Raw genomic sequence first — 56,514 nt, 5'->3', positions numbered from 1 at the left:
ATCGTGAGCCCGTCGCCGAACGCGGTACGAGAACGGGCGGATTGAATGGCGTCTATGTAGCGTACACACTCAATTTGCTCAGGACAAGCGGATTGTTTTTGGCAATCCTTTTGTTCGGGAAAACACCAATGAATTCACGAATTCATACACTCATCAACGATGACGGCCGGACGGAAATCTTTTTGATCCATTGTCATTTTCAAATGTACACACTAGACTTTGCTCGAAACCAGGCGATCTCGCGCCAGCGTGCCGCCCCACTCTTACCGACACGGAGCCTCCCGTCATGAACAAGACCTACCGCATCGGCCAGATCGTGCCGAGTTCCAACACGACGATGGAAACCGAGATTCCCGCGATGTTGCGGTTGCGCGAGGCGATCCGGCCCGAGCGCTTCACGTATCACTCGAGCCGGATGCGGATGAAGAAGGTCGTCAAGGAAGAACTCGCGACGATGGATGCCGAATCCGACCGCTGCGCGGTGGAGCTGAGCGATGCGCGCGTCGACGTGCTCGGCTACGCGTGCCTCGTCGCGATCATGGCGATGGGCCACGGCTATCACCGCGTGTCTCAGGCGCGCCTCACGAAGCACACGGCGGACAACGGCGCGCAGGCGCCCGTGCTGACGAGCGCAGGCGCGCTCGTCGACGCATTGAAGGTGATCGGCGCGAAGCGCATCGTGGTGGTCGCACCGTACATGCTGCCGCTGACCGAACTCGTGGTCGACTACATCCGCAACGAAGGCTATGACGTGATCGCGTACCGCGCGCTCGAGATTCCCGACAACCTCGAAGTCGGCCGCCACGACCCGGCACGCCTGCCGGACATCGTGAAGACGCTGCCGTACCAGGAGGCCGATGCGATCGTCCTGTCCGCGTGCGTGCAGATGCCGTCGCTGCCGGCGGTCGCGAAGGTCGAGGCGATGACGGGCAAGCCCGTGATCACGGCGGCGATCGCGACGACCTACGCGATGCTGCGCGAACTCGATCTCGAACCGGTCGTACCCGGCGCCGGCGCGCTGCTGTCCGGCGCGTACTGAGCATCCCGCCACTTCGGAGCCTCTCCATGCCCTCGACTTTCCTGTACGGCGCGAACGTCCGCGCGAACGGCATCCGCCAGCACTATCTGCGCTACGGCGGCGCGACGGGCGCACGCGCGTCGCGCCCCGCGATCGTGCTGATTCCCGGCATCACGAGCCCCGCGATCACGTGGGGCTTCGTCGGCGACGTGTTCGGCGCGGCGTTCGACACCTATGTGCTCGACGTGCGCGGCCGCGGGCTGTCCGACGCGTCGCCGTCGCTCGACTACGGCCTCGACGCGCAGGCCGACGACGTCGCGGCGCTCGTCGCCGCGCTCGGCCTGCCGCGTACGAGCCTCGTCGGCCATTCGATGGGCGCGCGGATCGCCGCGCGCGCGGCGCTGCGCGGCATCGGCGGGCTAGAGTCGGTCGTACTCGTCGATCCCCCGGTGTCGGGCCCGAACCGCCGCGACTATCCGGGCAAGCTGCCGTGGTACATCGACTCGATGGCGCTCGCGCGCGCCGGCACCGACGCCGAAGGGATGCGCGCGTTCTGCCCGACCTGGACCGATGCCGAACTGCAACTGCGCGCCGAATGGCTGCATACCTGCGACGAGCGCGCGGTGCGCACGTCATACGAAGGCTTCCACACCGACGACTTCCACGCGGATGCCGCGCGACTGACCGTGCCGTCGCTGCTGATCACGGCCGAGCGCGGCGACGTGGTGCGCGACGACGACGTCGCCGAACTGCAGCGCGCGACGCCGTCGATGCGGCACGTGCGCGTGCCCGACGCGGGCCACATGATTCCGTGGGACAACGCGGCGGGCTTCTACGCGGCGTTCGGCGATTTCCTCGGCGCGCCGCTCGCGGCCTGATCGCGCGGCGCCCGCCCCTTTCTTTCACGCCTTTACCGGAGCCGACGATGCCAGTCAGCGATACCCAACTGATCGACGCGTGGAAGCAGGTCCTCACGCTGTCGCGCCTCGAACCGGGCCAGACCGTCACGATCCTGACGAGCGCGGCCACCCATCCGCAGACGCTGTCGTGCGCGCTGATCGCGACGCAATCGATGGGCGCGATCGTCAACCGGCTCGACCTGCCGCCCGTCAATGGCGACAAAGCGTTCAGCCGGGACCCGCTCGCGTATCTCGGCACGACGCCGCTGACCGGCAACAAGGCCGCGATCGCCGCGCTGCGCGAGAGCGACCTCGTGCTCGACCTGATGACGCTGCTGTTCTCGCCCGAACAGCACGACATCCTGAAAGCGGGCACGAAGATCCTGCTCGCGGTCGAGCCGCCCGAGGTGCTGGTGCGCATGGTGCCGACGCTGGCCGACCGTACGCGCGTGCTCGCCGCTGCGAAAAAAATCGCTGCCGCGCGCGAGATGCGCGTGACGTCGGCCGCCGGCACCGCGCTGGTATGCCCGCTCGGCGAGTTTCCGCCGACGGCCGAATACGGCTTCGTCGACGCGCCGGGCCGCTGGGATCACTGGCCGAGCGGCTTCGCGCTGACCTACCCGAACGACCGCACCGCGCGCGGCACGATCGTGATCGACCGCGGCGACATCCTGCTGCCTCAGAAGCACTACGTGAGCGAGCCGATCGCGCTGACCGTCGAAGGTGGTTACGCAACGCGCATCGAAGGCGGCGTCGACGCCGACCTGCTGCGCGACTACATGGAAACCTTCGCCGACCCCGAAGGCTATGCGATCTCGCACATCGGCTGGGGGTTGCAGCCGCGCGCCCGCTGGTCGACGCTCGGCCTGTACGACCGCGAGGCGACGATCGGGATGGATGCGCGCGCGTTCGAAGGCAACTTCCTGTTCTCGCTCGGCCCGAACAACGAAGGCGGCGGCAGCCGCACGACGACCTGCCATATCGACATCCCGCTGCGCCGCTGCACGGTCGAGCTCGACGGCGAGACCGTCGTGCGCGAAGGCCGCGTGACCGACCAACCCGCCTGACAGACGAGTGCCCGACACCATGACCGATCTTTCCCACCACGCCGAAGCGAACGTCTACCGCCAGCAGGGTTTCGGCACGCCGCTGCCGCCGCACGGCAACATAGGGCTGCTGATCGTCGACTTCGTGGTCGGCTTCGCCGATCCCGCGACGTTCGGCGGCGGCAACATCGCGCCGGCGATCGCGCGCACGACGCGGGCGCTCGCGCTCGCGCGCGAACGCGGCTGGCCGGTCGCGCACAGCCGCATCGTGTATGCGGACGACGGCAGCGACGACAACGTGTTCTCGCTGAAGGTGCCGGGCATGGCGACGCTGACCGAGCACCATCCGAACAGCGCGATCGTGCCCGAACTCACGCCCGCCGCCGGCGAACTCGTCGTGCGCAAGACCGTGCCGTCGGCGTTCTTCGGCACGCAGCTCGCACCCTGGCTCGCGCAGCGTGCGGTACAAACGCTGCTCGTTGCCGGCGCGGTGACGAGCGGTTGCGTGCGCGCGAGCGTGGTCGACGCGATGTCGCACGGGTTCCGTCCGCTCGTGCTCGCAGATTGCGTCGGCGATCGCGCGATCGCGCCGCACGACGCGAACCTGTTCGACATGCAGCAGAAATACGCGGCCGTGATGCCGCTCGACGATGCGATCGCGGCAATCGATGCCGTGCACGCGCGCTGAGCCGCCGCGCCGCGCGGGCGGCGGCCCGGCCGTCGCCCGCACCCTCACCCGCCCGTGATTGACGCTGAGGTTTTGGCGACCTAGATTGACCGCGTGCGCCGTCGCGCAAGCCCAGGCCGTCACCCCGCGCGCGGCACGCCGCGTCCGCGCACCGAAGGCCGCGCGCCCGCCGACCGCCCCTCCCCGACAGGACACCTCGATCGTGAACCGCTCCGAACTGCTTGCGCGCGACGGCTGCCTGACCGTGATCCGGCCACCCACGCCGCCCGTCAAGCCGGCGCCCGGCCAACCGGGCAGCCTGTCGTCGTACGTGCCGGCGCTGCCCGAGGTGTTCGTCGCGATTCTCGACGACGGACGCATCCTCGCGTTCAACGGCCACGTCGATCTCGGCACCGGCATTCGCACGTCGCTCGCGCAGATCGTTGCCGAGGAACTCGACGTGCCGCCCGCGCGCGTGACGATGGTGCTCGGAGATACGGCCGCGACACCGAACCAGGGTCCGACCATCGCGAGCGCGACAATCCAGATTTCCGCAACGCCGCTGCGTTGCGCGGCCGCTCAGGCACGGCACGCATTGCTGGCGCTGGCCGCCGAGCGTTTCGGTGTCGACCTCGCGCAGTTGAGCATCGACGACGGAACGATCTCCGCGCCGGCACACGGGCACGCCGCGACGTTCGCCGCGCTCGTCGCGGGGCACCGCGTCACGCTGACGCTCGATCCGAGCGCCCGCACGAAGGACCCCGCCCACTACCGGATCGTCGGCCGATCGTCGCCGCGCGTCGACCTGCCCGCGAAAGCAACGGGCCAGCTCACGTTCGTGCATGACATGCGCGTGCCGGGCATGCTGCATGGCCGCGTCGTGCGGCCGCCGTATGCGGGCCACGACAGCGGCGCGTTCGTCGGCACGTCGCTGGTCGACGTCGATCGCGCGTCGGTCGCCGACGTGCCGGGGCTCGTCGCGGTCGTCGCGATCGGTGATTTCGTCGGCGTCGTCGCCGAGCGCGAGGAACACGCGATCCGCGCGGCGCGCCAGCTGCGCGTCACGTGGCGGCCGCATCCCGCGCTGCCGCCGCTCGATACGCCCGCGGCCGCGATCGCCGCCGCACCCGCGCAACGCCGCGTGCTGCTCGACGAAGGCGACGTCGACGCGGCACGCACGCAACCCGACACGATCACGGTGTCGCGCACCTATGCATGGCCGTTCCAGATGCACGGCTCGATCGGCCCGTCGTGCGCGCTCGCCGACTATCGCGCGCCGGGCGACGGCCGGATCACCGTATGGTCCGGCACGCAGAACCCCGTATCGCTGCGCTACGACCTCGCGACGCTCGTGGCGCGCGACGAGGCCGATTTCGACATCGTGCGAATGGAAGCAGCCGGCTGCTACGGCCGCAACGGCGCGGACGACGTATGCGGCGACGCGTTGCTGCTGTCGCGCGCGGTCGGCCGTCCGGTGCGCGTGCAACTGTCACGCGCGGACGAACATCTGTGGGAACCGAAGGGCGCCGGGCAATTGATGCGGGTGACGGGCACCGTGACGCGCGACGGCCGCCTGCTGGGCTACGACTTCACGACGCGCTATCCGTCGAACGACGCGCCGCTCCTCGCGACGCTCCTGACCGGCGCGATCGCGCCCGAGCCGCGCGTATTCGAGATGGGCGACCGCACGGCCGTGTCGCCGTATGAAAGCCCGAACCGTCGCATAGTCTGCGAGGATCTCGCGCCGCTCGTGCGCGCATCGTGGCTGCGTGGCGTGTCGGCGTTGCCGAACTCGTTCGCGCACGACGCGTTCGTCGACGAATGCGCGGCGCTGATGGACATCGATCCGCTCGCGTTCCGGCTTCGGCATCTCAAGGACACGCGCGCGAGCGAACTGCTGCAGGCCGTGGCCGATCGCGCGGGCTGGACGCCGCGCGCGGGCCGCAACCATGAACACGACGGATCGCGCGTCGTGCGCGGACGCGGTGTCGCGTATGCGCGCTACGTGCACAGTCGCTTCCCCGGTTTCGGCGCGGCATGGTCCGCATGGATCGTCGACCTGAGCGTCGATCGCGTGTCCGGCGAAATCCGCATCGAACGCGTGACGGTCGGCCAGGACACCGGCACGATGATCAACCCGGACGGCGTGCGCCACCAGATTCACGGCAACGTGATCCAGGTATTGAGCCGCACGCTGAAGGAGCGTGTGCGGTTTGCCGAAGGCAAGGTCGCGTCGCGGGAATGGGCAAGCTATCCGATTCTGACGTTCGACGAAGTGCCGGAGGTCGACGTGGTGCTGATGCCGCGGCAAGGCGAGCCGCCGCTCGGCGCGGGCGAATCGGCGTCGGTGCCGGGGCCCGCCGCCGTCGCGAACGCGCTGTTCGACGCGACCGGCGTGCGCTTCTACGCGCCGCCGTTCACGCCCGAGACGGTGCGCGCCGCGCTTCGCGAGGCCGGCCGGCTTCCCGGTATGAAAGCACCTGTCCCAGCACGCGCCGTGTAAGGGTGGTATGCGTCGAGGGCCCCGCCGCGCCGCGCGTCACGCGTCGCCGTCGGCCTCCATCATCTTGCGCAGCAGGTACTGCAATGCGACGCGCTCGCCCGGATTGAGCGGCCCGTACGTGCGCTCGGTCACCTGCCGCGCGAACGGCACCGTGCGGTCGATCAGCGCGAGGCCTGCCGCGGTCGCGCGCACGATCAGCTTGCGGCCGTCGTTCGGGTCGGGCAGCACCTCGATCAGCGCGCGCGTCTTCAACCGATCGACGACGCCGCGGATCGTCGCCTGGTCGATCGCGGTCGCCTTGACGATGTCGTTCAGCGAACACGCCTGCTTTTCCTTGACCGCGCACAGCGCGACGAACTGTGCGGCCGTCAGGTCCGAATCGGGGATCGCTTCCTGGAAGATCGCAACGTGCCGCTGGTAGGCGCGGCGCAGCAGGTGCCCGACCTGGTCGTGAAAGTCGTAGGAATCCTTGGAAGACGCCATGAAGATGAAGGCCCGCGCGGCATGAATGAGAAAGGCAAGCAGTGTACACCCTCGAATCGGCACGATCGTCCGCGCGCCCGCCGCTTCGTTGCGGTACGTCAGGTTCGTCGCGCCCTTTCCGTCTTTCACCTGACGATTGCCCGACCGTGCAGGCCCGCTCACGAACATCGCACCGCGGGGCCAGCCATTCGCGCCGTTCGGCGGATTGCCGGATGCACGAAGCCGGGCGCACGTATGCGCAGCGCCGGAGCACTTGCGTGCATACACTTCACTTTTGAGTGCACACGCACGAATTTCGTGCATCCGGACCCGTTCACGACGCTCACCGAGATACGTGCATTTTTCCGAATAATTCCCCGAAAAACATGAGGTTTATCCGGCCCACCAAGCGATCTTCATCCATCCGTTTTCATGCCTGTGCGATTCCGTATTTTCTAGTGTGTACGCTATGTAATTGGCGTGCTATACAGACTCCAGCGCGCGGTGAATCTTCGCTCGCGTCGAACGGCCACCCACTTCATCCGTCACATTCGAACAGGGGCAATCCCATGTCTACCGCACACCCGAGCGCCGCCGTCTCCGCCGACGACACGCTGCACGGCGCGCTCTACCGCAAGGTCACGCTGCGCCTGATCACGCTGTTCTGCCTGTGCTATTTCGCGGCCTATCTCGACCGCATCAACATCGGGCTCGCGAAGCTGCAGATGCTCGACGCGCTGAAGTTCAGCGACACCGTGTACGGGCTCGGCGCCGGCCTGTTCTTCGGCGGCTACATCCTGTTCGAAGTCCCGAGCAACCTGGTGCTGCAGCGCGTCGGCGCGAAGCTGTGGATCGCGCGGATCATGATCACGTGGGGCCTGCTGTCGGGCGCGACGATGTTCGTGCAGACGCCGATGCAGTTCTACGTCGTGCGCTTCCTGCTCGGTGCCGCCGAAGCCGGCTTCCTGCCCGGCGTCCTGTTGTACCTGACGCAGTGGTATCCCGATGCGCGCCGCGCGCGGATCGTCGCGCTGTTCATGGTCGGCCTGCCGCTGTCGAGCATGATCGGCAGCCCGATTTCCGGCTGGATCATGCGCGCGTTCGACGGCGCGCACGGGCTCGGCGGCTGGCAGTGGCTGTTCCTGCTCGAGGCATTGCCGTCGGTGCTGCTCGGCTTCGCGGTACTGCGCTGGCTGCCCAACGGCATCGAAACCGCGCACTGGCTGAACGCCGACGAAAAGCGCGCGCTGCGCGCGAACCTCGACGCCGACCCGTCCGGCAACAAGAGCCATGCGCTCGGCCGCGCGTTCACCGACCCGAAGGTGTGGGCGCTCGGCCTCATCGACCTGTGCGTGCTGCTCGGGCTGTATGCGGTGAGCTTCTGGCTGCCGACGATCCTGCGCGACACCGGTGTGAAGGACGCGTATCACATCGGCTGGCTGATGGTGATCCCCAATGCCGCGGCCGTTCTCGCGACGCTATATTGCGGCGCGAGCTCCGACCGTGCGCGTGAGCGCCGCTGGCATATCGTCGTGCCGTTCCTGGTGTCGGCCGTCGCGCTCGCACTTGCCGCCGCGTCGTCGCACGGCACGCTCGCGACCGTGCTGCTGTTCTCGTTGATCAACGCGGGCGCGGCCGCCGCGATGCCGGTCGTCTGGGCGTTGCCGTCCACGTTCCTGAAGGGCTCGGCCGCAGCCGGCGGGATCGCGTTCGCATGCTCGATCGCGAACCTCGGCGGCTTCGGCAGCACTTACTTCATCGGCTGGCTGCGCGACACGTTCCACTCGCAAAGCGCGGGACTGTATGCCTTCGCCGCATGCATGCTGGTCGGTTGCGCACTCGCGCTCGCGTATCCGGCGAAGCTCGTGAATCGCTGATGCACATCACGCGCGCGGCGCCGCCAGGTCGTCGCGCGACTGCACGATTCTCCTCATATCGATGCGCACGCAACGATATGCGCAAAAATCGTCACCCGCAGCGCACAACGGACGACGTTTGAAACGCCCTTGCGGCGCGCGTCACTCTCTCGCTGGTTGCATCGCCTTTTTACAAGCATGCAACCCGGACTCGCACGATCCGGCACGGCACGCCACTGCACTGCGTGCCACACCTTCGCCATACGGGCGCGCGCGCCGATTCCGTCGCGCGGGCACGTCGCTTGCGACATCCGTGCGCCCGCCACCCCGGCGGACGGCAATTCCTTCCTTCAATCCGGCGCTGCGTACCGCGCGATGCCTCGCGCGGCGATACCGCATCGCAATCAGGCTCCCTGAACGAGAGGACGACAATGAAATCCATTCGAACGATAGTGGCCCTGTGCTCGGTCATTTCCGTGCTCGCGGCATGCGGCGGAGACGGCAACGACGTCGGCACCGAACTCGGCATCTCGAAACCGCAGGCGCGCTTCATCAACGCGGTGCCGGCCGGCCCGAATCTCGATTACTACCTGAATGCGAAGGTCGACGCGTCGGGTGTCGCGTACAAGGGCGTGACCCGCTATCACGACATCGACTCGGGAACGACGACCGCAAGCTACGACATCTCGGGCACGACCGCGACGGTCGCGTCGCAATCCTTCGGCGCGGCGAACGGCCATCACTACACCACGATCGCGTTGCCCAGCACGTCGTCGGCGATTTCGGTGATCGACGATCCGTTCGACAAGAAGCTCCTGTCCGACAAGGCGCGCGTGCGCAGCTTCAACGCGTCGCCGAACGCGCAGAACGTCGACGTGTACGTCGTGCCTCCCGGCACCGACATCAACGCGCAAAGCCCGACGCTGGCGGGCGCCGCGTATCAGAACGCCGTGCCGGCCTCCGGACAGGATTCGATCTACCTGAACGGTGGCAGCTACCAGGTGATCGTCACGACGGCCGGCAGCAAGACGCCGATCCTGAAGACCGCGCCCGTGAGCATCAACAACAACGCCGACTGGCTGCTGGTGACGATTCCGTCGGGCGGCATCGGCGACGTGACACCGAACGACGTCCACGTTCTCGTCGCGCAAGGCAACGATGCGGACACGTCCGCGCAGGAACTCGGCCCGCAGTAATGGCCATCGGCGGACCGCCGGCCGGCGGTCCGCCCGGCACCCGTCGATACGTCAGTCGGTCCGCTCGAGGCGGATCACGTGCTCGGCCCGCGTGCTGTCGCCATGCTCGACATCGACGTCGCCGACATACCGGACGCGCCAGCCCGGCCGCGTCGCGATCTGCGGCACGTTACCGCCCGGCCGGCTCTCGATCCCGCCGAGCCCTTCGTCGGGCGTGTCGACCGCGTCGTCGAGCGACGCGTTCGAATAGATCACGTTGTCGTGCCACTCGGTCGCGCCTGCGCGCGCCTCCAGGCCCTTGCCGTCGACGTCGACCGTGTTGTCCGTCATCGCCATGTTGGCGTTGTCGAGCGTGACGATCCGGCCGGCCGCGCGACGCACGGGGTCGCCGCTGTCGACCGCATGTGCGTCGACGTCGATCGGCGGCAGGCCGGTCGGCATTTTCGCCGCGACCGCCTCCGGCGTCAGCGGCCGCTTCGCGACCTCGGCAGCCTGGGTCGCCGCATCCGGCATGTCGCCGGCCGCCGGCGTCTTCACCGGGCTCTTCTCGATCTGTTCTCGCTGCTGTTCCGGGGTTGGATTCGATTCCGCGTTCTGCATCGCACCTCCTGCTCCCGACGGCGTGCGCCGGCATGACGCATGCCGGCGCCGCGCCGGGAATCGCTACAACGGTCCTTGCAAATCTTTCACGCGCGGCACACTGTCCGCGCGTCCTGGGACGCACGGACCGAGCCGCAATGCCGCCACGGCGGCACACGGGCAACCTGCCCGCGCACGCCGCGCGCACCCGCCGATCAGCCGCCGCTTGCGCCCGTTGGCGCGGATGCCGCGCCCGGCATGCTCGCCTCGCCGCCGGCCGCGCCGCTGCCCGGCATGCCCGACGGTGCGGTGGACGGCGCCGGCGCCATGCCGCCGGTGGCGCTCGTGTCCGAACTCGCGCCGGTGCCCGTGTCGCTCTTTTTCTGACAACCCGCACCCGCTGCCAGACCGGCGATCAGGATGCCGGCGAAGACAGCCCGCGATACGTGACGAATGGAATATCGCTGCATGACACCTCCGCTGATGTCGATGTGGATGGAACCCGCCAATACGCAATTCGCATGCCTCGCCGCCGATCCAGCCCCATTCATTTTTCAAATGACGCCTACCCGAATATTTAATTTCCCATCGCCGTGCCCGCCGCCCATACTCGCGAACAAATCCGAGACATAACGTCCACGGCGGCCGGGCCCGCGCTGCGTGCACACGCTGCCGGTTCGCGCCCCGCACATGGAAGGAGACAAGGCGTGCAACTGGAAGCCACCCACCGCGCGGGCATCGTGCCCGGCGCGGACGACGCATTGCATCGAACCGATAGGGCCACGCGCGATCCCGCGCTGAGCCCGCGACTACACAATTCCGACCTTGCGCCCACCAAGGCCGAGGGCCGCACCTGGGGCCGCTACAGCATCTTCGCGCTGTGGACCAACGACGTGCACAACATCGCGAACTACTCGTTCGCGATCGGCCTGTTCGCGCTCGGCCTGTCGGGCTGGCAGATGCTCGCGTCGCTCGCGATCGGCGCCGTGCTCGTGTATTGCTTCATGAACCTCACCGGCTACATGGGCCAGAAGACCGGCGTGCCGTTCCCGGTGATCAGCCGGATGAGCTTCGGCATCTACGGCGCGCTCTTGCCCGCGATGATCCGCGCGGTGATCGCGATCGCATGGTTCGGAATCCAGACCTATCTCGCATCGGTCGTGCTGCGCGTGCTGCTCACCGCGATCTGGCCAGGCCTCGCCGCCTTCGACCAGGACGCGATTCTCGGGCTGTCCACGCTCGGCTGGATCACGTTCGTCGCGATCTGGCTGGTGCAGATCGGCATCCTCGCTTACGGGATGGAGATGGTCCGCAAGTACGAGGGACTCGCCGGCCCGGTCATTCTCGTCACGACGCTGTCGCTCGCCGCATGGATGTTCAGCCGCACCGGCGGCCATCTTGCAATGTCGATCGGCAAGCCGATGACCGGCCTGAAGATGTGGATCGAGGTGTTCGCGGGCGGCTCGCTGTGGCTCGCGATCTACGGCACGCTGGTGCTCAACTTCTGCGATTTCGCGCGCTCGTCGCCGAGTGCGAAGACGGTGCGGGTCGGCAACTTCTGGGGCCTGCCGGTGAACATCCTGGTGTTCGCGGCGATCAGCTTCGTGCTCGCGGGCGCGCAGTTCAAGCTGAACGGCCAGATCATCCACAGCCCGACGGAAATCATCGCGACGGTGCCGAACAAGCTGTTCCTCGTGCTCGGCTGCCTCGCCTTCCTGATCGTGACGGTCGCGGTAAACATCATGGCGAACTTCGTCGCACCGGCCTTCGTGCTGACGAGCCTCGCGCCCCACCGCCTGACGTTCCGCCGCGCAGGCTTGATCAGCGCGACGGTCGCGGTGCTGATCCTGCCGTGGAACCTGTACAACAGCCCGGTCGTGATCGTCTATTTCCTGTCCGGCCTCGGCGCGCTGCTCGGCCCGCTGTACGGCATCATCACGGTCGACTATTGGCTCGTGCGCAAGCAGCGCGTGAACGTGCCCGATCTCTATACCGAAGCGCCGACCGGCGCCTATTTCCATACGCGCGGCGTGAACCGCAAGGCGCTTGCGGCCCTCGTGCCGTCCGCGCTGATCTCGATCACGCTCGCCGTCGTGCCGGCCTTCAGCGCGATGACGCCGTTCTCCTGGCTGCTCGGCGCGGCCGTCGCGGGCAGCGTGTACTGGCTGACGGCCGATCGCAAACGGCAATACGAGGAGCGCTCGGGCGAACACATCGCGGTCGCCTGCGCCCGACACTGAACGCAGCATACGGAGTGCACCGATGAGAATCCTGGTAGTCAACGTCAACACGACCGAATCGATCACCGACGCCATCGCCGCGCAGGCGCGCGCCGCCGCATCGCCCGGCACGGAGATCGTCGGGCTGACGCCGCGCTTCGGCGCGGAGTCGGTCGAGGGCAACTTCGAGAGCTACCTCGCGGCGATCGCCGTGATGGACCGCGTGTTGAGCTACGACGAGCCATACGACGCGGTGATCCAGGCCGGCTACGGCGAACACGGCCGCGAAGGGCTGCAGGAACTGCTGACGGTGCCCGTCGTCGACATCACCGAAGCGGCCGCGAGCGTCGCGATGCTGCTCGGCCACCGCTATTCGGTCGTCACGACGCTCGACCGCACGGTGCCGCTGATCGAGGATCGCCTGAAGCTCGCCGGACTCGATGCGCGTTGCGCGTCGGTGCGCGCGAGCGGTCTCGCGGTGCTCGAACTCGAGGAGAACCCGGCCCGCGCGATCGAGTCGATCGTCGACCAGGCCGCGCGCGCGGTGAAGGACGATCACGCGGAAGTGATCTGCCTCGGCTGCGGCGGGATGGCCGGCCTCGACCGGCAGATCGAGGAATGCACGGGCGTGCCCGTCGTCGACGGCGTGTCGGCCGCGGTCGCCCTCGCCGAGTCGCTGGTGCGACTGAAGCTGAAGACGTCGAAGGTGCGCACGTATGCGCCGCCGCGTCCGAAGCGGATCGTCGGCTGGCCGGGCACCTTCGCCAGATGACGGGCCGCGCAAACGCGTAGCGACATGCGGGACGCACCGGAGCCGAACGGCCTTGCCCTCGACGCGTCCGACGCAACGGGCGCGCTCGACGTGCTGGACGCGCGGCTGATGCGCATCCTGCTCGTGCTGCTCACCGAGCGCACCGTGTCGCGCGCAGCCGTGCGGCTGAACATGTCGCAGCCGGCGACGAGCGCCGCGCTCAAGCGCCTGCGCACGCTGCTCGGCGATCCGCTGCTGGTGCGCAGCCGCTACGGGATGGTGCCGACCGAGTTCGGCGCGCGGCTGATCGAGCCGCTGCGCAACGCGCTGCGCGTGATCGACTTCATCCGCATCCAGCAGCCGACCTTCGACGCGCGCACGTCGGTGCGCACCTACCGGATCGGCTGCCCCGACTACCTGAACGTGCTGTTCGTGCCGAAGCTCGTCGCGCTGTTCCGCGAACGCGCACCGAACGCGCAGCTCGTGTTCCATCCGCTCGGCGACGGCTTCGACGACGAACGGGCACTCGCCGATGGCGAGCTCGACGTCGTGATCGACAACCGCCCCGCCCGCTCGTCGCGGTTCCGGCAGGACGACCTGTTCGACGATCGCGTCGTGTGCCTGATGCGCGCGACGCATCCGCTCGCGCGGCGCGGCGCGATGACGGCCGCCGAATTCGCGCAGGCGCCGCAGCTGTGCCCGACGCCGTCGTGGCTCGAAGCATCCGGCGCGATCGACCGGCAGCTCGAACGCGTCGGCCTGCAGCGGCGGATCGTCGTCACGCTGCCGCACTTCGAACTCGCCGCGCATGCGCTGGTGCGCTCCGACCTGATCCTGACCACCACGTACCGGCTCGCGCGCCACTACGCGAAGCTGCTGCCGCTCGGCGCGGTTGCGCTGCCGGCCGAGCCGCCCGACATCGTGTACCGGATGACGTGGAACGAAGCGGGATCAAGCGTCGACGGCGTGCGCTGGCTGCGCGCACTGATCGCCGAAGCGACGCGCGGCTGGCTCGACGCGGAGGCCGCACAGCCGTCCGTTGCGGCGGTCGCCGCGAACGTGGACGCGGATGCGGACACGCGAACGAACGCGCCGATCGCCGATGCCCCGCCCGAACCGACGCGGCGCACACGCCGCCGGCAGGCGACGCATTGCGGTACATCGCAGCGATCGCGCGTCGCGCGCGCGGCGCGCATCCATCGCCTCGCGACGAAGCCGCGCTGAATCGCACGCTCGATGGCTCGGCGCCGTCGCGTGCAACGGGTGGTGCGCGCATCGCGGCATGCGTCACGCATCGCGCATCGGTTGCGCAAGCAATTTGCATGCAATGGCGGCGGCAGCGAGCACGCCGCTCGCCGTCAGCGCGGCGGCGAATCCGCGCGCAAAGGCCACGGGCGCCGCATTCGCGAGCGTGCGCGCGGCCGACGGCGGCACGTGCGCAAGCGCCTGCGCGAGATCGCAGGCCAGCAGGCTCGACATGAACGGCACCGTAGCAGCCGCGGCCGCGGCCTTGGCCTCTCCCCGCCGCCATGCACCGCACTCACGCGAATAAACGAATAAGCATTTCGCGATTCGATGTTTGCCGGCGCGAAACCGATTCCGTAACCTGCCCGGCAGCCGCGCGGCGTGCGCGCGGATCACCGAGGACCCGCCGTCGATGACTTCTTCCCCCGCCCCGGCCCGCCGCCGCGCCCTGCTGCGCGTGGCCGCCCTGGCCGCCGCACCGCTGCTCGGCGGCGCCGCACTGCCCGTGCGCGCGGCCGACCCCGACCTGTCGAACGTCACCCTGGTGCTCGGCGATCAGGCCGGCGGCCTGCGCGCGCTGGCCGACGCCTCACGCGTGCTCGACGGCGTGCCGTACCGGTTTCGCTGGGCGAATTTCCAGGGCGCGGCACCGTTGTTCGAAGCGCAGCGCGCGGGCGCGATCGATCTCGCGCCGGCCGGCGACCTGCCCGTCCTGACGGCAGCGCTCGGCGATCCGGCGTTGCGGATCGTCGCGACGCGCGTCGGCTCACCGGCGTCGCTCGGCATCGTCGTGCAGCCCGATTCGCCGGTGCGCACCGTCGCCGACCTGAAGGGGCGCACCGTCGTCGTGTCGTCGGCGCGCGGCAGCATCTCGCAATACCAGCTGTACGGCGCGCTCCGCGAACATGGCCTGGCACCGGGCGACGTCGACGTGCGCTTCGTGCTGCCGGTCGATGCGTTCGCGGCGTTCGAGGCGAAGCAGATCGGCATCTGGGCGACCTTCGATCCGTATTACGGGCACGTGGTGCGGCGCGGTGCGCGCATCGTGCGCGACGGCAGCGGGATCAATTCGGGGCTCGCGTTCCTCACGTCGCCGGTCGACACGCTCGACGATCGATCGAAGCGCGCGGCGCTCTCGGACGTGCTTGCGCGGCTGACGCGCGCCGGCCAGTGGGCCTTGTCGCACCCTGTCGATTACGCGGCCGTCTATGCGTCGCTCACGCGCCTGCCGCGCGATGCGGCCGCCGACATCGTGCGCCGGGCGGCGCTCGCGCAGCGCGGCGTCACCGGCGCGGATATCGACGTGCTGCAGCGTGTCGCCGACCGCGCAACCGCGGACGCGATCCTGCCAAAGCGCGTCGACGTCGCGTCGATCGCGGTACGCAACCTGTCGGCCGCATGACCGGCTTCACGCGCGCTCAACGCGGCTTCGACATGTCGAGATCCGGCACGTCGTCGCCGAACGTCGACGCGACCAGCGTGCGCATCGCGGCGACCAGCAGCGTCGGCCCCGACTGGTTGAACGTGCAGCGCTCGCCCGCCGCCGGCACGGCCCGATGCAGCACCGCGCGCCACGCGCCGTGCCCGCCGTCGCGCTCGAACGCGCCGAACGGCAAGCGCTCGACCAGCGGGCCGCCGTCCGCCCACGACGACGACGGCGCATACGGCACCGGCATGCCACCCGGTTTGTGAATGACCGTGCACCCCGCGGCGTCGACGCGCGGAGCGCCGAGGTCTTCCGCCATCGCCACCCAGAAATCGAGCGACGCACCGGCCAGGTCCTGAACCTGCATCGCGCCCTCCAGCGGTCTCGAAAACGTCATTCTAGGGAAACACTGAATTATCCATCTCAGTGGTCATCGCTGACGCAGCCGAGGACGCCCTAGAAGATAGTTCGCGGAACGCACCCACGACGATGAAACGGCAAATGAGCTTTGCGGAAGTAGAAAGCGCGGGCAATTTACTAATCGAATTTAAATGATTTGGCGTCGGAGTGCATTTATGGGCGGAGCGCTTCAGCGATGAAATACGCGCACGTCATTTACCGCTTTTTTCATCGTGGCGCTGCAATCCTCTCGTGCACGCCGCCGATCGGATCGGCAGGCGGAATCCGCACCCCGAGGCTCGCGCGGATCGCCATTTCCAATCGGCGACGCCGCGGTTCGACGCCCCTCGGTCTTCCCGCTGCCGCCGCACACGCCGCGGTCGCACTGAACCGACCTCCGCGCCGACAGCCGGCGCACGCGCGCCGGCTTCCCTTCCTCAATCCAGCCAGACACCGTCGAACCGGTGCCCGCCGAGCGGCGAGAACGTCACCCCGTGCACGCGCTTCGAGATCGGCAGCGACACGATCGACGTCGCGATCGGCGTGAACGGCACCTGATTCTTGAACACGACCTGGGCCTGCTCGTAAAGCGACGTGCGTTTCGCGACGTCCGCGTTCGTGCGTGCCGCACCGACGAGCCGCTCGAAATCCGCATTGCACCACTTCGCGAGGTTGCTGCCGTGCACCGCGTCGCAGCCGAGCAGCGTGCCGAGCCAGTTGTCGGGGTCGCCGTTGTCGCCCGACCAGCCGTACAGGATCGCGTCGTGCTGCCCGTCGCGTTTCGCGCGGCGGTTGTACTCGCCCCACTCGTAGCTGACGATCTTCGTGCGCACGCCGATCCTCGCCCAATCCTGCTGGATCAGTTGCGCCATCAGCTGCGCGTTCGGGTTGTACGGGCGCTGCACCGGCATCGCCCACAACGTCAGGTCGAAACCGTTCGGGAATCCTGCTTGCGCGAGCAGCGCCTTCGCCGCGGCCGGATCGCGCGGCGCGTCCTTCAGGCGCGGGTTGTACGACCATTGCGCGGGCGGCATCGGGTTCGTCGCGATCGTCGCGTCGCCGTTGAATACGGTCTTGATGATCGCCGTCTTGTCGATCGCGATGTCGAGCGCGCGCCGCACGTCGACACGATCGAGCGGCGGATGCTGCGTGTTGTACGCGACGAAGCCGACGTTGAAGCCCGTCCCCGAAAACAGCGTCAGCTTCGGATCACGCCGCACCGTCTCGAGATCGGCCGGCCGCGGGAACACCGACACCTGGCACTCGCCCGCCGTGAGCTTCTGCAACCGCACGGCCGGATCGGGCGTGATCGCGAACACGAGATGCGCGAGCTTCACGTCGTCCGGCTTCCAGTAGTCGGGGTTCGCGTCGTAACGGATCGTCGCGTCCTTCTGGTACGCGCGCAGCTGGAACGGCCCCGTCCCGACCGGGAACTGGTTGATGTCGGCCTCGCGATGGCGCGCCGTCAACTGCGACGCGTATTCGGCCGACAGAATCGACGCGAACGCCATCGCGAGATTGCGCACGAACACGACGTCGGGCGACTTCAGCACGAAGCGCACCGTATCGTCGTCGACTTTCTCGATGCGCTCGATGTTGCGGTCGAATCCGAGATCGCTGAAGTACGGGAAGCTGACCGGATAGGCCTTGCGGAACGGATCATCGGGGTCGAGCATGCGGCGGAACGTGAACACGACGTCGTCCGCCTGGAACGGCCGCGTCGGCTTGAACCACGCGGTCGTCTGGAACTTCACGCCGTGCCGCAGGTGAAACGTGTAGACGCGCTGGTCGGACGACACGTCCCAGCTCGTCGCGAGCGACGGCGCGAGCTCGAGCGTGCCGCGCTTGAACTGCACGAGCCCGTTGTAGACGGTGTACGTGCTCGCGTCGAAATCAGTGCTGGTCGTGTGCTGGCCGGGGTCGAAGCCGGCAGGGCTGCCTTCGCTGCAGAATACGAGCGTCTTGCCGGCCGGCGCCGCGAACGCTTGCGCGACCGCGCCGGCGAGCAGCAGCGACGCGGCCATGCCGCGCAGCGCTCCAACCGCAACGGATGCGGGCCGCGCACGATGCGCGGCGAACGAGACGAATGGAATCTTCATGGTGGCGATCAAAGGACTGTCATGCGAATGACGACCGCCGATCTTCGCGCGCCGCCCGCCGATCGCTTACCAATTAATTCCGCGTTGCTTATCGCGGCGGATGCATCCCGCTGCCGCTGCATGAAGATGTCCGCGCGAGCGTCGAGGACATGCCGGCGAATTCCGGCTGCCATGCGCCGCCGTTGTGCGTCATGCAGCGACGCCATTCGCGCAATGCCTTCCGGCCCCCTGCAGGTTCTCCGGAATTGGCGCATCGTATCGGCTGGTCAACGCCAGCACCGGCGCGCGGGGATTCGCCCGCGTGCACGTTGCGGCACGGCGTGCCCGTCGGCGCGCCCCCTTCCTGGAGGCCCCACGATGTCGATCAGCCCCGATACGCCCTCTGGTCCGGTGAAGTCTCCGGGCCCCGATCACCCGATCACGATCGAACCGCATCCATCGCGCGTCGTGGTCAAGGTGGCCGGCAAGATCGTCGCCGATACGCGCCACGCGCTGGCGCTGCGCGAAGCCAGCTATCCGGTCGTGCTGTACGTTCCGCGCGAGGACGCCGACATGGCGCTGCTGCAACGCACCGACCATGCGACGTACTGCCCGTACAAGGGCGATTGCGCGTATTACTCGATTCCCGTCGGCGGCGAACGCGCGACCAACGCGGTGTGGACGTACGAGCATCCGAACCCGGCCGTCGAATCGATTCGCGCGCACCTCGCGTTTTACCCTGATCGCGTCGACTCGATCGAGGAAAGCCCGCTCGGCACCGATTGAGTGCGGCGACGCCCTGCCGGCTCGTCGTTCACGTATCGTCCGGCCGCTGATTTGCATATGCGGATTCATTGGTTGGCCGCCGATTCGCGCGGCCGTATCGTCGTGCATCCGGCGCGGGCCGGCCGGCCGCGCGCAGCTCACGCATCCGGCTGCGTCATGTGCCGGTCGCGCCGCAAGTGCGCTTCCGTGAACCCGTCAGCAGGACGCCTCGATGAACGACACACCGTACGCAGATCTTGAAACGACCCCGGCAAATCCGCGACGCCGCCAGTGGCTGCACGGCGCGGCCGCCGGACTGGCCGGGCTCGCGCTCGGCCCGCTCGCGGGCACGCCTGCACTGGCGCAGGGCAGCGACAAGCGGCTGCGCATCGGTTTCCAGAAATACGGCAACTTCGTCGTGCTCAAGGCGCGCGGCACGCTCGAGAAGCGGCTCGCGAGCCAGGGCGTGACGGTCCAATGGCTCGAGTTCCCGGCCGGCCCGCAGTTGCTCGAGGGGCTGAACGCCGGCGCGATCGACGTCGGCACGGTCGGCGAGACGCCGCCGATCTTCGCGCAGGCCGCGGGCGTCGATTTCGTCTATCTCGGCAACGAACCGCCCGCGCCGCACGGCGAGGCGATCGTCGTGCTGCCCGATTCGCCGATCCGAACCGTCGCGCAGTTGCGCGGCAAGAAGGTCGCGTTCAACAAGGGTTCGAACGTCCACTATCTGCTCGTGAAGGCGCTGGAGCATGCGGGCCTCACGTATGCCGACATCCAGCCGATCTATCTGACGCCCGCCGACGCGCGCGCCGCGTTCGTGCAGCGCAGCGTCGACGCGTGGGTGATCTGGGATCCGTACCTGGCGGCCGCCGAACGGCAGCTCGGCGCACGCGTGGTCGCGAACGGCGACGGGCTCGTGCGCAACACACAGTACTACCTCGCCGCGCGCAAGTATGCCGTCGCGCAGCCGCAGGTGCTGCGCACGCTGCTCGACGAAGTCGACGCGGTCGATCACTGGGGACGCGACCACGTTCAGGAAGTCGCCGCGCAACTGTCGCCGCTCGTCGGCCTCGACGCGCCGACGCTCGAAGTCGCGCTCAAGCGCACCGGCTATGGCGTGCAGCCCGTCACCGATGCGACGCTCGCGTATCAGCAGAACATCGCCGACGCGTTCAGCGCACTGAAGCTGATTCCCGGCAAGGTGACTGTGGCCAACGCACGCTGACGCTGCGCCGCGTCAGGGCGGACACGTCGCGCCGGTCCGCCGCCACTCGTCGTAATCGGTAACGAGGCCCGCATCGTCGACCGCGATATCGGCCGCATACGTGCCGCTCTCGTAGCGGTAAACGTGCTCCGCCGTGCGCGTATAGCGCTGCTCGCCGCGCACGATCTCGAACGCGGGAAATCGCAGCCAGGCCGTGTGGATGACGGCCGACGCGCCGACCGCCAGCCCGAGACGCCGGATCGGCAGCGTATTGGTCGACGGACTGAAGCCGAGATCGATGTCGGTCGCGCCCGCAAGGGCCGGCGCGTCGACGCCGTCGATCGTCCAGCGCCCCGCGTCGCGCTCGATTGCGAATCGCCGGGCCGGCGCTGCGCCGAGCCAGACCGTCACGTGCACCGATCGCGTCAGCCAGTCGGCGCCGCACGCGATCGTATAGTCGACGCGAAACGGCGTGCCGTCGATCGCGCCCGCCACCGCGCCCGACAGGTCGATGCCCGCGCGCGTCTCGACGAGCCGGCACCATTCCGCCGCGTGCCAGGTCTGCGTGATCTGCCACGCGACGCATCGCGTGCGCGCTGCTTCGTCCCGTTGCGTCATGTCGTCTCCCGTCGATTGCATGAACCGGATTTTCGCTCACGGTATCGGTGATCTCATGCGCCCTTGGCGCGTGCCGCCGAACCAATACCGAGTATCGGTTCGTCGCGCATCCGCTCGGCACAGTCGACCGCGTGCTCGTGGCCGCCCCCGCCAGTCCCGACCGCTTCGGCCCGATCGCAACGAAGGCCGATCTGGTGAAGCACCCGTTCGTCCACGTCAAGGGCATCCTCGCGAACGAGCAGTTGCCGCTGCAGAGCGAAGACAACAAGCTCGAATACGCGCGGACCCGGACGGTGAGGACGACGAGCCATTGGCGCCCGATGTTCGACACGATCCGGGCCTTCGGCAGCATCGGCGTCGTGCAGGCACCGGCTCGCGTCAATGCGCTCGCGCGCGGCAAGTCACGCGCGCCGCATCACCACGCCTGCCGATAGATCGCCAGCGCATCGGCTTCCGTGACTTCGCGCGGATTGTTCACGAGCAGGCGCGTCTGCAGCATCGCGTCCGACGCCATCCTCGGCAGGTCGCCCTCGCCGATGCCGACCTCGCGCAGCGTGCGCGGAATGCCCGTCGCGACGATCAGGCGATCGATCTCGTCGATCAGCGCCTGCGTCCTCGCTTCGTCGCTACCGCTCGCCGACGGCGCGACGATCGCCGCGAGCTCCGCATACAGCGGCGCGGCAGCCGGTGCGTTGAAGCGCAGCACATGCGGCAGCACGAGCGCGTTCGACAGCCCGTGCGGCACGTGGAAAATGCCGCCGACCGGATAGGCCAGCGCATGCACGGCCGCGACCGGCGCGTTCGCGAATGCCTGGCCGGCGAACATCGCGCCGACCAGCATCGCTTCGCGCGCGTGCCGATCGCGGCCGTCGTCACAGGCCTTCAGCAGGTTGCGCGACAGCAGCGTCAATCCCTGCACGGCCAGCATGTCGGACACCGGATTCTTGAGCCTCGACGACGTATAGGCCTCGATCGCATGCACCATCGCGTCGATGCCCGTCGCGGCCGTTGCCGCGCGCGGCAGCCCGAGTGTCAACTCGGCGTCGAGGATCGCGACGTCCGCGAACAAGTGCGGCGACACGACGCCCATCTTGCGCGCCTCGCCGACCGTGACGATCGACACGGCCGTCACTTCGGAGCCGGTGCCGGCCGTCGTCGGCATCTGCACGAGCGGCAGCCGCGACGTTGCAACCTTGTCGACGCCGTACATGTCGGTCAGCGCCTGCTGCCCCGGCGCGAGCACCGCGATCAGCTTCGCGACATCCATCGACGAACCACCGCCGAGGCCGAGCACGATTTCCGCATCGGCCGCCACCGCCCGCGCGGTCGCCTCGAGCACGACGTGCTCGGGCGGATCGGCGATCACGTCGTCGATCACGGTCACCTGCCAGCCGTGCGCGGCGAGGCTCTCCAGCGCCGGCGCAAGCACGCCGCTGCGATGCAGGAACGCGTCCGTGACGACGCATAGCCGCGCGAGAGCCGGAAAGCGTTCGCGCAACAGCGGGCCGAGCCGGCGCGCGGCGCCGAATTCGACGATCTGCGTCGGAACGGTACGGAATTGAAACGGGTTCATCGGGCGTCTCCCGGTGGCGTCGCCGTGCCGGTGTCCGGCTGCACCATGTAGCGCGTCACGTCGCGGCGATCGAGCAGCGGAATGATCGCGCCGACACCGATCCGCTGGAAATGCGGCGTTTCCCGATGGACGTCGAGGCCGTCGGCATCGCTGTAGCGCTCGAGGATCACGATGTGGTCGGGATCGACCGGCGACCGGAAGTACGCATAGTCGAGGTTTTTCGGCTCGGTGCGCGTGGCCGGCGCGAGTTCGGCCAGCAGTTCGATCACGCGGTCGCCGTTGCCGGGTTTCGCGAAGAAATGCGCGATGACCTGCAGGTAAGGTTCGTTCATGCTGCGCTCCGTATTCGCCAGCGCCCGTCATGACGGGTCGTCATTCCACAATGCGCGGTTGCTCGTCGAAGGTGGCGGTCGGCGGCCCGACACGATGCCGACGCCCAGACGTCGCATTGTATTGAATCGGCGCCGTGCGCGCAGCGCATCGTCACGCACGCGGCGGCAGCGCTCCGCGCGACCGGTTCGCGGTGGGTTCGCGGCAGGTTCGTCGCATGCCGGCGCGATGCCCTGGCCGGCCGGCTTTGCCCGCGTCACGCGCCCCGCTGCTCCGGCCGCTACCACGGCACGGTGCGCCCCTGGTAATCGAGGTATTCGAGCCCCGCGCGCCGTTGCTTCTCGATCAACACGTTCACGAGGCTCGGCACGCTTTCGTCGATCGTCAATCGCGCATCGGGCCCGCCGAGTTCCGTGCGGACCCAGCCCGGCGCCATCAGCACCATCGCGCGCGGCGTGCCGGCCTGGCGCGCCGCGAAACTGCGCATGAACTGGTTCAGCGCGGCCTTGCTGCCGCGGTAGACCTCGCGCATTCCGCTCACGTTGTTCGCGACACTTCCCTGCCCCGACGACATCGCGCCGATCAGGCCGTCCGCGGTCACGAGATCCTGCAGCGCCTCGATCACGCGCATCGGCGCCAGCGCATTCGTGATCATCACGCGCACGAATTCGTCGGTCGTGACTTCGCCGATCGTTTCGTTCGGATCGTTGGTCGTGCCGGCGTTCACGAACAGCATGTCGAAGCGCCGGCCCGACAAGCGCGCGCGCAGCGCGGTCAGCTGTTCCGGCTCGCAGATGTCGAGCGTCTCGACCTCGAGCCGTCCGTCGAAGCGTTCGGCGAGCGCGTGCAGCTGCGTGCGCCCCGATGCCGCGCGCACGGTTCCGGTGACGTGCCAGCCCTTGTTCAGGAACTGTTCCGCCATCGCAAGCCCGAGGCCACGCGAGGCCGCGACGAGCAGGATCGATGGTGTCCTGGGGTTCGATAAAGTCGATTGCATGGATTTCACCTTTGCTGGCGTTCGTCATCCAGCCACTATAGGCGTGCACCTTCACATGCACCAGACGCATCGAACTCAATCAATAGTTGCATTAAACGCCCTGTCACGGCGTGCGATGCCGTATGCTGTCCCGATGGAAGACATCGACCTGAACCTCGTCACCGCGCTCGACGTGCTGCTGACCGAAGGGAGCGTGACCGGCGCCGCGCGCCGGCTCGGACTGAGCACCTCCGCGATGAGCCGCACGCTCACGCGGCTGCGCACCGCCACGGGCGACCCACTGCTCGTGCGCGCCGGACGCCGGCTCGTGCCGACGCCGCACGCATCGGCGTTGCGCGATCGCGTGCATGCCATCGCGAGCGATGCCCGTGCCGTGCTTCGTCCGGCCACGGCCGATCTCGACATGGCCACGCTGTCGTCCACGTTCACCATCCGTGCGGCGGCGTCGTTCATGGACATGCTCGCCGGCCCGGTGGTCGCCGCGATCGGCGAAATCGCACCCGGTGTGCGCGTGCGTTTCGTCGCCAGGCTCGACCGCGATCCGGGGCCGCTGCGCGACGGCACGGTCGACCTGGAAATCGGCAAGCGCGGCGACGACGCGCCCGAACTGCACACGCGCGAGCTCTTTCACGACGGACACGTCGCGGTGGCACGCGCCGGGCATCCGCTGTTCGCGGCGGCCCGGATCACGCCTGCGCGCTACGCGGCCTGCCGTCACGTGATCGCATCGCAGCTCGGCGACTTCGGCGGGCCGGCGAACGGTCCGGCAGACACGCTCGCGCCCGCCCAAGTCGTTCAGGTCGTGGTGCCCGGCTATCCCGATGCGATGCGCGTCGCGGCCGGCACCGACCTGATTGCGCTCGTGCCGCGCTCGAGCCTCGGCAACGCATTCACGCCGGGGCTCGTGGACGCGCTGGGGCTGCGCACCTTCGCGATACCGGTCCGGCTGCCCGAGATCCTGATCTCCGCGCTCTGGCATCCGCGAATGCAGCGCGACCCCGTGCATCGCCGTCTGCGCGATGCCGTCATCGACGTGTGCAAACGCGCGTATCCGGCGGCCCGCGCACCACGCGCACGGGTGCGCGGCACGAAAACGGGCGCCGCCGACTGAAGCATCACGATCCGCACGCAACGCCCGCGCCTCACACCAGCCGGCCGCCCCCGTCGATGTGCAGGATCTCGGCGTTCATGAAGCGGTTGCCCAGCAGGAACGCGACCGCTTCCCCGACTTCATCGGCGCGACCGACGCGGCCGCCCGGCAACGACGACGCGGCCCCGCCGAGGATCGCGTCGCGCGCTTGCGGGCCGAATGCGTCGTACAGCGGCGTGTCGACGAAACCGGGCGCGACGACGTTCACGCGAATCGGCCTGAGCTCGAGCGCAAGCGACTGTGCCAGCGCCTCGACGCCGCGCACGGCGGCCGCGATGACCGACGTGCCCTGCCCGGACGGACGGTCCGCCAGTTGCCCGCCAGCTGTCCGCCGGAGCGCCCGCCGGGCCGCACGCGCTGACAAACCGGGGCGGCGCCGCGCACTCGGCGACACGGATCCGGCACCGCTTTCCCGAATCCCGACCATTGCATCGCGCCAGGCGGCGCCGGCCGGCCCTTCGGCTAAAATGCCGCACTTTCCATCCTGTCCGGCCCGCTCGCCATGCAACCCGCCTCCCCCGCCCGATCTGCCTCCCACGGCACCGACGACGCCGATTCGTCGCGCGACCTCGTCTATGGCCCCAACGACCGGCCCGCGCCGATGGTCGCCTTCGTCGCCGCGCTCCAGCACCTGCTGGCGATCATCGTGCCGATCGTCACGCCCGGCCTGCTGATCTGCCAGGCGCTCGGCGTATCGAGCCGCGATACGACCCTTATCGTGTCGATGTCGCTGGTGATTTCCGGTATCGCGACCTTCGTGCAGTGCAAGCGCTTTGGTCCGCTCGGCGCCGGCCTCCTGATCGTGCAGGGCACCAGCTTCAACTTCGTCGGCCCGCTGATCGCCGGCGGCAGCGTGATGGTCAAGCAGGGCACGCCGGTCGAGACCGTGATGGCCGCGATCTTCGGCGTCGTGATCGCGGGTTCGTTCGTCGAGATGGGCGTGTCGCGCATCCTGCCGTTCGTGAAGCGCCTGATCACGCCGCTCGTCACCGGCATCGTCGTGTTGCTGATCGGCCTCACGCTGATCAAGGTCGGCCTGATCAGCATGGGCGGCGGCTACGGCGCGATGGCCAACGGCACGTTCGCGAGCGCCCAGAACCTGACGCTGTCGTGCCTCGTGCTCGGCACGATCATCCTGCTGAACCGCGTGCCGATCGTGTGGGTGCGCAGCACCGCGCTCGTGATCGCGCTCGTGATCGGCTATGCCGCGGCCGCGGTGCTGGGCCGCCTCGACTTTACCGGCGTGCATCAGGCCGCGCTGTTCCAGGTCCCGACGCCGCTGCACTTCGGCATCGGTTTCTCGTGGTCGCTGTTCGTGCCGATGCTGATCATCTACCTCGTCACGTCGCTCGAGGCGATCGGCGACGTCACCGCCACCAGCAAGATCTCGAAGGAGCCGGTCGAGGGACCGGTGTGGATGCAACGGATCAAGGGCGGCGTGCTCGTGAACGGCGCGAACTCGCTGCTGGCCGGCGTGTTCAACACGTTCCCGAGCTCCGTGTTCGCGCAGAACAACGGCGTGATCCAGATTACCGGCGTCGCGAGCCGCTACGTCGGCATCTGGATCGCGGGCATGCTCGTGGTGCTCGGCCTGTTCCCGGTCGTCGCGGGCGCGCTGCAGGCCGTGCCCGAGCCCGTGCTCGGCGGTGCGGCGATGGTGATGTTCGGCGCGGTGGCCGCATCGGGCATCAACATCCTGTCCGGCATCCAGCTCGATCGCCGTGCGCTGCTGGTCATCGCGGTGTCGCTCGCGCTCGGCCTCGGCGTGTCGCAAGTGCCGGATATCCTGAACAGCCTGCCGCATGCACTGAAGAACGTGCTGGAATCGGGCGTCGCGACGGGCGGCATCTGCGCGCTCGTGATGAACTGGTTCTTGCCGGAACAGAAGTAACGCTACGGATTCCATCGCAACGCGGCCCGACCGACGGGCCGCGGCGCGCTCGGCGGCTCCCGCTTGGACGGGCGGCCGACTCTCGCTAGAATCGGATCATGCCTCAAGCTCCCGTCTCCACGAAAACACCGGAAGCCAGTGCGGTTCCCGTCAAGGAACGCGCAACCGTCGTCTGCTACCGCGAAGAACAGGTCTTGCTCGTTGCGCGCGTATCGTCGCGCTGGGCGTTGCCCGGCGGCACGATCAAGCGCAGCGAAACGCCGCTCGAGGCTGCACATCGGGAACTGCTGGAAGAAACCGGCATCGTCGGCCAGAATCTCGTCTATTCGATGCAGTTCACCGGGCTCGCGAAGGTGCACCATGTGTTCTTCGCGGAAGTCGGCCCGGAGCATACGGCCCAGGCCAGCAACGAGATCGAGACGTGCAAGTGGTTTCGTATCGACAACGTCGATGCGCTGCGCGCGAGCATCCCGACGAAGCGCATCGTCGAGCTCGTCTACCGGCACGAAATCCTCAAGTAGGTAGACACCCCATCCCCACCGGCTCGCGCGAGCCGATATCATGCGCCCACGGTCCGTCGTCGCGTTCCCTTCCGAGCGAGCTGCAGATGAACAGTGCGTACACCTACCGCGGATACACCATCGATGTCCGCTGCGAATTCCGGCTAGACGAACCGCGCGACCACGCGCCGCCACCCGCCACGCTTCGGTTCGGGTTCGTGGCGGTCGTGCAGGTTCGCGCGGCCGGCTGCGCGCCGCGCCTGCTGGCGCCGGTCCGGCTCGGCGACGATGGCGGCCGCCTGTTCGACGACACCCTCAACGCGTTGCGCGCGGGCCGGGCGGCCGGCGAAATCATCGTCGACGACCTGCTGGTCGATTCCGGCTCCACCGACGGGCGCGCGCATTCCTGAGCCGGCGGTCGGCCTGGAGCGTTCGGCGCGGAGATGGTGCCCCGACGCTCAGTTCAGGCGTTTTCGTCGTAGTTCGTGCGTGGAATAGACGACGAGGAAGATCCCCAGCATCGCGACGCCGGATGCCATGAAGTCGTTTACGGTTCCCATGCTGTTCAGCGATTTCGGGAAAATGCCGAGACTCAGTCCCGCGGCAGCGAGGATTACGCCTGCCGCCACACCCCACACCGGTCCGGTGGTCTTTTCGATTGTGTTTTTCATACAGCACCCGTCTACAGTCGTTACCTGAACGGTGGCGGCGCATGGCGCACGCGACTACCGTTCGTGCTTCGACTATAGCGGCGAAATAATCGGGGCGGATTCAGTGCTTTCACCGATCAAGTTTTCGCCAATCGCGAAACGGGCCGTGTTCCCGGACGTGATTCATTCGCCGCGAACCGCATTACCGGCCCTTGCATCGCGAATACCGATCGAGAAGCGTCAGTCCTTACGCTCCGACGCAGAATTTACGGTTCGTTTCAAAACTGTCCATACTGTGGGCAATTCCCGACGCTATGCTTCGTTGCACCCACAATAACTTCGGAGGGGGACAAGACAATGAACAAGACGTTCTGGAAGGCCGCACTATGTGCGGCAGCGGTGCCGTTGGCGCTCGCAGGATGCGGCGGCGGCGATGGCGGCAGCCCGCAAACCGGCACGCTGCATGTCGCGATGACCGATGCGCCTTCATGCGGCTTCGATCATGTCTTCATAACCGTCTCGCAGGTCCGCGTCAATGCGAATGGGAATGCCTCCGACAACGACGCCGGCTGGTCGACGATCACGCTGGCGACACCACAGAAGATCGACCTGCTGTCGCTGACCAACGGCGTGCTCGCCGATATCGGTCAGACCGCGCTGCCGGCGGGCCAGTATCAACAGGTCCGCCTGGTTCTCGCGCAGAACCAGGGCAATACCCTCGCGAACTCGGTCGTTCCGACCGGCGGCACGGAACAGGCGCTCGCGACGCCGAGCGCAACGCAAAGCGGCTACAAGATCATCCAGCCTTTCACGGTTCAGCCGAACACGCTCGTCGACCTCGTGCTCGACTTCAACGCGTGCAAGTCGATCGTCCAGCGCGGCAACGGCACGTACGCACTGAAGCCGGTCGTCACCGCGATCCCGACCGTCGTGAGCGGTGCGATCTCCGGTTACGTCGCATCGGCCGAAGCAGGCGCGACCGTGTATGCGGAACAAGGCGGCAAGGTGGTCCGCGGCACGGTTGCCGACGGTACCGGGAAGTTCGTGCTGTCGCCGCTGATCCAGAGCTCGACGCAAGGCAACTACGACGTCGTGATCGTGCAGAACAACTTCGCGTCAGGCATCGTGCGCTCGGTTCCTGTCGTCGTGAACACGACCACGGCGGTGTCGGCGTCGAACGCGCCGATCACGCTGCCGGCATCGACGATGAGCACGGTCAGCGGCACGGTGACGGCAAGCGCCGATGCGTTCGTGCGTGCATTGCAGACCGTCGATGCAAACGCGTACGAGATCACGTCGATCAACGCGAACATGGATACGGGCGCCTATGCGCTCAATGTACCCACGGCCGCGCCGATCGTCGGCACTTACTCGGGCTCGCTGCCGGTCGCGCTGGCTGCGTCGCCGGGTGCCGCGGCACAATATACGATCGAGGCGGACGCAGCGTCGGGCGCAACGCAATCGACGAACGTCAACGCAACGACCAGCCAGTCGAACGTCAATTTCAGCTTCTGACGCGTCGGCAGCATCATCGAAAGGGCCTCACGGCCCTTTCCTCAATAAACGGGAGAACGAAGTGAAGAAAGGGGTTATCGCATTGCTTGCAGCGGCGAGCGTGGTCGGCGCGCTCAGCGGGTGCGTCGCATACGTGCCGGGCCCACCGGTGGTTATTGCGCCGCAAGGCGGACCGGGGAACGGGTTCTGCCCGCCCGGACAGGCAAAGAAAGGCAATTGCTGATTGCACGAGGCCCGCGTATCGCGGGCCTTCTATTTTCAACGCTGCCGCAACGGGTACGCAGCGAGCCCGGTCAACGCCGCGCCTGCCACGATCGCCATCTCGGCGGCCGTGATCAACCGGCCGCTGACGGTCGCAATCCGGGCGATGTGGAGATCCATCGCGTCGATCTCGCGCCTGAGCCCGGGAAGGACCGTTCCGCCTACGGCCGGCTGCGATGAGACGATTTCCAAAGTGCTTGTCGTCTGGAGCAAGGACCATGCGCTTTGCTCGCTACGAGTCAGCGCGAATATCGACCGGATCGGCCAGACCGCCTGGACGCGCTCTTCGCCACGAACAACAACCCACCGTCGTGGCCCTTGCGTGTCGAGGAAGTCGCGCCGAATCGTCACGACAGCGCTGATGGGAGTATGGTCGCGAACGCGCGCCTGATCCTCTGGCTCAAAATCCTGGGCGTGCTCATCGTAGCGGAACTGGTCCTTGCCACGACGCTGCAATGGGACAGCGCACGACGCCCTATTCTGCAGCGATTGAATAATTCGCATCGCGGTGCGAGTTGAGTCCCGCCGTTGCTTCGCGTTGCAATACTTCCTATTCTTCAGCACATAGCATCGCTCGGGAGATCAGGAATGAAGCGCCCGAACTATCGGTTACTTACTGTGCCTCTCGTCGGGCAACGAAGAAATTCCGACGGTGAGTGGCTGACGCTCGACAAGGGCGACGGCAAAGGCCCGCAACCACATGGAGACATGGCTTGCTGGTACGCAGCCGCGTGCATGGTTTCATATTACTTTCGTCCAGGGCCACGGCTTGGCTTACCGGATGTATGGCGCAAGGATCAGGGGATGGCCCAAGCGTCCATCTCGAAGCTTATCCGTGTCGAGGGCCTCATGGCCCTCGATCCCCCGAAGCCATTCAAAACAGAAGTCACAACGGAGTGGTTGGAAGACGCTCTATGGAGATACGGTCCAATTTGGGCCGGCGGCGCCTTCCACATGGGGCAGCAGCATGCCATCGTCGTGACTGGAGTCAAGGATACAGTTGTCTTTTACAACGACCCTTGGGAGCCGGCCGCAAAGACCATGGATATCAAAATGTTCCGCAGCGCACTGGGCCCCCACGACAATTGCTTATTGGTGAAGGGCTCACTCAAGACGCACTATTAAGTACTCCATTCCGCGCAGTCGGGCAATGACGATTCCGTCCACGATACCGATAAATTCAGTCGGCTGTTGTCGGCTTTGGGTCGCGTGCATTGGAGCATCGTCGCGCGCCTTCTATGAATAATCACCAACGCGCGATCTCTCAAGACGAGTTCTGTCGAGGTACCGTCGTCGCTACCGTCAAACTCGATCCAGCGCAATCCGGGCGGAGCCAGCAAACGCCGTTGACCTGAACGCCGGCTGTCTCCTCGTGCCAGTCAGCATGCAACAGGTCCTGCTAACGTTCTGGGAGGAACACAGTGGCCTGCTTCAGGCTACCTCCAGGGCAAATAGAAGCCGGTGCACCTCTGCCGCGCGTGGCTGCGGACAGTTCGCTCCTATACCGCTGCATCGCATCGGCCATTGTCTACCCCTGCATGAATGTCCGCATCAGCCGGAGCTGGCGTGCCGACCTGCCTGGGTGATTCACCAAGCATGGCAAGTGCCGTTTCAAAACATTGGCGGCCTCCCCACAGACGGCAATCGCGAATGGCGTACAGGTAGTGACTACACATGGCGTCGAAGCCCGCATTTGCCGATATGCATACCGCGCGTCCCCGATGGGTCAATTCAGCGTGGACATCAACAGCGTCGGTCGATTTAGGTGGCGCCGGACTGGATACCGAGTATGCTGGAAGCTCATCAGGAGCACTTCATGACTCCCCACGATGTGATCACTGTTTTCGAACAACTGAACGCCGAAGGAAGAGCGATGATCGACATGGACCACGCCTGCGCAGGCTTTGCTGGTTGGCTGGCAGGGGCATGGAACACATTGAGCGAGGAAGACATCGCCCTGCTGACGTCTATCGGTGCGACTCTGTATCGAGAAGGGTACGCGCGGCGATACTAGGCGAGCTCAAGGGCCAGACTTGAAAGGTCGCCCGGCAAGGATAAAGGGCGTATAAGGATCATATGGCCACCCCTCCCATCACTGCCGAATCGATTCTAGCGCTATTCCAGCTAGTTGCAGGGCATGAAGAGTGCCGAACGTCCGGCGAGCCGGGAACGATGACGGCGCTACTTGCTCTCGCCGAGCAACTGGCCACCAATCACCAGACGATGTCTGAGGCGAGCTGGGATGCGGCCGTTCGTGTCGGCGGTTTGCTGCTGCGAGCGGAGATGATGAACAACGATGCTGACATGGTAGCGCTCGAGCTTCTAAGTCGGCTGCGGCGCCGGAAATGAAGCGCCCGGCTTGCGGGCACTCCGTCAATCGGATGTCGCTCGCAGTCGCCTCATCATTCGGGAAGTCACCACGCGTCTTGATGATCTTGCGCAGTTGCGTGATCAGACTTTCAATCGCATTCGTAACCGGCATGATATCGCCAGTGCCTCGCGTTCCCTCCGCCTTCGCGCGCTTCGATTGGATCCACCGCTTCGACGTACCCCCACCTGAACGCTGAACACCGACGCACCCGAGTCATCGACGCGCATCTTCCGCGGTCGACGCTGCGCACGCGTGCGCGACCAGGATTTTCCGTCAACCGCGCAGTGAAATATCGGTGCCGTATCGAGAGCGCGCAACCTTGATGAGGCATGTGCCGACACTATAATTCTTGAAGGTAGATTCGCATTCGAACGATCATTCCGAACTCATCGAAAAAAAAGGACGCATTGCCCCCACCATCCTGTCCGGTCGTCGGATCGGTAAAGTATGATGGTTGCCCCGTCCCGCCAATTCCCGCTGCGCCCATATCGGCCGGATTCTCCATCGTCAGCCGCGCGCGAGCGCAGGAGCCACGCATGCTGGACAACCCGCCCATTACCGAAAATCACCTGCTTGCCGCGCTGCCAGAAGATGAACGAGATCACCTCGCCCCTCACCTGACCCTTGTCGACATGCCGTTGGGAAACGTGCTGTACGAGTCGGGTGGCCAGCTTCATCACGTCTATTTTCCGACCACGTCGATCGTTTCGTTGCTGTATGTGATGGAGGACGGCTCTTCCGCTGAAATCGCGATCGTCGGCCATGAGGGCATGATCGGCGTGGCGCTGTTCATGGGCGGCGAAACGACGCCGAGCCGCGCCGTGGTACAAAGCGCGGGGCAAGCCTACCGGCTCGACGCGCGCATCCTGAAAGAAGAATTCCGGCGCGGCAATTCGATGCAACGCCTGTTGTTGCGCTATACCCAGGCGCTCATCACGCAGATGGCCCAGACCGCGGTGTGCAACCGGCATCACTCGATCGATCAGCAACTGTGCCGCTGGCTGCTGCTCAGCCTCGACCGCCTGCCTTCGAACGAGCTGCGCATGACGCAGGAGCTGATCGCCAACATGCTGGGCGTGCGCAGGTCGGGAGTAACGGAAGCGGCATTGAAGCTGCAAGACGCAGGCCTCATCCGCTACAACTACGGCCATATCGAAGTGCTGGACCGCCCCGGACTCGAAAAGCGCGTGTGCGAATGCTATGGGGTGGTCAAACGCGAATTCGATCGCCTGCTTCCCGATCTGAAGCGACTCTAGCCGCTATCGCACCGCAGATTTCCGTGACGCTCCCGAAGGCGCGAAACAGGAGGATCGACACCTTCGCGCTCTCGACGAAACGGATTACCTACCTTCAGGCTTCCCAGTATTCCGGTCACGCAACGCGCCGATCAGCGCCGCGCAACCTGCGCTAACGGTGCTTGATGTGGTGCGACTTCCGGTGATGCTTTCGATGGGCCGGGCGGGAAATCATCCGGGTGACACCGCCGATCGACGGCGGATCACTCGCGGGGAACGTCCCCTCGACCGCCTCGTCGACATTGCGTTCGCTCTTGCCGCCGTTCGTATGCTGCTCTCGATACCTGCTGCGCATATCCACCTCCGTGGAGCTGAGTGCCGGATGAGGCTGGCCCGGATTCGACGGGCTGCGTGCTGGCGACACGCCAGCGTGGAATGCCGCCGGTCACAACGCCAGCATAGGCCCGATCTGAATATTCCGCCGGGCACGCGCGTGTTTCGCCGCAACACACCGGACACCGCGGGACGAACACGCTCGCGGCTTCGCATCGCCGTCGCATCGACCGGGACCTCGACTCAGCCGGACCGCACTGACAGCCACGCAGCCGGTCCGCGCACGCTCCGGAGCCGCTCCGGATCCGCTCCTCACGCGCACCGACAAACCGTCGGCATCGGACAGACTGAGCCCGCGCGTAGAGCTATGCCACCTGACCGAATTCGCCGCTGCCCCAATGAGGCCCGGTAGCTCATCAACGTGTCAACCCTAACTTATTCGCCATCCTCATGATAGCGTCAGGTTGGATGTCGCGACATGCCTGCAGGAGGGCCGACCTAGTGCCTCCGTTCGCGCTTTGTACGGTTTCGTACCGCATCGGCCATTCGTCGCGTGTAGCGTTTCAAATATGCCGGCCATCCGAGGGGACGCGCTCGGCAAGAAACGCTCCGCATCAGCGGACGAACGGCTGGATGCCACCGCACGGCAGGCATGTCGGCCGAATCAGCAAAGCGCCGGGCATTGCTCTGGCGAGGACATCATGTTGCGAAGCATCCGAAAGCTGCACGGAGACACGGTTCGAGCGAAGGACGGCGATATCGGGCACATCCACCAAGCCTACTTCGACGATGACAACTGGTGCATCCGTTACCTCGTCGTCGAGACGGGCGACTGGCTGCACGACAGGCAGGTGCTGATCTCGCCGTATTCCGTCACGCATGCCGAGTTCCGCACCCTATATGTCAACCTGACGCAACAGCAAGTGAGAGACAGCCCGAATCTGGACACGCACAAGCCGGTATCCCGCCAGCACGAAATCGAGATCCTGCGTTACTACAACTACCCGACTTACTGGGGCGGGCCGAACCTTTGGGGAATGGGCGCATACCCGGCTTTCGATCCCGCCGGGCCGTCGCAGGACCCTGAAGCGGGCGATCCGCTTTTCTCGGGCACCGCGCCATCCAGCGCACCGGCGGATACGCATTTGCATAGCACCGGCGAGGTCGACAGATATCGGCTCGAAGCCACGGACGGACATATCGGCCACGTGTCGGACTTCATTTACGACGACGAAGCGTGGGTGATCCGCTACCTGGCGATCGACACGTCGAGCTGGTGGTCGACCGGCAAGGAAGTGCTGATCGCGACCCACTGGCTCGACCACGTGGACTGGTCAACGAAAACGGTATCGACCACGCTCACGCGCGATGCAATCCGCCGGAGCCCTCTATACGACGATTCGCAGCTCGTTCATCGAAGCTACGAAATCGAGTTGCATGAGTTCTACGGCAAGCATGGTTACTGGAACGCAGACCGATAACGCAGACCCGCGCGAGGGGAAGCCAACGCAACCCGACCCCGTGCAGGATATAGCGTAACCGGACGCCAGGGAGCACCCGTATGACCTCAACCCGTTTCCCGTCAACCGAAGATTCGCTACGCGATGCGCTCTGCATGAATACGCTGCGCTTCCTGTCGATCGATACCGTGCAGAAAGCGGCGAGCGGCCATCCGGAGCGCGGCCTCACGCGCCGGTTGTCGAAAGGACGATCGGTCCACTCGCCAGCCTCGCAGTCAGCGAGGACGGCGCGACGCCGTGTTCCAGAATCGATTCCAGCGGTAATCGCTAGAAGGCCCATGGCGAAGGCTCACCGAGCGTGACGCGCGGCGAGCGCGACGCTATCCACGCAGGACATTCAAAGTGACCGAAACGATTGGATGCCTCATCTTCGGGGCCCTGCTGATTTTCATGGGACTCATCGGATCGTCGCTCAAGCGCCTGCCGCTGAGCGCGGCCATGGTGTATCTCGGGATCGGCTTTCTGATCGGACCGGCCGGCACCGGCTTCCTGTCGCTGACATTGCCGGACGACGTCACGCATTTGCGCATCGCTGCCGAAATCGGCTTGCTGATCTCGCTGTTCGCGATCGGCCTGAGGCTGCGCGTTCCGCCCGCCGATCGCCGCTGGATGCTGCCGCTGCGGCTTGGCGTCGTCGCGATGATCTTCACCGTCACGGCGATCGCCGCGCTCGGCGTGCTGGCGCTGCATTTGAGTCTCGGCGTCGCGGTACTGCTGGGCGCGATGATCGCGCCGACGGATCCCGTGCTCGCTCATGACGTCGGCGTGCGCGACGCGGGTGACGTCGAACTGGTGCGTTTTTCCTTATCCGGCGAAGGCGGAATCAACGACGGCACCGCCTACCCTTGCGCGGTGATCGGCCTGCTTGTGTGCGGGTCTGGCACGATGTCGGAGCTTCACTGGAGCATGGTCGGCGGCATTGCATGGGGTGTCACCTCCGGCGTGGGCGCCGGCTGGCTGCTGGGCTTCGCCACCGCCCGGCTCGTCGCATTCCTGCGCAGCCGGCACGGCCAGGCCCTCGGCCTCGAAGGGTTCTTCGCGCTGGGCCTGATCATGCTGTCATATGGCGTGGCGCTCGCCATTCATGGCTACGGGTTCCTGGCCGTGTTCGCCGCGGGCGTCGCGATGCGGCGCGTCGAGCATCGCACGAGCGGCCGGAAGACGTCGAAAGAGACGGTCGGCGTCGTGGACAGCGAGGATGTCGAAGCCACCTCCACCGACCCCGACAAAGCTCATGCCTTCGTCGCTGAATCGGTCATGGGATTCACGATCGAGCTGGAACACATCGCCGAAGCCGTGCTGATCCTGCTGATCGGCGCGCTCGTCTCCCGCTATTGGACCGATATGCTCACCTGGACGGGCGCGGCCGTGGTTGCGTCGCTGCTGTTCGTCATCCGGCCGGCCGCCACCTGGCTTGCGCTGATCGGTTCCCGGGCGTCGCGCCACCAGCGCCGGCTGATTGGCTGGTTCGGCATCCGTGGCGTGGGTTCCCTGTATTACCTGATGCTGTCCCTCGAGCAAGGGCCGCGCGCGGAAGTGTTGCCGCTGGTTCCGCTGGTACTGGCCCTGATCGCCGTGTCGATCGTGCTGCACGGCATTTCAGCGACACCGCTCATGCGCCGCTATGCGTGAGATCCGGGCGGACGCCGTGGGGCGCTGCATGCCGGCGTCGAGCGGTCCAGTGCGATGCCCCCCGGCGCCGGTTCGTCACGTGCATCGACTCTTTCGATCTCAAGGTGGACGAGCGCGGGCGTGGAGTCTGTCCGGCAAAGTACCGGGCGCACGCGGGTCACGGCGGACATCGCCGAAAAGCATCTGCATGAAGATTTGAAGCGACGCTAACCGCCACTGCACGGCATCGTACCGACTCCCCCCTTTTTCTCGCCCATTCTGTGTCTGCACGCATTCGCGGCAGTGGTCGATATCGATACACGGCACGCTCCAGTCAGGAGGATCTATGAAACAACATTCAGGCACACCACTTGATCAACGCGATCAGGCGACCCGGCAGAAGCAGCGGGAAGATCTCGCCCGCGCCGACATCGAGCGGTCCGAAAGGCGCATCCGTCAGGATGCCGGCATCAATTCGAATGCGAGCAAGTGGCGCTATTTGCGCCCCGACAATCGGGCGAAATGAGCGGCACGTGCACGCGCCATGGCACGCCGGTGTCCTGTATCGCAGGTCGCGGGCGGCTCGGGATAATCACGCATACCGGCGCAGGCGCGTCGAGAAATCGGCGATCGCCTTGATGCCGCTCAGCTCCGCGCAACGGCACCAATCCTGCAACTGAACCAGCAATTGCTCGTGCGACGCGTGTGACCACGTCCATAGCTCGAGCAACGCCTCGTACATATCGACGTACACGCGCATTCGCCGGTTGGCATTGGGGCTCGTCAGCGCCCGCAGATCGGGCTTGCCCCGATGGCCCCAGGCCTGGCGCAGCCAGCGTTTCATGGCGAGCGCGAACGCGCGCTTGTCGTCGCGGCTCATGTCCTTGATGCGGCGAAGCTCCCGCCGGCAGGCGGGTTCGAGCATGCGCGCATAGGCGGCCATCACCGCATGCCGGTTGCGGATGACCGCTTGCAGCGTTGCGTCGTCGACCGTTGCCTTGTTCGGGAGCAGGCGCGGCTTCGTCGCGACGCGCCGAACGGTCGCCAGTCTCAACGCCGCCAGCAGGCGGATGTACAGCCAGCCGATGTCGAACTCGAACCATCGGTTCGACAGCCTGGCGGACGTCACGTATGCGTGGTGATTGTTATGCAGTTCTTCCCCGCCGATCAGGATGCCCAACGGGAAGAGGTTGGTGCTCGCATCGGGCGTCGCAAAATTCCGGTAGCCGCTGAAGTGGCCGCAACCGTTGATCACGCCGCCGGCCCAGAACGGAATCCACATCATCTGGATCGCCCATGCCGCCACGCCGGGGAGCCCGAACAGCCCGACGTCGATCACGGCGAGCAGCCCGACGCCGAGATTCGGATAGCGGGCATAGACATGGCGTTCGAGCCAGTCGTCCGGCGTGCCCGATCCATACCGGCGCAGCGTTTCCTCGTTCCGCACCTCCTCCCGGTACAGTTCCGCGCCGCGAAGCAGCACGGTCGCGAGGCCACGGGTTCGCGGGCTATGCGGATCCTCCGGGGTCTCGCTCCTCGCGTGATGCTTGCGATGCACCGCGACCCACTGCATGGTCAGCATGCCGGTCGTCAACCACAGCCAGAACCGGAAGAAGTGGCTGACGCACGGGCGCAGATCCAGCGCCCGATGCGCCTGACAGCGGTGCAGGTACACGGTCACGCTGATGATGGTGACGTGCGTGAGCGCGAACACGACCCACGCAAGCTGCCACCAGGACAGCCTCAGCCCGCCGTTCAGGAGAAATGCCGACATATCGGTCGCACTCCGGGTCGCGCACGTATCCGCGCGCGCTTCGCCGTGACGGCGAGTGCGCGTGCCGATTCCCTACCGTTCGGCCGGCCTATTTCCCGACCTGGTTGCCGACAACGCCGCCGACGGCCGCGCCGCCCACCGTGCCCAACGCACTGCCGCCCGTCAGGACCGCGCCGGCGACGCCACCGACACCCGCCCCGATCACGGTATCCGTTCCGCGGCGAGACATACCGCCGCAACCCGCCAGCACGACAATCGTCAACGTGACTATCGCCATCTCGACTGCCACGGAATGTAGCTTTCTCATGATCATCCCCTCGGGTTGCCGCCGCGCCGTCCGATCCGGCACGACGCACGCAAACCCATGCGCTGACATCCCGATGAAATTCGGGACGTCGGTTCATGATGGGCGGTACATCGCGCGCAGTCCGTCCGCTAACGTACCGGCGCGGATGCCGACCTGTCACCTCACAGAAGCACCGCTTGCGCCGCCCCCAGCGTCACGACCACGCGGTGGCGCCGGCCGTCGTCCACGAGTCGTACCGCCACTTCGCCGGCGGCGAGCCGCACACCATCCGCGACGAGGCTGGACACGCCGCTGCTGACGGCGTCGGGATTCTCGACCACGACGTCGTAGTGCGCCGCCCCGTGGCGCAGCGTGGCCCTGAAGCCCGGCCAGGACCGCGGGATGCACGGTTGAATGGACAGCACGTCGCCATGCTTGCGCAGGCCGAGCAGGCCTTCGACGCCCGCGCGATACAGCCAGCCCGCCGAGCCGGTATACCAGGTCCACCCGCCCCGGCCGACATGCGGCGCGACCGAATAGACGTCGGCCGCAACCACGTATGGTTCCACCCGATAGCGATTCGCGCCGCTGCGCGTGCGACTGCGATTGATCGGATTGAGCAGTGCGAACAGATTCGCGGCACGATCGCCGTCGCTCATTTGCGCGAACGCGAGCACCGACCACGTGGCCGCATGCGTGTACTGGCCGCCGTTTTCCCGGATGCCCGGCGGATAGCCCTTGAGATAGCCGGGATCGACCGGCGAACGATCGAACGGCGGCGCGAACAGCAACGCCAGGCCATCGTCGCGGCGGATCAGTCGCGCGTCCAGCGCGCCCATCGCCTGCGCGGCGCGCGCCGGGTCCGCCGCGCCCGACAGCACGCTCCACGACTGTGCGATCGAGTCGATCGAACATTCGGCGTTGCCGGCCGAGCCGAGCGGCGTGCCGTCGTCGAAGTAGCCGCGCCGATACCACGCGCCATCCCACCCCGCATCGGCGAGTGCGTCGCGCAACGCGTCGGCGCGCGTCAGCCAGCGCGCCGCCAGTTCGCCCGAGCCGCGCGCCGTGGCGAGCGGGGCGAACGCCGTGAGCGTCGCATGCAGGAACCACCCGAGCCAGACGCTTTCGCCCCGCCCGGCCTCGCCGACCCGATTCATGCCGTCGTTCCAGTCGCCCGTGCCGATCAGAGGCAGATCATGCTCGCCGAAATGCGCCAGACTGGACTCCAATCCGCGCGCGCAATGCTCGAACAGCGACGCGCTCGTCTCCGAGATGCGCGGGATGAAGAACGCGTCGTGCTCGTCGGCGGCCAGCGGGCGTCCGTCGATGAACGGAATCGACGCATCGAGAATCGCCCGGTCGCCGGTGACGTCGACGTAGGACGCAACCGCATGGGCGAGCCAGACCCGGTCGTCGGAGATCCGCGTGCGGACGCCGCTGCCGCTTTCGGGCAGCCACCAGTGCTGCATGTCGCCCTCGGGAAACTGGCGCGCCGCCGCCCGCAGCAGATGCTCGCGCGTCAGGGCCGGGCGGGCGACCGCGAGCGCCATGCCATCCTGCAGCTGATCGCGAAAACCGTACGCGCCGCTCGCCTGATAGAAGCCCGCACGCGCCCAGATCCGGCACGACAGCGTCTGGTACAGCAGCCAGCGATTCAGCATCAGATCCATCGCACGATCAGGCGTTTCGACCTGAACGGCGCCGAGCGTCTCGTCCCAGAACGCCGTCACGGCGGCGAATATCGCGTCGAAATTCGCCTGACGGTAATGCGCGATCAACTGACGCGCCGTTGCCGCGTCGGCGCCTTCGCCGAGCAGCAAGACGATTTCGACGCTGCCGCCGGGGTCGAGATCGACCGTGGTCTGCAACGCGGCACACGGGTCGAGCCCGGCGCCGACGCGGCCCGACAACGGCGACGCGCCTGCCCTGCCCGGAAAACCGGCGGGATCGCTCAGGACGCCATTACGGCCGATGAACTCGCGCCGGTCGGCGCTCCACGAGGTTTGCAGGCCGCATAGATCGGCGAACGCCACTCTGCCGCGATACACCTGGCTCCAGTCGTTGCGGGCAAACAGCGCGCCGGTGGGCGGATCGATCTCGCTCGCGGTGTGCGGCGCCGAGGCGCTGCGCGACGCACCCATCGCCCACTCCGCATAGATTGCGACGGACAGCCGGCGGGGCCGGTCCGACAGGTTGCGCAGGCTCAGGCGGGAAATCTTGACAGGATCGTCCAGCGGCACGAACTGCAGCAACTCGACGGCGACATCGGCGGCGGAATGCGCAAACCGGCTGTAGCCCTGGCCATGACTCGCCACGAAAGCGCTCGCGCTCGGCGCGTCGTCGCCGATGGAACCCGCCTGCGGCCCCCAGCGCACGCCAGTCTCGTCGTCGCGGATGTAGAACACTTCGCTCGGCGGATCGGTGACCGGGTCGTTCGACCACGGCGTCAGCGGATGCTCGCGGCTGTTCGTCACCCAGGTATAGCCGCCCCCCTCCGCCGATGTCAGGAAGCCGCACGATGGATTCGCGACGACGTTGACCCACGGCATCGGCGTGCATTGACCGGGCTGCAGGATCACGACGTATTCGCGGCCGCCGCGCGCGAAACCGCCGATGCCGTTGAAGTATTCGAGACCGGCGCCGGCCTGTGCGCCCTTCGGTGGAGAAATCGCGGGCGGTGGCAACGGCGGGCTCGCGGCATCCGGGCGCGCGGGCAGCGGCGAAGCCGCGAGGCGCCGCAACTGGTCCACCAGCCGGCCGTTGCGCGCGGCGAGCACGGCCCGCGCAACGGCCGGAAACAGTGCGCGCGCCGCCACCGCCATCAGGTCCTCGCGCAGGACGAAAATATTGCCGCGCCCGGCTTCGCCCGGCGGCTGCCGGGGTCGCACCAGCCCTTCGAGCGCCGCCTGCAAATCCTGCACATACGACGCCGCGCGCTCGTTGATAATGACCAGATCGACCTCGAGCCGCTTCATTCGCCAGTACTCGTGCGCGCGAATCAACTGCCGCACCATGGCGATGTGCTCGATGTCGTCGATCCGGACAAGCAGTATCGGCAGATCCCCCGATACGCCATGCGTCCATAACGGCGACGCGCCCACGCCACCCGCCGCCGATATCGCCGCGGCATGGCGCAGCAGTGCGGCGGAGCCCGGCCGCATCGACGCATCGCTGTAGAGCATGTATCCGGCCAGCTGCTGGAACAACGCGGCCTCGTCGAGGCTCACCGCGCTGTGCCGCAGTTGCACCTGCGCCTGGGTCCACGCGAGCATCGCCGCACGCGCGAACGATTCACCGTCGCGATGCTTGTCGACCAGATCGAGCAACTGCGCGCGCGAATCCGCGACGATGGTCCAGTAGACGATGCTCGCCTTCGCGCCCGGCTCGATCCGCAGCTGCCGCCGCAACGTGAACGCCGCGTCCAGCACCGCGCCTTCGGAAGCACTCAGCGCACGCCGTTCGGTCAGCGCAAGCGGCAAGCGAACGCTGCGTCCGCGTCCGATGACACGCAATCGATCGGTATCGAATTCTTCCGCGCCGACGGTTTCGCCGGAGGTCACCGCCAGATGAGCGGCCCACACCTCCGCCTCGTTCGGCGCGCGCTTGCGGCGCGTCGCCAGAATGGCGCCGGACGCCGGCATGTACTCGGTCTCGATGAACAGCTTCGAGAATGCGGGATGCGCGTGATCGGCGGCGGCTGGCGCGAGCACGATTTCCGCGTACGACGTGAATTCGATCACGCGCGGCCGGGTGCCCGTGTTGGCCACCGACACCCGGCGCACCTCTGCATCGTCCTCGGCTGATACCACCACCTCGAGCGACGTCGTCAAGGTGCCGTCGCGACGCACGAACTCGGCGCGATCCTCGGTGAACGTCACGTCGTAGCTGTCCGGTACCACGCCAGTGGGCTGCCACGTGGCCGACCAGACGTCGCCGTTCTCGGCGTCTCGCAGATACAGATAGCTGCCCCAATCGTCGCGCGTCGCGTCCTCCCGCCAGCGCGTAACGGCCAGATCGTCGCGACGGCTGTAGCCGGACCCCGCGGCCGTGAGCATCACGGCGTAACGGCCGTTGGACAGCAGATGCGTGACGGGGGTGGGATCGTTCGCGGACAGCAGGCGCCGCGCGACGCCGGCATCGATCCCATGCATCCTGCCGGCGGGGCGCGTGTCGACCCGCGGCCTCCCTGCCGCGACCCGGCCCGGCACCCGCTCCTGCAACAGCAGCTCGGTGGCTCGAACGGCCGGTTCCGCATGGAAGAAGGTGCGAATGCGCCCGCCCAGCAACGCATTGGCGATCGACACGATCGACATGCCCTGGTGATGCGCCATGAACGCCTGCACGATGGCAACCGGCATGCCTTCCGGCACGCGCGCGGGCGTATAGTCGAGCGCTTCGTAGAAGCCGAAGCGCCCGCACGCGCCGGCCGTACGCAGCCGTTCGAAGTTGCACGCGGCGGCATGCGGCGCGACCATCGCCGCGAGCGCGGTCGCATAGGGCGCGACCACCAGATTCTGGTCGAGATCGCGCTTGAGCCCCAGCTCCGGCACGCCGAAGCTCGAATACTGATAGGTCAGCTCGATGTCGCGCGTGTTGTATGCCGACTCGGACATGCCCCACGGCAGGCGCAGCCCGTCACCATAGGCGATCTGCTGTCGCACCACCAGGTGATTGGTGCGTGCAAGCAGGCTGCTGTCCGGCGCGCGCATCACGAGCGACGGCATCAGGTATTCGAACATCGATCCCGACCATGAGATCAACGCCGCGCCGTGCCCGATCGGCGTCGCCAGGCGGCCTAGCCGGAACCAGTGGCGCGCCGGAACATCGCCCTTCGCGATCGCGACGAAACTCGCCAGGCGAGCCTCCGACGCCAGCAGATCGTAGTTGCCCGGATCGAGCCGTCCATCGGCCACCGCGTAGCCGATCGACAGCAGGTTGCGCACCGGGTCGAGCAAAAAGCCGAACTCCATTGCATAGGCCATCTGCAACGCAGTATCGGCCAGCGCCTGAAGACGCTTGTTCAGCACGTCCGCCTCGTCCGGCGTGCGCGTCGCATCACGGCAATGCCCTTGCACCACGTGCTCCAGCGCCTGCGCCCAGAACAACACGTCGTCGACGTCGCCGCCTCGCACCCGGCCGATCTCGTCCATCAGCGCGCGCGCGACATCGGCGACTGTCGCAGCGAGGATCGTGATCGCGTTCCATTCCGTCGCGGCGAGCATGTCCTCCAGTTCGGTCGCGGCCCGCTCGAATTCGCCGTGCAAGGTCGTGCGGGCGTCGCCATCCCGGCACACGGCCTTGCGCAACAGCGCCAGCGTATCGCCGATCCCTTCATGCGCGGCCTGCCGTCCCACGCCAGCGGGCTGATTCGCCCACGCCCGGCAACCGTTGCCGAGCGCGATCAGGTGCCCGGCGAGATTACCGCTGTCGACCGTCGACACATAGCGCGGCTCGAGAGGCCGCAGGTCGCGCGTGTCGTACCAGTTGTAGAAATGGCCACGATAGCGCGACATCAGCCGCATCGTCGCGAGCGTCGCCTCCAGACGCGACACCGCATCCAGCGTGCCAAGCCAGCCGAACTCGCGGGCGCTGACGACGGACAACAGGTACAGCCCGATATTGGTGGGCGAAGTCCGGTGCGCACAAACGGGCTTCGGGTTCTCCTGGAAATTGTCCAGCGGCAGCATCTGATCGTCGGCCGTCACGAATGTCTCGAAATAACGCCAGGTCCGGCGCGCGTCGCGCCGCAGTTGACGCGCATCGTGCGGCGTCACCGCCAACTCGCCCGCCGGCCGCGGTGCGCGGCTCAACCAGTAGGCGATCGCGGGCGCCGCGAGCCAGACTAGCGCGAACGGGGCGGTCAGCCAGCCCGCATGATGATCGACGCGCCAGCCCACCATCAGACTGGCTGCCGCGCCAAGCAGCGCGAGCATCAAGCCGCCACGCATCTGCAGATAGGTGGACGCCAGGGTCCGGCGGTCGCGCGCGCCGGCTTCGGCCGCCGTGGTCCACTCGAGCAGATGGCGATGGCTGATCCCCAAGCGAAACAGCGTGCGCGCGATCGCGTCGCCCATCGACCACGCCTGCTGCGGCAGCATGACGATCGACAGGCCGAACCGCGTCAGCGCGAACTGCAGCTCCGTCGACCACGCATGGAGCACGCTGCGCGTGGTCATCTTCACGTGCGTGCGCCGCCAGCGCGGCACCAGTCCGCTCATTACGGGCAACAGGAACGGCAGCGCGATCGTCACCAGCACGAAGGCACTCCAGCCGAGCGATACGGGGAGCGGCTGCATCCATCCGGCCAGTAGCGCGATCAGCATGGCAGGCGCCGTGAGCGTGCGGCGCAGGTTGTCCAGCATCTTCCAGCGGCCGACCGCCGTCAGCGGTTCGTGGCCGAAGATCAACCATGGCAGGAGTTGCCAATCGCCGCGCGCCCATCGGTGCAGGCGTCCCGCCGCGACGTCGTAGCGCGACGGCGACGCTTCGACGACCTCGACATCCGACGCCAGCCCGGCCCGCGCGAAAATGCCTTCGAACAGATCGTGACTGAGCACCGTGTTCTCCGGCACACGGCCGGCGAGCACCGCCTCGAACGCATCGACGTCGTAGATGCCCTTACCCGCATAGGAGCCTTCGTCGAACAGGTCCTGATAAATGTCCGACACGGCCGACACGTAAGGATCGATGCCGTGCGCGCTCGACGACACGCGCTGAAAAAGCGACCCCTCGTCGCCGTTCGCGAGGGACGACGCAACGCGCGGCTGAAGCACACCGTAGCCTTCGACGATGCACCGGCTCGCCGGGTCGAATACCGGCCGGTTGAGCGGGTGCGCCATCTTGCCGACCAGGCGCCGCACGGTATCGCGCAGCAGCCGCGTATCGGCATCGAGCGTGATCACGTAGCGCACGTCAGGCGGCACGCGCGGCGGTTGGCCTCCCGGCGCGACGAACGTCGTGTCCGACGCCCCGCGCAGCAACCGGTTCAGCTCGTGCAGCTTTCCGCGCTTGCGCTCCCAGCCCATCCAGCAGCGTTCGCCGTCGTTCCACACGCGCTTGCGGTGCAGCAGCAGAAAGCGTTCGCTCTCCCCCGGCGCCGCCGGATAAAGGCCATTCAACCGGTCGATACCCGCCACCGCGAATGCCAGCAGCCCGTCATCGCTGTCGGTGTGCGGGGTGGGCGCATCCACCCAGTCGGAGAGCAGTGCGAAGTAAAGCGTGCCATCGGGGCTCGCCAGGTGATGAATTTCCAGTTGCTCGATCTGCTCGGCGAGCGCCGCTTTCGTCGTCAGCAGCACCGGCACCGCGACCAGGGTGCGCAGGTCCGGCGGAATGCCGTCAAGCAACGCGAGGCCGGGCAGGATCTTCGCGCCGACATCGCGCATCACGCTGCGATTGACGAGCGCGACCGCGGCATCCAGCGCGGGTAGCAGGCCGGCGACGCCGAGCCAGATCAGCCAGTGACCGGGCGGCTCGATGCGAGTCAGCCACGCCAGCATGGCCGCCAGCAGCAGGGCCGCAATTAGCCCGATACGACCGAGATAGCCGGCGAGACCGGCGCGGCGCGTCAGGCGTCGCAACCATAACGCAACGGGCGGCCGATAGCCGATCTCCGCCTCGAATGCGGCGCGGCCGTCCGCCAGCAGGTAGTAACCCGGATCCGTCTCGCGACCCGGCACGGCACCGGCGGCCAGCGTGCCGCGCGTCCCCTGCGCCGCCGCATCGGCGACGACGCGGCGGGCAATCTCGAGTTCGCTGACGGGCGCGCCACGGGCAAGCACTTCAACCTCGTCTCGATACAGGTTACGCGTGGGGAAATCCATCTCCGCGAAGCCCGGGTGATTACGCAGCACTTGATCGACCAGACTGATGCGCTCGAACAAAACGGTCCAGTCCACTTCCGAAATCAGCCGCATGCTGGTGATCACGTTGCGCACGGTCAGACTGGCTGCGCCCTGCTGATGGTTGACGGAGGCGACGATCTGATCCGGCGTCGCGCCGCGTGCCGCCAGGTGCCGATGCAGCCACGCCAGTGCCGGCGCGACGGCCGGATCGGGATCGTGCAGCCGCTGAATCAGCTGCACCGCGAACGCATCGTGCAATACGGCCTGTTCGTAACGGGTGACGAGCGGCTCGGCCTCCACCCGCGCATGCCCGCGTTCGCCCAGCAGGCGATCCGCAAGTGCGTCGGCGTCGAGCCGCGCGCGCCGGTCGTCGATGATCTGATCTGCGAGTCGCCGCAGGTTTTCGATCAGCACGATCCGCAACGTGATCGCCACCGCCCACAGTTCGCCGATCGTCAGCGGTTCCACGGCCTGATAGGCAAGCATGAACCGGCATAGCATATCGGGATCGAAACGGCTGTCTGTGTGGGCGACGAATGACCAGTTGATCTCGAACACGCGCGGATAACCGGCAAACGGCCCGTTGCCGAGCTTGGGCAGTTGCCGGTAATAGCGCGGGGAAAGATCGTCGCGGATCTGCCGCACCTGCTCCGCGACGAGATAGTAGTTGTCGAGCAGCCACTCCGCTGCCGGCGTGATTTCTTCGCCGCGCGCGTCTGCGGCCACGGTGTTCCGGTACGCCTTCAGCAGATGATCCGCGTTGTCCTTCAGCCGCGTCGCCAGAGACGGGCCAGAGGCCGCCCCGGGAACGACCTTCTGCGCACGCGCCAGAATTCCCGCATGCTGCGCCAGCCGTTCATCGCCGAGGAACTCCTCGCGAATCGGCCGTGCATTGCTCCATGGCGATGTCCGGCGTCGCGAAACACACGCAACGGGAATCTTCAAGGCCCCTTCTCCCGAATGACCACTCCATCCGCCCAGGCTTCACGCCCGAAGCGTCGCACCGTCAAACCGCTTCCGACAGCGATTTCACGTCGGGTTCGAAACGCACCGCGACGTGCGGTGCAGATCGGTCGGTGGCATTCGCACACGCCATCGACACGAATGCATCGCGAGTCGTGTGCAGCGCGCTCGCCTTCAGGTCGATGTCGCGCACAATGCATTTCGGGAGGCACAGCTCGATCCTCACGGAACTCGAGGTCATGCCGGTCAGGTCGATATCGAAGAACCGCCAGATTCCATCACCCACGTCGATATCCGACGCCTGCAATATCGACATATCCGTGGTCGGCGGCGGTACAAGACGCTCGGAACGGTCACAGTAGGCCCTGACCTGTCGCGCCGCAGCCACCAGCAACTCGTCATACGAGTCACCCTCCACATCGATTTCCGGAAAATCCGGAAGCGCGCCGTGATAGCGAGGATTCCCGCGCCGCGTGATATAGACCGGATATTTCATGACGCGCTCCTGACGGAAAATGCAACGAAAGTCATCATGCATGGCAGGGCTCGACGAATCTGTACGCTGAAGAACAGTCTGCGCGGCGCGTTTGATCGCGCTTGAGGTGCGAGGGACGCGATCCCGCACGCCTGGCCTGTATACGCCATCGGCCATGTACGGCAGCGTACCGACTGCCGAAGCGGGCAGACGCATGGTGGTAGTTCACGCGCAGATTGGCGATGGACCGTGGACTTCATGACGAGGGGGACGTCGTGATGGACGTAGGCCGTTGCGCCGCCGTTTCGCCCCCGTTTTGCCCCATATCGCCTGCACGGATTGATTCGACTCAAGCAGTACAAGCCTGAACCATGACGCAACGCGATTCCCTGACGGAGCCGTTTGATGAAAGATCACCCGAAGCGAGAAAAAAATCTCAAGGACAACCAACAAGAACAGGCTGAAGCGCGCGCAACCGACGACGGCATGCCGGTCGTGAGTCCGCAGCGAAAAAAGCGGTATCCCCTTTTGTGGAAAGCCGTCACGCCCAGACGATATATTTCCGACGCAAGGAAACGTCTCGGCATGGGTTTTCTATCGACCCTGTAGCGTTTCCGTAGTCAACCTCCTCGCGCTCAAACAGAACGGGGAGCCGCCCCAGCAAGGCGGAACGGGAAGCCGGCCGAAACGCCGGCTTTTTACCTTTGCACGTCGCCCGTCACGATGAACGGCGCTCGGTCGATTCTGATTCCGAGTTCGATGGTGGACAGCCTGAACCCGGTTCTGGCATTGGCAATTGCCGGGCACGACGTGACCGATTCGACTTCGGTGCCGACGCTCAAGACAGCAGCATAGAAGTGCGACAGCATGTCGACGGCCCCGGCTATCGGAAAACCAGTGGCCGCAGTCGTGTTGCGCCGGATCAATGCGCCGCAAAAAATCGGTAAAACAATTGTTTAATCCATTCCACCGCGACCAAATAGCAGAGCAGCATTGCCAGTAGAATCAGGAAGAACTGCGGTGGGGGTGCGACGAAGCCGAGAAGCGCTGCAACCGGCATGAAGGGCAATGCGCCGGCGATCAGCACGACCGCGAGCGAGGTAATTGTCAACACACGGCTTGGCCGACTCTTGAACGGACTGCCCTGCGTTCGAATGATAAATATCACCAGTACCTGAGTGGCAATCGATTCAATGAACCAGCCCGTGTGAAATAGTGCCTCGCCCGCATTGAACACCTTCAGCATGATGAAGAACATCAAGAAATCGAAGACCGAGCTCACTGGCCCGACCACCCACATGAAATTTCGAATGAACTTCGTATCCCAATGCTTGGGATGAGCAAGAAAATCGTCGTCTACGTTATCCATCGGAATAGGCAATTCCGAAACATCGTAAAGCAGATTGTTGAGGAGAATCTGCGCCGGCAGCATCGGCAAAAAGGCGAGAAACATCGTTGCGCCCGCCATGCTGAACATGTTTCCGAAATTCGAGCTCGTTCCCATCATGATGTACTTCATGATGTTGGCGAAGGTCCGTCGGCCCTCCAGGACGCCAGCACGCAATACGTTCAAGTCTTGCCGCAGCAAGATCATCGCTGCCGCCGCCTTGGCCACGTCTACCGCGCTATCGACCGAAATACCGATATCCGCGGAATGAAGCGAGGGTGCGTCATTGATCCCGTCGCCAAGATAACCGACGGTATGTCCTTGGGCTTTCAGGTTCAGGATGACGCGGTTTTTCTGCGCGGGCGTGACGCGGCAAAGCAGGTTGGCCTTCTTGATCTGCACCGCTAGCGCGGTATCGTCCATTTGCTGCATTTCGTTGCCGGTGAGTACCCCCGTGACTGGTACGCCAAGTTGTGTAAACACGTGTCGGGTGACCAGCTCACTGTCACCGGTGACGATCTTGACGTCCACGCCGATTTCCGCCAACTCCTTGAGCGCCTTGGACGCGCTGGGCTTGGGGGGATCGAGGAAGGCCGCAAAGCCGGCGAAGATCAGCTCGGTTTCGTCACTCAGACCCGCGTGCAAGCAGTCCGACGCGACCGAACGCCACGCGATGCCAAGCACTTTGAAGCCTTCTCGCTCAAGGCTGTCGTGCAATGCCTGGATGGTCGCCAGCGTGCCTTCATCCAGAGGTTGCGTCCCCAGTGCTTCCCCACGCGCGTATTGTGTGGACAGTCTGAGAATATCCTCCGGCGCGCCCTTTACCACCAGTAACCGCTGCTGGGCATCATCGAGCAACACCGACACACGCCTGCGCTCGAAATCGAACGGCACTTCGTCGATCTTGCGCCAATGACCGACCTCGATCTCGGTGTGCTCAAGGATGGCGGCGTCCAGGGGGCTTTTGAGGCCGGTTTCAAAATAGCTATTGAGGTAAGCCAACTGCAGCACCTGCGCGCTGTCTCGCCCTTGCACATCCAGATGCCGTTCCAAATGGATGCGTGCCTCGGTCAGCGTGCCGGTCTTGTCGGTGCACAGCACGTCCATGCTGCCGAGGTTATGAATCGCAGCGAGCTGCTTTACGATGACATGCTGCCGGGCCATGCGCAGTGCGCCACGCGAGAGCGTTACTGTAACCACCATCGGCAGGAGTTCCGGCGTCAGCCCGACCGCAAGCGCGATAGCGAACAGAAACGACTCCAGGAAGGGGCGATGGAAGAGCGCATTGACCAGAAACACAAAAAGCACCAGCAGCACGGTCAGGCGCATGATCAGCATGCCAAAACTATGCGTACCCAGCTCAAAAGCCGTGGGCGGAGCCTTTTCCACCAGCGAATCGGCGATGCTGCCAACGGCGGTATCCGAACCAATCTGGCACACCATCGCCCTTGCCATCCCGCTTATGGCGGACGTTCCCATGAAGACGGCGTTTTCGGCCTGACTGAGGTCGCCCGTCGGCTCAGCGAGGTCGGCTGCATGTTTCTCAACTGGGTAAGATTCGCCTGTCAGCAACGCCTGGTTGACAAAGAAATCCTTAGCCTCGATCAAGCGGCAATCGGCTGGCATGAGGTCGCCAGCGGTGAGCAGAACCACATCGCCAGGAACCAGCGTGGCGATCGGCACGTCCTGTGGATGTCCATCGCGTATCACCGTTGCGCGAACGGCAACCGTTTGTTTGAGCTGTTCCGCAGCCTGACCGGCCCGATACTCCTGAACGAAATCCAGGGTCACGCTGACAAGAACGATGACCCAAATGACCACGAATCCGGTGACCTCGCCAGTCAGCGCCGACACGGCGCTGGCGGCGAGCAGGATCATCACGAGGGGATTCCTGAAGTGATTCAGATACTGTAGCAACAGGGATCGTTCACCGCGCGAGCGCAGTGTATTGGGGCCGAAGCGCACTGCCCTTTGGCGTGCTTCCGACTGGCTCAAGCCCTCACCCGATGATGCTAAATCGGCCTGGAGTGCAGCAGAAGGCTGGTTCCAAAAGTAAGATCCCGGCTGATCCATTGCGTACACCTTATGCGGAAACTGCGCGTTCGCGCCAGGCAACCGAAGACTGCTCGAGGTCCAAACGTCAGGACAAGAGTCTGTCACGGCCCCGAGGTTCGCCGTGAGCGGCAGCCCGCCTGTTGCGGTTCTTGTCGATGGATTCCCGGAGATCTATGACTGTTGATTTGTACCAAATCTTGACCCATGGAGGGTCAGGATTCGGTGCAAATCAACAGTCTGTGCCATTTGAGTGATGAGCGCCTGGATGTAGCGCAACAACAGTCGCTGCATCGACGCGCCTTGGCGGAACTCGTCTTTCAGGGCGCGTGCGAAATTTGCACGGGATCTGCTTCCGGCAATGCCGCCAGAAAATGATTCTCGATGATGGATTGCTGACCAGACACACGTCACTCGTGATGCAGCGTCTACCACATGCTCCGGCGACGCGAGGCGTTGCGCTTAGGACTCGAGTTCGCGAAGCAGACGTTGCGCGAGGATCTTGGCGTCTTCCAGCGCGAGATCGTACTGCTCTCTGTCAGTATCAGTCTGGTATGGGGAATCATCGTTCGGCCCTTCAGCGGCGCGGCGCAGATACACATATCCCCGGAACGTACCGTGAGCAGATTCCATTACACGAATGCGTGCGCAATGTGTTGTTGTACTGAATATGAGATCGTCCATGATGGCCCTTCATTCATATTTTGTCATCCTATCACTCCGGGCGATCAGGAACATCACCTTGATTCCAGACAGATAGATGCCGAGTCGCTCTCGGCTTCTTTCAGGGCGGGGACCCGTGCGCAAATTTTGCGCCACAATTTACCCGGACGGCAGCCGGTCATTATCGCTGCGGTTTACTGCAGTCGAATTCTCGTCGACGTACTACTCCTGAAATCGGTACAACTGGATACGGCCCCATCAGTTCAACGACGGACTGCCGCCAGCTGTTGCGGAAGAAAAGCTTGACGCAGCGTCCGGGATGAGTCGACCGCTACACTTCCTCCGTGGCCCTGTGAAACCGCATGACCTTCGCCCCCCTCACCGCACTCCCATCGCCATTATCGAACTCAAGAACGATCGTGCATCGCATGGCGGCTACGCATCTCGACGTTAGCGAGCGATGCGCTTCCACGCGGACGATTCCCGGTCCTTTTAACGGCTTCCGTCAACACCAAGATCCAGCAACTGGTGGCGTAGCGCAAAGCGAACCATGTCTGATTCGTTATTCAGGTCCAGTTTTTCCAGAATGCGCGACTTGTATGTGCTGACTGTCTTGATGCTGAGGTCCAGGCTTCCGGCCATCTGCGAAATCGATTGTCCTGATGCCAGGCCGACCAGGATCTCGAACTCCCGCGCGGTCAGGCGATGATGTGCGAGCGCCTCACTGTCGCCGTTGGTGACTTGCGCCAGCAGATCGCCCACCATCGTGCTCACGTATACCCCACCGTCGGCTAGCTTTCGAACCGCGTCGATCAGGTCCGACCGCGAGCAAGTCTTCGAAAGATATCCCGAAGCCCCGGCCCTGAACGCCCGCACCGCATGGGTCTGTTCGGACTGCGCGGTCAGAACGAGCACCCGAACCTCCTGATGCTCTTTCTTGATTTTCCTGATGAGTTCAACCCCGTGAATACCGGACATCGCCAATCCGAGCGACAACACGCGCGGCTTCACAGCGCTCACGAGTTCGAGCGTGCCGGCGCCATCTGTGGCTTCACCGGCGACCTCGACGTCGTCAACCTCCGCGAGGACGCTACGCACACCTGCCCGCATGACGGCATGCGCATCGGAAATCACCATTTTGATCATGGCAGACACTCATTCATTCGGTAAGCGAACCAACCCGCGATGACGGGCGATTTACTGGCACTGATTTGTTTTAAAGCATGGGATCGGGAATGCGTCTCGTCTGCACGCTGCCGTACAAAGTCCGGCGGCACGGACCGAGCGCCGCGACACGCGCTCCTAGGGCGAGGCAAGGGTCCGTCGAATCCGGTGCCGAATATCGAGCGACACCCCGAAGTGGCGCCCCCTTGATCCAGATCAGCACGCAAGACGGGCACGTGCCGATGCTGTTCATACGGCGTCAAGGGTATTCCAGCCTGCCGTACAACGTCATCTATACACGCCAAAGGAGGTCGCCATGCGCACCGAACGGATAAATGAGCTATGGGCCGAATTTGATGACCTTGCTTCGAAAAGCGAAAATGAGGATGTTCAATTTCTGATCCGGGCGATCAAGCTGCATGCAGAGCTGGTCAATGCCCGACTCGCCGCGCTCGAGGCGTTGGGCGGCGTCAACGTTCAAACCAAACCGACGTAATGTGCGACCGGTGTCGGGTGGCCGGGCCAGATTCATCCCGGCGCCTGTTTGCTCCGGCGGTGATCCCGCCGGTGCTTGCCGTACGGCCCCCTGCCCCTGGCCGCCACCGCTCGCCTAGCTGCGGCGGTTACCAAAGAGCCGCATCAGCATCAGGAAGAGGTTGAGAAAGTCGAGATAGAGCGCAAGCGCCCCCAGGATCGCCTTCTTGCCGGCGATCTCGTATTCTTCGTCCGCTATGTAGATGCGCTTGATGCGTTGCGTGTCGTACGCGGTGAGTCCCGTGAACACGAGCACGCCGATCACGGAAACGACAAACTGCAGCGCCGACGAAACCAGGAAGAGATTCACGACCCCCGCGATGATGATGCCGATCAGTCCCATGAACAGAAAGGAGCCGAAGCGCGAGAGATCGGCCCGTGTCGTGTAGCCGTAGAGGCTCGTTGCACCGAACGTGGCCGCGCTGATGAAGAAAACGCGCGCAATGCTCTCGCCCGTATACACAAGGAAGATGCCGGAAAGGGAGAGCCCGACCAGCGCGGCGTAGGCCCAGAAACTGATCTGCGCCGCGCCGAAGCTGATGTGCTCGATGCGGAAGCTCAGAAGCATGACCAGCGCCAGCGGTGCGAGCAGCAGCACCCAGAAGAGGGGTGTTCCGGCGATCGACCGGTAAAACCCGGTTGACGCGCCGAGGTACGCAACGGCACCCGTCAGCGCCAGACCCCCGGCCATATAGTTGTAGATGCGCCGCACATACTGCCGAAGGCCGACGTCGTCGCCGCCCAATACGCGCGGCGACTCTTCTGCTCGCGCCCCCTGTCGAAAGTCGTTTCCCATCGTCGATTCTCCTCGGATCGCAGTCGTGCGGCCGTGCTTCGTCCTGGCCACGCCCATACTCAATCTCGCCCCTCGGGCAACCGAGCACCTTGACTCACATCAAGCCCATCCGGCGCCGTACCCGCATTACAGGGCCTCGCACGCTTGCGAATTGCAGCTTCGCGCTACGGCCTCCTCGAACGTCGACAGAGGTTTCAACCAATCTTCCCAAGGGCTTTTCCATGCAACGCAGCACACAGGATTCGGATCGAGCCGCTCGCCGACGCGCGGCCGGCATCGATCGGGACAGCAGCCGGTTCTATCTGGTCGGCGGCGGCATCGCATCGATGGCAGCGGCAGCCTTTCTGATCCGGGACGGCGCCATGCCGCACGATGCGGCGCTCGAGCGTCATGCGATGCAGCACTCGCGGTTCGACGACCAGGACGGCATCTGACAGCCGACGGCAGGCGCTTACCCACGCTGGAGCACCCGGGCGACGCCAACGAGGGTTTTCAACCGCCGCAGCCGTTGTCAGCATCCTCCTACAGCCGTTCTCCAAACCCTACGTGACTTTCCATCCCTGCCGATTTCGGTCTGGCCGCGCGCGAACCATACTGATTCATAGGGAGGTCCGGGCGCCGATCATGCCGTCGCCAGCGTCGCGCGACAATGGCGCAGCACTGTTGTTCCGCGTACCGGATCGCGGCCGTCGCGCAGACTGGATCGCCAGATTCCGAGCTGTGCACGGCCTGCAAATGACCAGGAACGAATTTTTCGGCCAGATCGACCGCGCCACTGCATGACGCACCATCCATGCAGTGGCGCCGCACCCGACCGAGTGACGAGGAGCAGATCATGCCGACCGCCCAAGCCCACGAAAATGCCCGTCCCGCCGTCGCGTACGGGATGACGCTCGCACTTCATCCCGTCGATCGGGACGAGCGATTGAAGCACCCCGGCGCGCATTGCTCGACCTGCTCGGTCCGTTCGGCGTGCATGCCGGCGGAACTCGACGATGCAGACCTGGCCATCCTCGACGAGGTCGTCTGCACGACCCGCTCGGTCAAGCGGGGCGAGTCGCTGTTCCGCGCGCACGATACGTTCCAGAGCCTCTATTCGGTCCGCACCGGCTCATTCAAGACGATCGTCATGCATCGCGACGGCCAGGAGCAAGTGACCGGATTCCAGATCGTCGGGGAAACGCTCGGTCTCGACGGCGTGTGCAGCGGGCGTCACAACGGCGATGCGATCGCGCTGGAGGACAGCACGGTCTGCATCATCCCGTTCGGCCAGCTGGAGAAGGTTTGCGCCAAGGTGAAGTCGATGCAGCACCATCTCCACAAGATGATGAGCGGCGAGATCGTGCGCGAGTCGGGCCTGATGATGCTGCTTGGCACGATGTCGGCGGAACAGCGAGTCGCGGAGTTCCTGCTGAACCTGTCCGAACGCTTCAAGGCGCGCGGCTATTCGTCGGCGGATTTCAACCTGCGCATGACGCGCGAGGAGATCGGCTGCTACCTCGGCATCAAGCTCGAAACGGTCAGCCGGATGCTGTCGAAATTCCAGCGCGACGGACTGATCGCCCCGCACGGCAAGCAGATCCATATCATCGATCTGGCCGGGCTCGCGCGCGTCTGAGCGCTGGCGGCCGCCTAGTGTCCTGTTCCGTTGTTAACTGGTCTATGTTCACGTAGCATGTTGACGTCAACGGAACGGGAGACGTCAGCA

The 56,514-nt window shown here is 65.8% G+C and carries 53 protein-coding genes and 1 pseudogene; 30 read left to right on the top strand and 24 right to left on the bottom strand.

Annotated features, from left to right (window positions below; translation table 11 throughout):
- Positions 1–286: 286 nt before the first annotated feature.
- The 5 genes from BTE28158_RS11830 to BTE28158_RS11810 all read left to right on the top strand — a co-directional run bounded on the left by BTE28158_RS11830 (position 287) and on the right by BTE28158_RS11810 (position 6,133).
- The gene (locus BTE28158_RS11830) at positions 287–1,039 is read left to right on the top strand and encodes a maleate cis-trans isomerase family protein (RefSeq protein WP_151051327.1); all 753 of its coding nucleotides are present in this window, start codon (positions 287–289) and stop codon (positions 1,037–1,039) included.
- Positions 1,040–1,065: 26 nt separating this feature from the next.
- Positions 1,066–1,896 (top strand): alpha/beta fold hydrolase, encoded by an 831-nt coding sequence (locus BTE28158_RS11825; protein WP_151051325.1) that lies wholly within the window; start codon positions 1,066–1,068, stop codon positions 1,894–1,896.
- Between the two features lie 47 nt (positions 1,897–1,943).
- Positions 1,944–2,984, top strand: coding sequence for a 2,5-dihydroxypyridine 5,6-dioxygenase NicX family protein (locus tag BTE28158_RS11820; protein WP_059598778.1), 1,041 nt, complete (start codon positions 1,944–1,946; stop codon positions 2,982–2,984).
- 19 nt (positions 2,985–3,003) lie between these two features.
- A complete protein-coding gene (locus tag BTE28158_RS11815; protein WP_124628362.1) occupies positions 3,004–3,651 on the top strand; it encodes an isochorismatase family protein in 648 nt (215 codons plus the stop codon).
- Between the two features lie 202 nt (positions 3,652–3,853).
- Entirely contained in the window at positions 3,854–6,133 is a 2,280-nt protein-coding gene (locus BTE28158_RS11810; RefSeq protein WP_151051323.1) for a xanthine dehydrogenase family protein molybdopterin-binding subunit, read from the top strand.
- Positions 6,134–6,169: 36 nt separating this feature from the next.
- Here the strand turns inward: BTE28158_RS11810 and BTE28158_RS11805 are convergent, their stop codons facing one another.
- The gene (locus tag BTE28158_RS11805; RefSeq protein WP_059598821.1) at positions 6,170–6,616 is read right to left on the bottom strand and encodes a MarR family winged helix-turn-helix transcriptional regulator; all 447 of its coding nucleotides are present in this window, start codon (positions 6,614–6,616) and stop codon (positions 6,170–6,172) included.
- Positions 6,617–7,164: 548 nt separating this feature from the next.
- Between BTE28158_RS11805 and BTE28158_RS11800 the strand changes: the two genes are divergently transcribed.
- Positions 7,165–8,472 (top strand): MFS transporter, encoded by a 1,308-nt coding sequence (locus BTE28158_RS11800; protein WP_124904510.1) that lies wholly within the window; start codon positions 7,165–7,167, stop codon positions 8,470–8,472.
- Positions 8,473–8,882: 410 nt separating this feature from the next.
- Positions 8,883–9,647, top strand: coding sequence for a DUF4397 domain-containing protein (locus BTE28158_RS11795; protein WP_059598774.1), 765 nt, complete (start codon positions 8,883–8,885; stop codon positions 9,645–9,647).
- A 51-nt stretch (positions 9,648–9,698) separates the two neighbouring features.
- On the opposite strand, the gene BTE28158_RS11790 is transcribed toward BTE28158_RS11795, so the two are convergent.
- On the bottom strand, positions 9,699–10,247 hold the full coding sequence (locus tag BTE28158_RS11790) for a DUF3005 domain-containing protein (protein ID WP_124628370.1): 549 nt from the start codon (positions 10,245–10,247) through the stop codon (positions 9,699–9,701).
- A 194-nt stretch (positions 10,248–10,441) separates the two neighbouring features.
- Positions 10,442–10,696 (bottom strand): hypothetical protein, encoded by a 255-nt coding sequence (locus tag BTE28158_RS11785; protein ID WP_082728785.1) that lies wholly within the window; start codon positions 10,694–10,696, stop codon positions 10,442–10,444.
- Between the two features lie 237 nt (positions 10,697–10,933).
- On the opposite strand from BTE28158_RS11785, the gene BTE28158_RS11780 reads away from it, so the two are divergent.
- Genes BTE28158_RS11780 through BTE28158_RS11770 form a run of 3 tightly spaced genes read left to right on the top strand, consistent with a single transcriptional unit; the run spans position 10,934 to position 14,420 of the window.
- On the top strand, positions 10,934–12,466 hold the full coding sequence (locus BTE28158_RS11780) for an NCS1 family nucleobase:cation symporter-1 (protein WP_151052425.1): 1,533 nt from the start codon (positions 10,934–10,936) through the stop codon (positions 12,464–12,466).
- A gap of 22 nt (positions 12,467–12,488) precedes the next feature.
- Positions 12,489–13,217 carry an aspartate/glutamate racemase family protein gene (locus BTE28158_RS11775; RefSeq protein WP_124628374.1) on the top strand — a complete coding sequence of 243 codons (729 nt, stop codon included), beginning with the start codon at positions 12,489–12,491 and terminating at the stop codon, positions 13,215–13,217.
- A 24-nt stretch (positions 13,218–13,241) separates the two neighbouring features.
- Positions 13,242–14,420 carry a LysR family transcriptional regulator gene (locus BTE28158_RS11770; protein WP_151052427.1) on the top strand — a complete coding sequence of 393 codons (1,179 nt, stop codon included), beginning with the start codon at positions 13,242–13,244 and terminating at the stop codon, positions 14,418–14,420.
- 63 nt (positions 14,421–14,483) lie between these two features.
- On the opposite strand, the gene BTE28158_RS11765 is transcribed toward BTE28158_RS11770, so the two are convergent.
- Positions 14,484–14,675: a hypothetical protein gene (locus tag BTE28158_RS11765; RefSeq protein ID WP_420868022.1), complete on the bottom strand. Its 192-nt coding sequence runs from the start codon at positions 14,673–14,675 to the stop codon at positions 14,484–14,486.
- Positions 14,676–14,853: 178 nt separating this feature from the next.
- Between BTE28158_RS11765 and BTE28158_RS11760 the strand changes: the two genes are divergently transcribed.
- The gene (locus BTE28158_RS11760; protein WP_174919877.1) at positions 14,854–15,843 is read left to right on the top strand and encodes an ABC transporter substrate-binding protein; all 990 of its coding nucleotides are present in this window, start codon (positions 14,854–14,856) and stop codon (positions 15,841–15,843) included.
- A gap of 16 nt (positions 15,844–15,859) precedes the next feature.
- Here BTE28158_RS11760 and BTE28158_RS11755 read toward each other — a convergent pair whose 3' ends face one another.
- The gene (locus tag BTE28158_RS11755; RefSeq protein ID WP_151048736.1) at positions 15,860–16,234 is read right to left on the bottom strand and encodes a phage protein NinX family protein; all 375 of its coding nucleotides are present in this window, start codon (positions 16,232–16,234) and stop codon (positions 15,860–15,862) included.
- A gap of 469 nt (positions 16,235–16,703) precedes the next feature.
- Complete coding sequence (locus BTE28158_RS11750) at positions 16,704–18,365, bottom strand: ABC transporter substrate-binding protein (RefSeq protein WP_151048737.1); 1,662 nt, start codon at positions 18,363–18,365, stop codon at positions 16,704–16,706.
- Between the two features lie 357 nt (positions 18,366–18,722).
- Between BTE28158_RS11750 and BTE28158_RS11745 the strand changes: the two genes are divergently transcribed.
- On the top strand, positions 18,723–19,130 hold the full coding sequence (locus tag BTE28158_RS11745; protein ID WP_151048738.1) for a DUF427 domain-containing protein: 408 nt from the start codon (positions 18,723–18,725) through the stop codon (positions 19,128–19,130).
- 211 nt (positions 19,131–19,341) lie between these two features.
- Positions 19,342–20,334, top strand: coding sequence for a sulfonate ABC transporter substrate-binding protein (locus BTE28158_RS11740; RefSeq protein ID WP_151048739.1), 993 nt, complete (start codon positions 19,342–19,344; stop codon positions 20,332–20,334).
- A gap of 12 nt (positions 20,335–20,346) precedes the next feature.
- Here the strand turns inward: BTE28158_RS11740 and BTE28158_RS11735 are convergent, their stop codons facing one another.
- Positions 20,347–20,931, bottom strand: coding sequence for a putative glycolipid-binding domain-containing protein (locus tag BTE28158_RS11735; protein WP_151048740.1), 585 nt, complete (start codon positions 20,929–20,931; stop codon positions 20,347–20,349).
- A gap of 137 nt (positions 20,932–21,068) precedes the next feature.
- On the opposite strand from BTE28158_RS11735, the gene BTE28158_RS11730 reads away from it, so the two are divergent.
- On the top strand, positions 21,069–21,365 hold the full coding sequence (locus tag BTE28158_RS11730; protein ID WP_239007255.1) for a hypothetical protein: 297 nt from the start codon (positions 21,069–21,071) through the stop codon (positions 21,363–21,365).
- On the opposite strand, the gene BTE28158_RS11725 is transcribed toward BTE28158_RS11730, so the two are convergent.
- The 3 genes from BTE28158_RS11725 to BTE28158_RS11715 form a co-directional block, all read right to left on the bottom strand.
- Positions 21,347–22,504: an iron-containing alcohol dehydrogenase gene (locus tag BTE28158_RS11725; protein ID WP_151048741.1), complete on the bottom strand. Its 1,158-nt coding sequence runs from the start codon at positions 22,502–22,504 to the stop codon at positions 21,347–21,349. The genes BTE28158_RS11730 and BTE28158_RS11725 overlap by 19 nt on opposite strands.
- Positions 22,501–22,836, bottom strand: coding sequence for a putative quinol monooxygenase (locus BTE28158_RS11720; RefSeq protein ID WP_124628409.1), 336 nt, complete (start codon positions 22,834–22,836; stop codon positions 22,501–22,503). Before BTE28158_RS11720 ends, BTE28158_RS11725 begins: the two co-directional genes overlap by 4 nt.
- A 278-nt stretch (positions 22,837–23,114) precedes the next feature.
- Positions 23,115–23,831, bottom strand: a complete 717-nt coding sequence (locus tag BTE28158_RS11715; protein WP_151048742.1) for an SDR family oxidoreductase — start codon at positions 23,829–23,831, stop codon at positions 23,115–23,117.
- A gap of 133 nt (positions 23,832–23,964) precedes the next feature.
- Between BTE28158_RS11715 and BTE28158_RS11710 the strand changes: the two genes are divergently transcribed.
- A complete protein-coding gene (locus BTE28158_RS11710) occupies positions 23,965–24,942 on the top strand; it encodes a LysR family transcriptional regulator (RefSeq protein ID WP_151048757.1) in 978 nt (325 codons plus the stop codon).
- Positions 24,943–24,973: 31 nt separating this feature from the next.
- Here BTE28158_RS11710 and BTE28158_RS11705 read toward each other — a convergent pair whose 3' ends face one another.
- The gene (locus BTE28158_RS11705) at positions 24,974–25,345 is read right to left on the bottom strand and encodes an SDR family oxidoreductase (RefSeq protein ID WP_239007256.1); all 372 of its coding nucleotides are present in this window, start codon (positions 25,343–25,345) and stop codon (positions 24,974–24,976) included.
- 138 nt (positions 25,346–25,483) lie between these two features.
- Between BTE28158_RS11705 and BTE28158_RS11700 the strand changes: the two genes are divergently transcribed.
- The 3 genes from BTE28158_RS11700 to BTE28158_RS11690 all read left to right on the top strand — a co-directional run bounded on the left by BTE28158_RS11700 (position 25,484) and on the right by BTE28158_RS11690 (position 27,782).
- Complete coding sequence (locus BTE28158_RS11700) at positions 25,484–26,872, top strand: nucleobase:cation symporter-2 family protein (RefSeq protein ID WP_151048743.1); 1,389 nt, start codon at positions 25,484–25,486, stop codon at positions 26,870–26,872.
- A gap of 98 nt (positions 26,873–26,970) precedes the next feature.
- Positions 26,971–27,393, top strand: a complete 423-nt coding sequence (locus BTE28158_RS11695) for an NUDIX hydrolase (protein WP_151048744.1) — start codon at positions 26,971–26,973, stop codon at positions 27,391–27,393.
- A gap of 86 nt (positions 27,394–27,479) precedes the next feature.
- Complete coding sequence (locus tag BTE28158_RS11690) at positions 27,480–27,782, top strand: hydrogenase maturation factor (protein WP_151048745.1); 303 nt, start codon at positions 27,480–27,482, stop codon at positions 27,780–27,782.
- A gap of 48 nt (positions 27,783–27,830) precedes the next feature.
- On the opposite strand, the gene BTE28158_RS11685 is transcribed toward BTE28158_RS11690, so the two are convergent.
- Complete coding sequence (locus BTE28158_RS11685; protein WP_059598746.1) at positions 27,831–28,043, bottom strand: hypothetical protein; 213 nt, start codon at positions 28,041–28,043, stop codon at positions 27,831–27,833.
- A 336-nt stretch (positions 28,044–28,379) separates the two neighbouring features.
- On the opposite strand from BTE28158_RS11685, the gene BTE28158_RS11680 reads away from it, so the two are divergent.
- On the top strand, positions 28,380–29,537 hold the full coding sequence (locus tag BTE28158_RS11680) for a DUF4382 domain-containing protein (RefSeq protein WP_151048746.1): 1,158 nt from the start codon (positions 28,380–28,382) through the stop codon (positions 29,535–29,537).
- A gap of 258 nt (positions 29,538–29,795) precedes the next feature.
- Here BTE28158_RS11680 and BTE28158_RS11675 read toward each other — a convergent pair whose 3' ends face one another.
- Complete coding sequence (locus tag BTE28158_RS11675) at positions 29,796–30,302, bottom strand: hypothetical protein (protein ID WP_151048747.1); 507 nt, start codon at positions 30,300–30,302, stop codon at positions 29,796–29,798.
- An 84-nt stretch (positions 30,303–30,386) separates the two neighbouring features.
- Between BTE28158_RS11675 and BTE28158_RS11670 the strand changes: the two genes are divergently transcribed.
- The 4 genes from BTE28158_RS11670 (at position 30,387) to BTE28158_RS11655 (ending at position 33,425) form a co-directional block, all read left to right on the top strand.
- Positions 30,387–30,923 carry a papain-like cysteine protease family protein gene (locus BTE28158_RS11670; protein ID WP_082728784.1) on the top strand — a complete coding sequence of 179 codons (537 nt, stop codon included), beginning with the start codon at positions 30,387–30,389 and terminating at the stop codon, positions 30,921–30,923.
- A 664-nt stretch (positions 30,924–31,587) separates the two neighbouring features.
- A complete protein-coding gene (locus tag BTE28158_RS11665; protein WP_409360410.1) occupies positions 31,588–31,812 on the top strand; it encodes a hypothetical protein in 225 nt (74 codons plus the stop codon).
- Positions 31,813–31,874: 62 nt separating this feature from the next.
- The gene (locus tag BTE28158_RS11660) at positions 31,875–32,147 is read left to right on the top strand and encodes a hypothetical protein (protein WP_124628429.1); all 273 of its coding nucleotides are present in this window, start codon (positions 31,875–31,877) and stop codon (positions 32,145–32,147) included.
- A 558-nt stretch (positions 32,148–32,705) separates the two neighbouring features.
- Positions 32,706–33,425, top strand: coding sequence for a Crp/Fnr family transcriptional regulator (locus BTE28158_RS11655; protein ID WP_124628431.1), 720 nt, complete (start codon positions 32,706–32,708; stop codon positions 33,423–33,425).
- 151 nt (positions 33,426–33,576) lie between these two features.
- Here BTE28158_RS11655 and BTE28158_RS32935 read toward each other — a convergent pair whose 3' ends face one another.
- Complete coding sequence (locus tag BTE28158_RS32935; protein WP_082728783.1) at positions 33,577–33,759, bottom strand: hypothetical protein; 183 nt, start codon at positions 33,757–33,759, stop codon at positions 33,577–33,579.
- 679 nt (positions 33,760–34,438) lie between these two features.
- Here BTE28158_RS32935 and BTE28158_RS11650 point away from each other — a divergent pair.
- The 3 genes from BTE28158_RS11650 (at position 34,439) to BTE28158_RS11640 (ending at position 37,394) form a co-directional block, all read left to right on the top strand.
- Positions 34,439–35,218: a PRC-barrel domain-containing protein gene (locus BTE28158_RS11650; protein ID WP_151048758.1), complete on the top strand. Its 780-nt coding sequence runs from the start codon at positions 34,439–34,441 to the stop codon at positions 35,216–35,218.
- 381 nt (positions 35,219–35,599) lie between these two features.
- Positions 35,600–36,889, top strand: coding sequence for a cation:proton antiporter (locus BTE28158_RS11645; protein ID WP_151048748.1), 1,290 nt, complete (start codon positions 35,600–35,602; stop codon positions 36,887–36,889).
- A 325-nt stretch (positions 36,890–37,214) separates the two neighbouring features.
- Positions 37,215–37,394 (top strand): hypothetical protein, encoded by a 180-nt coding sequence (locus BTE28158_RS11640; RefSeq protein WP_082728782.1) that lies wholly within the window; start codon positions 37,215–37,217, stop codon positions 37,392–37,394.
- A 66-nt stretch (positions 37,395–37,460) separates the two neighbouring features.
- Here BTE28158_RS11640 and BTE28158_RS11635 read toward each other — a convergent pair whose 3' ends face one another.
- From BTE28158_RS11635 to BTE28158_RS11620, 4 genes are all read right to left on the bottom strand, one after another.
- Positions 37,461–38,642, bottom strand: a complete 1,182-nt coding sequence (locus BTE28158_RS11635) for a DesA family fatty acid desaturase (RefSeq protein ID WP_151048749.1) — start codon at positions 38,640–38,642, stop codon at positions 37,461–37,463.
- Between the two features lie 88 nt (positions 38,643–38,730).
- Positions 38,731–38,871 carry a glycine zipper 2TM domain-containing protein gene (locus BTE28158_RS32455; RefSeq protein WP_226117038.1) on the bottom strand — a complete coding sequence of 47 codons (141 nt, stop codon included), beginning with the start codon at positions 38,869–38,871 and terminating at the stop codon, positions 38,731–38,733.
- 239 nt (positions 38,872–39,110) lie between these two features.
- Complete coding sequence (locus BTE28158_RS11625; RefSeq protein ID WP_151048750.1) at positions 39,111–47,717, bottom strand: glycoside hydrolase family 94 protein; 8,607 nt, start codon at positions 47,715–47,717, stop codon at positions 39,111–39,113.
- A gap of 61 nt (positions 47,718–47,778) precedes the next feature.
- Complete coding sequence (locus tag BTE28158_RS11620; RefSeq protein ID WP_151048751.1) at positions 47,779–48,231, bottom strand: type II toxin-antitoxin system HicB family antitoxin; 453 nt, start codon at positions 48,229–48,231, stop codon at positions 47,779–47,781.
- A 384-nt stretch (positions 48,232–48,615) separates the two neighbouring features.
- Between BTE28158_RS11620 and BTE28158_RS11615 the strand changes: the two genes are divergently transcribed.
- Complete coding sequence (locus BTE28158_RS11615; RefSeq protein WP_151048752.1) at positions 48,616–48,819, top strand: hypothetical protein; 204 nt, start codon at positions 48,616–48,618, stop codon at positions 48,817–48,819.
- An 89-nt stretch (positions 48,820–48,908) separates the two neighbouring features.
- Here the strand turns inward: BTE28158_RS11615 and BTE28158_RS33090 are convergent, their stop codons facing one another.
- From BTE28158_RS33090 to BTE28158_RS11595, 5 genes and pseudogenes are all read right to left on the bottom strand, one after another.
- Positions 48,909–49,079, bottom strand: a complete 171-nt coding sequence (locus BTE28158_RS33090; protein ID WP_170296417.1) for a hypothetical protein — start codon at positions 49,077–49,079, stop codon at positions 48,909–48,911.
- Between the two features lie 53 nt (positions 49,080–49,132).
- Entirely contained in the window at positions 49,133–51,670 is a 2,538-nt protein-coding gene (mgtA, locus tag BTE28158_RS11605; RefSeq protein ID WP_151048753.1) for a magnesium-translocating P-type ATPase, read from the bottom strand.
- A gap of 201 nt (positions 51,671–51,871) precedes the next feature.
- Positions 51,872–51,982, bottom strand: a pseudogene (locus tag BTE28158_RS33085) (Crp/Fnr family transcriptional regulator); the annotation flags it as partial.
- A 129-nt stretch (positions 51,983–52,111) separates the two neighbouring features.
- Positions 52,112–52,333 carry a hypothetical protein gene (locus BTE28158_RS11600; protein ID WP_059599497.1) on the bottom strand — a complete coding sequence of 74 codons (222 nt, stop codon included), beginning with the start codon at positions 52,331–52,333 and terminating at the stop codon, positions 52,112–52,114.
- Positions 52,334–52,804: 471 nt separating this feature from the next.
- The gene (locus BTE28158_RS11595; protein WP_124904851.1) at positions 52,805–53,458 is read right to left on the bottom strand and encodes a response regulator; all 654 of its coding nucleotides are present in this window, start codon (positions 53,456–53,458) and stop codon (positions 52,805–52,807) included.
- Positions 53,459–53,792: 334 nt separating this feature from the next.
- Between BTE28158_RS11595 and BTE28158_RS11590 the strand changes: the two genes are divergently transcribed.
- Positions 53,793–53,972 (top strand): hypothetical protein, encoded by a 180-nt coding sequence (locus BTE28158_RS11590; RefSeq protein ID WP_059599499.1) that lies wholly within the window; start codon positions 53,793–53,795, stop codon positions 53,970–53,972.
- Positions 53,973–54,086: 114 nt separating this feature from the next.
- On the opposite strand, the gene BTE28158_RS11585 is transcribed toward BTE28158_RS11590, so the two are convergent.
- The gene (locus BTE28158_RS11585) at positions 54,087–54,806 is read right to left on the bottom strand and encodes a Bax inhibitor-1/YccA family protein (protein WP_151048754.1); all 720 of its coding nucleotides are present in this window, start codon (positions 54,804–54,806) and stop codon (positions 54,087–54,089) included.
- Positions 54,807–54,895: 89 nt separating this feature from the next.
- On the opposite strand from BTE28158_RS11585, the gene BTE28158_RS32450 reads away from it, so the two are divergent.
- Both BTE28158_RS32450 and BTE28158_RS11575 read left to right on the top strand, forming a co-directional pair.
- The gene (locus BTE28158_RS32450) at positions 54,896–55,240 is read left to right on the top strand and encodes an oleate hydratase (protein ID WP_239007257.1); all 345 of its coding nucleotides are present in this window, start codon (positions 54,896–54,898) and stop codon (positions 55,238–55,240) included.
- A 401-nt stretch (positions 55,241–55,641) separates the two neighbouring features.
- On the top strand, positions 55,642–56,424 hold the full coding sequence (locus BTE28158_RS11575; protein ID WP_151048755.1) for a helix-turn-helix domain-containing protein: 783 nt from the start codon (positions 55,642–55,644) through the stop codon (positions 56,422–56,424).
- Positions 56,425–56,514 lie beyond the last annotated feature (90 nt).

Source organism: Burkholderia diffusa, from assembly GCF_902499115.1.
In the GTDB taxonomy this organism is placed as follows: domain Bacteria; phylum Pseudomonadota; class Gammaproteobacteria; order Burkholderiales; family Burkholderiaceae; genus Burkholderia; species Burkholderia diffusa.
This window is presented reverse-complemented; position numbering and strand designations above follow the sequence as displayed.

Excerpts from the sequence above, each read along its gene's own strand:
- BTE28158_RS11700 (WP_151048743.1), top strand. The coding sequence starts at position 25,484 with ATGCAACCCGCCTCCCCCGCCCGATCTGCCTCCCACGGCACCGACGAC.
- BTE28158_RS11785 (WP_082728785.1), bottom strand. The coding sequence starts at position 10,696 with ATGCAGCGATATTCCATTCGTCACGTATCGCGGGCTGTCTTCGCCGGC.
- BTE28158_RS11800 (WP_124904510.1), top strand. The coding sequence starts at position 7,165 with ATGTCTACCGCACACCCGAGCGCCGCCGTCTCCGCCGACGACACGCTG.
- BTE28158_RS11680 (WP_151048746.1), top strand. The coding sequence starts at position 28,380 with ATGAACAAGACGTTCTGGAAGGCCGCACTATGTGCGGCAGCGGTGCCG.
- BTE28158_RS11825 (WP_151051325.1), top strand. The coding sequence starts at position 1,066 with ATGCCCTCGACTTTCCTGTACGGCGCGAACGTCCGCGCGAACGGCATC.
- BTE28158_RS11725 (WP_151048741.1), bottom strand. The coding sequence starts at position 22,504 with ATGAACCCGTTTCAATTCCGTACCGTTCCGACGCAGATCGTCGAATTC.
- BTE28158_RS11685 (WP_059598746.1), bottom strand. The coding sequence starts at position 28,043 with ATGAAAAACACAATCGAAAAGACCACCGGACCGGTGTGGGGTGTGGCG.
- BTE28158_RS11790 (WP_124628370.1), bottom strand. The coding sequence starts at position 10,247 with ATGCAGAACGCGGAATCGAATCCAACCCCGGAACAGCAGCGAGAACAG.
- BTE28158_RS11795 (WP_059598774.1), top strand. The coding sequence starts at position 8,883 with ATGAAATCCATTCGAACGATAGTGGCCCTGTGCTCGGTCATTTCCGTG.
- mgtA (WP_151048753.1), bottom strand. The coding sequence starts at position 51,670 with ATGGATCAGCCGGGATCTTACTTTTGGAACCAGCCTTCTGCTGCACTC.
- BTE28158_RS11710 (WP_151048757.1), top strand. The coding sequence starts at position 23,965 with ATGGAAGACATCGACCTGAACCTCGTCACCGCGCTCGACGTGCTGCTG.
- BTE28158_RS11715 (WP_151048742.1), bottom strand. The coding sequence starts at position 23,831 with ATGCAATCGACTTTATCGAACCCCAGGACACCATCGATCCTGCTCGTC.
- BTE28158_RS11660 (WP_124628429.1), top strand. The coding sequence starts at position 31,875 with ATGGCCACCCCTCCCATCACTGCCGAATCGATTCTAGCGCTATTCCAG.
- BTE28158_RS11740 (WP_151048739.1), top strand. The coding sequence starts at position 19,342 with ATGAACGACACACCGTACGCAGATCTTGAAACGACCCCGGCAAATCCG.
- BTE28158_RS11590 (WP_059599499.1), top strand. The coding sequence starts at position 53,793 with ATGCGCACCGAACGGATAAATGAGCTATGGGCCGAATTTGATGACCTT.
- BTE28158_RS11585 (WP_151048754.1), bottom strand. The coding sequence starts at position 54,806 with ATGGGAAACGACTTTCGACAGGGGGCGCGAGCAGAAGAGTCGCCGCGC.
- BTE28158_RS32455 (WP_226117038.1), bottom strand. The coding sequence starts at position 38,871 with ATGTCTCGCCGCGGAACGGATACCGTGATCGGGGCGGGTGTCGGTGGC.
- BTE28158_RS11755 (WP_151048736.1), bottom strand. The coding sequence starts at position 16,234 with ATGCAGGTTCAGGACCTGGCCGGTGCGTCGCTCGATTTCTGGGTGGCG.
- BTE28158_RS11600 (WP_059599497.1), bottom strand. The coding sequence starts at position 52,333 with ATGGACGATCTCATATTCAGTACAACAACACATTGCGCACGCATTCGT.
- BTE28158_RS11820 (WP_059598778.1), top strand. The coding sequence starts at position 1,944 with ATGCCAGTCAGCGATACCCAACTGATCGACGCGTGGAAGCAGGTCCTC.
- BTE28158_RS11640 (WP_082728782.1), top strand. The coding sequence starts at position 37,215 with ATGAAACAACATTCAGGCACACCACTTGATCAACGCGATCAGGCGACC.
- BTE28158_RS11575 (WP_151048755.1), top strand. The coding sequence starts at position 55,642 with ATGCCGACCGCCCAAGCCCACGAAAATGCCCGTCCCGCCGTCGCGTAC.
- BTE28158_RS11690 (WP_151048745.1), top strand. The coding sequence starts at position 27,480 with ATGAACAGTGCGTACACCTACCGCGGATACACCATCGATGTCCGCTGC.
- BTE28158_RS11815 (WP_124628362.1), top strand. The coding sequence starts at position 3,004 with ATGACCGATCTTTCCCACCACGCCGAAGCGAACGTCTACCGCCAGCAG.
- BTE28158_RS33090 (WP_170296417.1), bottom strand. The coding sequence starts at position 49,079 with ATGCTGTCGCACTTCTATGCTGCTGTCTTGAGCGTCGGCACCGAAGTC.
- BTE28158_RS11670 (WP_082728784.1), top strand. The coding sequence starts at position 30,387 with ATGAAGCGCCCGAACTATCGGTTACTTACTGTGCCTCTCGTCGGGCAA.
- BTE28158_RS11595 (WP_124904851.1), bottom strand. The coding sequence starts at position 53,458 with ATGATCAAAATGGTGATTTCCGATGCGCATGCCGTCATGCGGGCAGGT.
- BTE28158_RS11735 (WP_151048740.1), bottom strand. The coding sequence starts at position 20,931 with ATGACGCAACGGGACGAAGCAGCGCGCACGCGATGCGTCGCGTGGCAG.
- BTE28158_RS11675 (WP_151048747.1), bottom strand. The coding sequence starts at position 30,302 with ATGCGAATTATTCAATCGCTGCAGAATAGGGCGTCGTGCGCTGTCCCA.
- BTE28158_RS11720 (WP_124628409.1), bottom strand. The coding sequence starts at position 22,836 with ATGAACGAACCTTACCTGCAGGTCATCGCGCATTTCTTCGCGAAACCC.
- BTE28158_RS11830 (WP_151051327.1), top strand. The coding sequence starts at position 287 with ATGAACAAGACCTACCGCATCGGCCAGATCGTGCCGAGTTCCAACACG.
- BTE28158_RS32935 (WP_082728783.1), bottom strand. The coding sequence starts at position 33,759 with ATGCGCAGCAGGTATCGAGAGCAGCATACGAACGGCGGCAAGAGCGAA.
- BTE28158_RS11650 (WP_151048758.1), top strand. The coding sequence starts at position 34,439 with ATGTTGCGAAGCATCCGAAAGCTGCACGGAGACACGGTTCGAGCGAAG.
- BTE28158_RS11745 (WP_151048738.1), top strand. The coding sequence starts at position 18,723 with ATGTCGATCAGCCCCGATACGCCCTCTGGTCCGGTGAAGTCTCCGGGC.
- BTE28158_RS11655 (WP_124628431.1), top strand. The coding sequence starts at position 32,706 with ATGCTGGACAACCCGCCCATTACCGAAAATCACCTGCTTGCCGCGCTG.
- BTE28158_RS11620 (WP_151048751.1), bottom strand. The coding sequence starts at position 48,231 with ATGAAATATCCGGTCTATATCACGCGGCGCGGGAATCCTCGCTATCAC.
- BTE28158_RS11615 (WP_151048752.1), top strand. The coding sequence starts at position 48,616 with ATGAAAGATCACCCGAAGCGAGAAAAAAATCTCAAGGACAACCAACAA.
- BTE28158_RS11695 (WP_151048744.1), top strand. The coding sequence starts at position 26,971 with ATGCCTCAAGCTCCCGTCTCCACGAAAACACCGGAAGCCAGTGCGGTT.
- BTE28158_RS11765 (WP_420868022.1), bottom strand. The coding sequence starts at position 14,675 with ATGTCGAGCCTGCTGGCCTGCGATCTCGCGCAGGCGCTTGCGCACGTG.
- BTE28158_RS11770 (WP_151052427.1), top strand. The coding sequence starts at position 13,242 with ATGCGGGACGCACCGGAGCCGAACGGCCTTGCCCTCGACGCGTCCGAC.
- BTE28158_RS11665 (WP_409360410.1), top strand. The coding sequence starts at position 31,588 with ATGCTGGAAGCTCATCAGGAGCACTTCATGACTCCCCACGATGTGATC.
- BTE28158_RS11805 (WP_059598821.1), bottom strand. The coding sequence starts at position 6,616 with ATGGCGTCTTCCAAGGATTCCTACGACTTTCACGACCAGGTCGGGCAC.
- BTE28158_RS11775 (WP_124628374.1), top strand. The coding sequence starts at position 12,489 with ATGAGAATCCTGGTAGTCAACGTCAACACGACCGAATCGATCACCGAC.
- BTE28158_RS11750 (WP_151048737.1), bottom strand. The coding sequence starts at position 18,365 with ATGAAGATTCCATTCGTCTCGTTCGCCGCGCATCGTGCGCGGCCCGCA.
- BTE28158_RS11760 (WP_174919877.1), top strand. The coding sequence starts at position 14,854 with ATGACTTCTTCCCCCGCCCCGGCCCGCCGCCGCGCCCTGCTGCGCGTG.
- BTE28158_RS11635 (WP_151048749.1), bottom strand. The coding sequence starts at position 38,642 with ATGTCGGCATTTCTCCTGAACGGCGGGCTGAGGCTGTCCTGGTGGCAG.